Source organism: Bacteroides sp. CACC 737 (genome assembly GCF_013874375.1).
GTDB lineage: Bacteria > Bacteroidota > Bacteroidia > Bacteroidales > Bacteroidaceae > Bacteroides > Bacteroides uniformis.
Window position 1 is genome coordinate 2,246,578 of sequence record NZ_CP059408.1, and the last position, 57,671, is coordinate 2,304,248.

Annotated in this window: 49 protein-coding genes, 1 tRNA gene and 5 pseudogenes (2 of these 55 only partly in view); 20 read left to right on the plus strand and 35 right to left on the minus strand. The window is 45.5% G+C overall.

All coding sequences use genetic code 11. The features are described from left to right. The 3 genes from H1A11_RS09780 to H1A11_RS09790 all read right to left on the minus strand — a co-directional run. On the minus strand, positions 1-667 hold the 5' portion of the coding sequence (locus H1A11_RS09780; RefSeq protein ID WP_060386379.1) for a pirin family protein. Its footprint begins 197 nt before the window's first position; 667 of the gene's 864 nt are visible here — the first part of the coding sequence; the start codon lies at positions 665-667; its stop codon lies off the left edge, out of view. 146 nt (positions 668-813) lie between these two features. Next, positions 814-1,374, minus strand: a complete 561-nt coding sequence (locus H1A11_RS09785) for a YceI family protein (RefSeq protein ID WP_082709329.1) — start codon at positions 1,372-1,374, stop codon at positions 814-816. Between the two features lie 128 nt (positions 1,375-1,502). Continuing rightward, entirely contained in the window at positions 1,503-2,138 is a 636-nt protein-coding gene (locus tag H1A11_RS09790; RefSeq protein ID WP_060386377.1) for a hydrolase, read from the minus strand. Between the two features lie 358 nt (positions 2,139-2,496). On the opposite strand from H1A11_RS09790, the gene H1A11_RS09795 reads away from it, so the two are divergent. After that, the gene (locus H1A11_RS09795; protein ID WP_060386376.1) at positions 2,497-3,384 is read left to right on the plus strand and encodes an AraC family transcriptional regulator; all 888 of its coding nucleotides are present in this window, start codon (positions 2,497-2,499) and stop codon (positions 3,382-3,384) included. A 539-nt stretch (positions 3,385-3,923) separates the two neighbouring features. Continuing rightward, positions 3,924-4,835 (plus strand): DMT family transporter, encoded by a 912-nt coding sequence (locus tag H1A11_RS09800; RefSeq protein ID WP_060386414.1) that lies wholly within the window; start codon positions 3,924-3,926, stop codon positions 4,833-4,835. A gap of 699 nt (positions 4,836-5,534) precedes the next feature. Here H1A11_RS09800 and H1A11_RS09805 read toward each other — a convergent pair. From H1A11_RS09805 to H1A11_RS09905, 22 genes and pseudogenes are all read right to left on the minus strand, one after another. Next, positions 5,535-5,999 carry a TraQ conjugal transfer family protein gene (locus tag H1A11_RS09805; protein WP_060386375.1) on the minus strand — a complete coding sequence of 155 codons (465 nt, stop codon included), beginning with the start codon at positions 5,997-5,999 and terminating at the stop codon, positions 5,535-5,537. A gap of 26 nt (positions 6,000-6,025) precedes the next feature. Further along, complete coding sequence (locus tag H1A11_RS09810) at positions 6,026-6,616, minus strand: conjugal transfer protein TraO (protein ID WP_118399671.1); 591 nt, start codon at positions 6,614-6,616, stop codon at positions 6,026-6,028. Positions 6,617-6,629: 13 nt separating this feature from the next. Then, a complete protein-coding gene (traN, locus tag H1A11_RS09815) occupies positions 6,630-7,529 on the minus strand; it encodes a conjugative transposon protein TraN (RefSeq protein ID WP_060386374.1) in 900 nt (299 codons plus the stop codon). Between the two features lie 4 nt (positions 7,530-7,533). Then, a complete protein-coding gene (traM, locus tag H1A11_RS19740; RefSeq protein WP_060386373.1) occupies positions 7,534-7,920 on the minus strand; it encodes a conjugative transposon protein TraM in 387 nt (128 codons plus the stop codon). 30 nt (positions 7,921-7,950) lie between these two features. Beyond that, on the minus strand, positions 7,951-8,787 hold the full coding sequence (locus H1A11_RS09825) for a conjugative transposon protein TraM (protein WP_060386372.1): 837 nt from the start codon (positions 8,785-8,787) through the stop codon (positions 7,951-7,953). Next, entirely contained in the window at positions 8,771-9,061 is a 291-nt protein-coding gene (locus H1A11_RS09830) for a hypothetical protein (RefSeq protein WP_060386371.1), read from the minus strand. Before H1A11_RS09830 ends, H1A11_RS09825 begins: the two co-directional genes overlap by 17 nt. Next, positions 9,051-9,674, minus strand: a pseudogene (gene traK, locus H1A11_RS09835) (conjugative transposon protein TraK). The gene H1A11_RS09830 and the pseudogene traK overlap by 11 nt, the downstream one beginning before the upstream one ends. Before the next feature lie 49 nt (positions 9,675-9,723). Then, positions 9,724-10,737, minus strand: a complete 1,014-nt coding sequence (traJ, locus tag H1A11_RS09840) for a conjugative transposon protein TraJ (RefSeq protein ID WP_008781892.1) — start codon at positions 10,735-10,737, stop codon at positions 9,724-9,726. Between the two features lie 27 nt (positions 10,738-10,764). Next, positions 10,765-11,301 carry a conjugal transfer protein TraI gene (locus tag H1A11_RS09845; RefSeq protein WP_181757157.1) on the minus strand — a complete coding sequence of 179 codons (537 nt, stop codon included), beginning with the start codon at positions 11,299-11,301 and terminating at the stop codon, positions 10,765-10,767. Continuing rightward, positions 11,294-13,099, minus strand: coding sequence for a reverse transcriptase/maturase family protein (locus H1A11_RS09850; RefSeq protein WP_120027392.1), 1,806 nt, complete (start codon positions 13,097-13,099; stop codon positions 11,294-11,296). The genes H1A11_RS09845 and H1A11_RS09850 overlap by 8 nt, the downstream gene beginning before the upstream one ends. Positions 13,100-13,661: 562 nt before the next feature. Then, positions 13,662-13,877, minus strand: a pseudogene (locus H1A11_RS09855) (DUF4141 domain-containing protein); the annotation flags it as partial. Between the two features lie 3 nt (positions 13,878-13,880). After that, on the minus strand, positions 13,881-14,156 hold the full coding sequence (locus H1A11_RS09860) for a hypothetical protein (RefSeq protein WP_060386368.1): 276 nt from the start codon (positions 14,154-14,156) through the stop codon (positions 13,881-13,883). Next, positions 14,157-14,288 (minus strand): hypothetical protein, encoded by a 132-nt coding sequence (locus H1A11_RS19105; RefSeq protein ID WP_005655090.1) that lies wholly within the window; start codon positions 14,286-14,288, stop codon positions 14,157-14,159. It lies immediately after the preceding gene. A gap of 6 nt (positions 14,289-14,294) precedes the next feature. After that, positions 14,295-16,814 (minus strand): annotated as a pseudogene (locus H1A11_RS09865) (TraG family conjugative transposon ATPase). A 3-nt stretch (positions 16,815-16,817) separates the two neighbouring features. Then, positions 16,818-17,138 carry a DUF4133 domain-containing protein gene (locus tag H1A11_RS09870; protein ID WP_008781886.1) on the minus strand — a complete coding sequence of 107 codons (321 nt, stop codon included), beginning with the start codon at positions 17,136-17,138 and terminating at the stop codon, positions 16,818-16,820. Positions 17,139-17,161: 23 nt separating this feature from the next. Further along, positions 17,162-17,461 carry a DUF4134 domain-containing protein gene (locus H1A11_RS09875; RefSeq protein ID WP_005682322.1) on the minus strand — a complete coding sequence of 100 codons (300 nt, stop codon included), beginning with the start codon at positions 17,459-17,461 and terminating at the stop codon, positions 17,162-17,164. A gap of 264 nt (positions 17,462-17,725) precedes the next feature. After that, positions 17,726-18,154 carry a hypothetical protein gene (locus H1A11_RS09880; protein ID WP_025867503.1) on the minus strand — a complete coding sequence of 143 codons (429 nt, stop codon included), beginning with the start codon at positions 18,152-18,154 and terminating at the stop codon, positions 17,726-17,728. Positions 18,155-18,175: 21 nt separating this feature from the next. Then, positions 18,176-18,631: a hypothetical protein gene (locus H1A11_RS09885; RefSeq protein WP_008781884.1), complete on the minus strand. Its 456-nt coding sequence runs from the start codon at positions 18,629-18,631 to the stop codon at positions 18,176-18,178. A gap of 325 nt (positions 18,632-18,956) precedes the next feature. Continuing rightward, complete coding sequence (locus H1A11_RS09890) at positions 18,957-19,868, minus strand: hypothetical protein (RefSeq protein ID WP_060385853.1); 912 nt, start codon at positions 19,866-19,868, stop codon at positions 18,957-18,959. Positions 19,869-19,871: 3 nt separating this feature from the next. Continuing rightward, positions 19,872-20,300 carry a DUF3408 domain-containing protein gene (locus H1A11_RS09895; RefSeq protein WP_120027388.1) on the minus strand — a complete coding sequence of 143 codons (429 nt, stop codon included), beginning with the start codon at positions 20,298-20,300 and terminating at the stop codon, positions 19,872-19,874. A 2-nt stretch (positions 20,301-20,302) separates the two neighbouring features. After that, positions 20,303-20,713 carry a ParA family protein gene (locus H1A11_RS09900; RefSeq protein WP_025867501.1) on the minus strand — a complete coding sequence of 137 codons (411 nt, stop codon included), beginning with the start codon at positions 20,711-20,713 and terminating at the stop codon, positions 20,303-20,305. Positions 20,714-20,776: 63 nt separating this feature from the next. After that, positions 20,777-20,971 carry a hypothetical protein gene (locus tag H1A11_RS09905; RefSeq protein WP_025867500.1) on the minus strand — a complete coding sequence of 65 codons (195 nt, stop codon included), beginning with the start codon at positions 20,969-20,971 and terminating at the stop codon, positions 20,777-20,779. Between the two features lie 842 nt (positions 20,972-21,813). Between H1A11_RS09905 and mobA the strand changes: the two are divergent. The 3 genes and pseudogenes from mobA (at position 21,814) to mobC (ending at position 25,644) form a co-directional block, all read left to right on the plus strand. Further along, a pseudogene (gene mobA / locus H1A11_RS19110) lies at positions 21,814-22,248 on the plus strand (conjugal transfer protein MobA). Between the two features lie 106 nt (positions 22,249-22,354). Continuing rightward, on the plus strand, positions 22,355-23,569 hold the full coding sequence (gene mobB / locus H1A11_RS09920) for a conjugal transfer protein MobB (RefSeq protein WP_272702912.1): 1,215 nt from the start codon (positions 22,355-22,357) through the stop codon (positions 23,567-23,569). A gap of 47 nt (positions 23,570-23,616) precedes the next feature. Continuing rightward, positions 23,617-25,644 (plus strand): annotated as a pseudogene (gene mobC / locus H1A11_RS09930) (conjugal transfer protein MobC). 100 nt (positions 25,645-25,744) lie between these two features. Here mobC and H1A11_RS09935 read toward each other — a convergent pair. Then, positions 25,745-28,690, minus strand: coding sequence for a TrlF family AAA-like ATPase (locus H1A11_RS09935; protein WP_120027449.1), 2,946 nt, complete (start codon positions 28,688-28,690; stop codon positions 25,745-25,747). A gap of 341 nt (positions 28,691-29,031) precedes the next feature. Between H1A11_RS09935 and H1A11_RS09940 the strand changes: the two genes are divergently transcribed. The 5 genes from H1A11_RS09940 to H1A11_RS09960 all read left to right on the plus strand — a co-directional run bounded on the left by H1A11_RS09940 (position 29,032) and on the right by H1A11_RS09960 (position 36,270). Next, the gene (locus tag H1A11_RS09940) at positions 29,032-30,327 is read left to right on the plus strand and encodes a DUF3945 domain-containing protein (protein ID WP_120027448.1); all 1,296 of its coding nucleotides are present in this window, start codon (positions 29,032-29,034) and stop codon (positions 30,325-30,327) included. A 104-nt stretch (positions 30,328-30,431) separates the two neighbouring features. After that, positions 30,432-30,875: a DUF1896 domain-containing protein gene (locus H1A11_RS09945; protein WP_115648821.1), complete on the plus strand. Its 444-nt coding sequence runs from the start codon at positions 30,432-30,434 to the stop codon at positions 30,873-30,875. Beyond that, a complete protein-coding gene (locus tag H1A11_RS09950) occupies positions 30,865-31,044 on the plus strand; it encodes a hypothetical protein (RefSeq protein ID WP_008647065.1) in 180 nt (59 codons plus the stop codon). The genes H1A11_RS09945 and H1A11_RS09950 overlap by 11 nt, the downstream gene beginning before the upstream one ends. A 153-nt stretch (positions 31,045-31,197) precedes the next feature. Next, positions 31,198-35,166: an N-6 DNA methylase gene (locus H1A11_RS09955; protein ID WP_146264992.1), complete on the plus strand. Its 3,969-nt coding sequence runs from the start codon at positions 31,198-31,200 to the stop codon at positions 35,164-35,166. A gap of 81 nt (positions 35,167-35,247) precedes the next feature. Then, complete coding sequence (locus H1A11_RS09960) at positions 35,248-36,270, plus strand: hypothetical protein (RefSeq protein ID WP_120027450.1); 1,023 nt, start codon at positions 35,248-35,250, stop codon at positions 36,268-36,270. Positions 36,271-36,380: 110 nt separating this feature from the next. Here the strand turns inward: H1A11_RS09960 and H1A11_RS09965 are convergent, their stop codons facing one another. The 3 genes from H1A11_RS09965 to H1A11_RS09975 form a co-directional block, all read right to left on the minus strand. Next, positions 36,381-36,710, minus strand: coding sequence for a hypothetical protein (locus tag H1A11_RS09965; protein ID WP_120027446.1), 330 nt, complete (start codon positions 36,708-36,710; stop codon positions 36,381-36,383). Next, positions 36,707-37,012, minus strand: coding sequence for a helix-turn-helix domain-containing protein (locus H1A11_RS09970; RefSeq protein WP_165364485.1), 306 nt, complete (start codon positions 37,010-37,012; stop codon positions 36,707-36,709). Before H1A11_RS09970 ends, H1A11_RS09965 begins: the two co-directional genes overlap by 4 nt. Before the next feature lie 203 nt (positions 37,013-37,215). Further along, positions 37,216-38,439 carry a site-specific integrase gene (locus tag H1A11_RS09975; protein WP_008781863.1) on the minus strand — a complete coding sequence of 408 codons (1,224 nt, stop codon included), beginning with the start codon at positions 38,437-38,439 and terminating at the stop codon, positions 37,216-37,218. Between the two features lie 411 nt (positions 38,440-38,850). Here H1A11_RS09975 and H1A11_RS09980 point away from each other — a divergent pair, with 411 nt between their 5' ends. The 8 genes from H1A11_RS09980 (at position 38,851) to H1A11_RS10015 (ending at position 47,379) form a co-directional block, all read left to right on the plus strand. Further along, positions 38,851-40,134, plus strand: coding sequence for a site-specific integrase (locus H1A11_RS09980; protein WP_021992115.1), 1,284 nt, complete (start codon positions 38,851-38,853; stop codon positions 40,132-40,134). A gap of 66 nt (positions 40,135-40,200) precedes the next feature. Continuing rightward, positions 40,201-41,493: a YhcG family protein gene (locus H1A11_RS09985; protein ID WP_007842332.1), complete on the plus strand. Its 1,293-nt coding sequence runs from the start codon at positions 40,201-40,203 to the stop codon at positions 41,491-41,493. Between the two features lie 10 nt (positions 41,494-41,503). Next, positions 41,504-42,523, plus strand: a complete 1,020-nt coding sequence (locus tag H1A11_RS09990; RefSeq protein ID WP_007842331.1) for a hypothetical protein — start codon at positions 41,504-41,506, stop codon at positions 42,521-42,523. 223 nt (positions 42,524-42,746) lie between these two features. Next, the gene (locus H1A11_RS09995; protein WP_007842330.1) at positions 42,747-43,055 is read left to right on the plus strand and encodes a DUF3853 family protein; all 309 of its coding nucleotides are present in this window, start codon (positions 42,747-42,749) and stop codon (positions 43,053-43,055) included. Positions 43,056-43,069: 14 nt separating this feature from the next. Continuing rightward, a complete protein-coding gene (locus tag H1A11_RS10000; protein WP_007852816.1) occupies positions 43,070-44,146 on the plus strand; it encodes an AAA family ATPase in 1,077 nt (358 codons plus the stop codon). A gap of 216 nt (positions 44,147-44,362) precedes the next feature. Then, on the plus strand, positions 44,363-45,322 hold the full coding sequence (locus H1A11_RS10005; protein WP_007842328.1) for a toprim domain-containing protein: 960 nt from the start codon (positions 44,363-44,365) through the stop codon (positions 45,320-45,322). A 211-nt stretch (positions 45,323-45,533) separates the two neighbouring features. After that, positions 45,534-46,937: a hypothetical protein gene (locus H1A11_RS10010; RefSeq protein ID WP_004308779.1), complete on the plus strand. Its 1,404-nt coding sequence runs from the start codon at positions 45,534-45,536 to the stop codon at positions 46,935-46,937. Positions 46,938-47,025: 88 nt separating this feature from the next. After that, positions 47,026-47,379, plus strand: a complete 354-nt coding sequence (locus H1A11_RS10015) for a nuclear transport factor 2 family protein (RefSeq protein ID WP_004308780.1) — start codon at positions 47,026-47,028, stop codon at positions 47,377-47,379. Positions 47,380-47,663: 284 nt separating this feature from the next. Here the strand turns inward: H1A11_RS10015 and H1A11_RS10020 are convergent, their stop codons facing one another. The 4 genes from H1A11_RS10020 to H1A11_RS10035 all read right to left on the minus strand — a co-directional run bounded on the left by H1A11_RS10020 (position 47,664) and on the right by H1A11_RS10035 (position 49,980). Beyond that, complete coding sequence (locus H1A11_RS10020; protein ID WP_005786088.1) at positions 47,664-47,816, minus strand: hypothetical protein; 153 nt, start codon at positions 47,814-47,816, stop codon at positions 47,664-47,666. Positions 47,817-47,826: 10 nt separating this feature from the next. Then, a complete protein-coding gene (gene lnu(AN2), locus H1A11_RS10025) occupies positions 47,827-48,339 on the minus strand; it encodes a lincosamide nucleotidyltransferase Lnu(AN2) (RefSeq protein ID WP_004308783.1) in 513 nt (170 codons plus the stop codon). A 24-nt stretch (positions 48,340-48,363) separates the two neighbouring features. Next, entirely contained in the window at positions 48,364-49,569 is a 1,206-nt protein-coding gene (gene mef(En2) / locus H1A11_RS10030) for a macrolide efflux MFS transporter Mef(En2) (RefSeq protein ID WP_005786079.1), read from the minus strand. Positions 49,570-49,895: 326 nt separating this feature from the next. Continuing rightward, positions 49,896-49,980: transfer RNA gene (locus H1A11_RS10035), tRNA-Ser, on the minus strand. A gap of 553 nt (positions 49,981-50,533) precedes the next feature. Between H1A11_RS10035 and pflB the strand changes: the two genes are divergently transcribed. Together pflB and pflA are read left to right on the plus strand one after the other, a co-directional pair. After that, complete coding sequence (gene pflB / locus H1A11_RS10040; RefSeq protein ID WP_117600363.1) at positions 50,534-52,762, plus strand: formate C-acetyltransferase; 2,229 nt, start codon at positions 50,534-50,536, stop codon at positions 52,760-52,762. 1 nt (position 52,763) lies between these two features. Beyond that, positions 52,764-53,489, plus strand: coding sequence for a pyruvate formate-lyase-activating protein (pflA, locus tag H1A11_RS10045; RefSeq protein ID WP_181757158.1), 726 nt, complete (start codon positions 52,764-52,766; stop codon positions 53,487-53,489). 68 nt (positions 53,490-53,557) lie between these two features. On the opposite strand, the gene H1A11_RS10050 is transcribed toward pflA, so the two are convergent. Next, a complete protein-coding gene (locus H1A11_RS10050; RefSeq protein ID WP_181757159.1) occupies positions 53,558-55,762 on the minus strand; it encodes a glycoside hydrolase family 3 N-terminal domain-containing protein in 2,205 nt (734 codons plus the stop codon). Between the two features lie 30 nt (positions 55,763-55,792). Then, on the minus strand, positions 55,793-57,671 hold the 3' portion of the coding sequence (locus H1A11_RS10055; protein ID WP_181757160.1) for a glycoside hydrolase family 3 protein. 584 nt of this gene lie beyond the right edge of the window; the window shows 1,879 of its 2,463 coding nt (coding positions 585-2,463); its start codon lies off the right edge, out of view; it ends in the stop codon at positions 55,793-55,795.

Below are 57,671 nucleotides of genomic sequence, written 5' to 3' on the forward strand. Positions count from 1 at the left end.
ATAATATGGCACAACCCTTACTTTCCGCAGATTGCTGTCTCACTTCGGGGAAAAGCGAGCCTTCCAGCAAATAGAGAAATAGGTTTTCATCATCGCGTGCTTCGTTGTACTTCCATGAGGCGTCAGCGGGCAAAGTTACATCCAAATATGTTATCTGAACATACGAATTGTCCAGAGTCCCCCGTATCCCCCGGTGGCTGCCTGATAAGATCCGGACGGTTGCCTTGTCGGACATCACCACCGGGATGTCATCCGGAGCAATGTCCCTATATGCCGGTGGAACCATTTTTTTTGCAGCAGGTAAATTGACCCACAGTTGGCATCCGAGCATCCTTTCTGATGGCTGCGGCATCTCCTTGTGGAGTATTCCTGAACCGGCTGTCATCCATTGGCATCCCATGGACTGGATCACCCCTTTGTTTCCTAGGCTGTCCTCATGCTCCATTGTTCCGCTGACAAGATAGGTTATGGTCTCTATTCCGCGATGTGGATGCCAGGGAAATCCCTTTATATAATCCTGCGGATTGGTGGAGTCAAAACCGTCAAGCATCAGAAACGGGTCAAAGTCCACCACCGTCTGCTCTCCCAATATCCGGCGCAGATGTACACCTGCCCCGTCAACAGTCTTTCTTCCTCTCACAATCCGTGTCACTTTTCTTTTTTTCATATTGTTGTCATTTTAATATTAATTGTTTTTCAATCCATGCAAGAATGGTTTGTAGAATATAATTATCCCGAAGCGGATTTTCTCCGGAATATATAATTAAGTTGGTATCGCCAAATATTTCTGATACAGATGCCGTCTGCTTTTGACTATATATCCAATTCACCCTGCCTTGGTGAGAATTCACAGTCGACGACAACATGTACGTTATCCGAGATCATAGTCGGAATATATTTGGAACCTAGTTGGAAGTCCGAGCATCTGATCACACCCTGGAGCCGAAAACCTGCCGTCTCTTTACCGGACACCGGACTTTCCTTTCTGCCAATTAACATCACGTCAAACCGCACCTTTTTAGTAATTCCGTGGAGAGTGAGTTCTCCATATATCTCCCCTTTATCTGTACCGAGCATCTTCATTTCCGTGCTTTTAAACACCATCATGGGGAATCTCTCCACATCAAAGAAATCGGATGAGCGCAGATGTTTATTTCTGGCTTCCACTCCTGTGCTCACACTTGCCGTCCGGACTTCCACCCGGATATCCGTATTCGTGCAATCACCATTCTTCTGCCTTACGGTAATGTCAAAGTCTGAGAAATATCCGCTGACAAAGGAGAGCCCCGCATGCTTCACTTCAAAACCGATACGGGTATGTTCGGGATCATCAGTCCACATGACTGTCTGCGCATTGATACTAGCGGCTGTCATAAACAATAGGAACAATAAAATATTTTTCATAAACTGGATATTTCAGGAAGGCGGATGTTATTCTTTTATACAAAGGATAACATCCGTTTTCATTCTTTTATAACTGGATGCTTTTTTTGTCTGTTATACTATTTTTCTTTGAGTGTTTCCACAAAAAAAGATCCGTTATCCAACAGCCCTTGGAAGAAAACAGGAACGGTTTCTTTGCGGTTCCAGTCCCTTTGCAGTTCACAGATATACTGGGTTACGGAAGTCAGCCGAACTCCGGCCTGCTCCATCCGTCTGAGGGCCGTTTCATGAGCCAGCCTGGATGTTCCGCCGACAGCGTCAACAATAGTATATACTTCATAGCCCTCCTTCAAAAGATCCAAGGCTGGAAAACAGAGACAGACCTCTGTCCATAGCGCACAAACCACAAGTTTCTTTCTGCCCAGTGCCTTGACTGCTTCCTGGAACTCCTTGTCTTCCCATGAATTGACAGAAGTCCTGTCAATCTCAGGCTGCCCCGGAAGGGCCTTCTTTATCTGGGGGATAGTAGGCTGGTTAAGACCGGTGGCAACATTCACAGTAGTCAGGATAACAGGGACATTGAACCCCTTGGCCACACGGCAAACATTGGATATATTTTCCACTAGTTCCCGTCTGTCCATTGAAGCTATGGAATGAACCTGTATGGGCTGATAATCGATGACTAACAATGCGGAGTTTTCCGGTGTTAGCAAATGATCCGTTTTGGGATCTCTGATAGGTTTGATACTACTCATTACTTTATATTTTTATAGTTAAACAAATTGAGATAGCGGTATGTAGACCTCCATCTCGTTTATTGGTTGCAAAGTTAGTAAGCTTATGTCTGATTTATCTGTTCTTAAAAGAACGAAACTTAGTCAATTACAACACTTTTTATGCCCCGACATCTCTCTGATGATACCGATGCTATTATTTCCCAACATTGACACGTATATTATATTGTTTCGTATATAGTTTGGCTTTTTTGTATATTTGATCTTTTCTTTGTATCTTGCTGACCTTTCTCATATCCGTCATTGGATGTCAGACTTTTATCCGAGCTTACAGATGAAATGGTCATTTTAGGAAAATATATAGAAATAGTTTGTGCTTATGGAGCATACCAAAGAAACATTGTCGGCCTTGGTGCGGGAAATGCAGTCAGTCACCGCATACAATAGAGGAGTTTATATCCTGAATATTGAGATTTTTTTAGACAAGTACAGTAATAAGATATTGCGTGCCGGGGCTTTCTTTTATATACTGGTGGAAGCCGGAACAGCAGAATTTGTAGTTGACTGTCATTCTTATAATGTAGGAAAGGGGGACATGCTTCTTGTCGCTCCAAGAATGTCTGTAGAGTTAATGAAAAAAAGTTCCGACTTCGGTACATGTGGTCTATGTATGGAGCCTTTCTTTTTTGACTCCCTTTCCATAGGAAACTATGTATACAAACGGCTTTATAACAACAGTCATACGACATATGTCTTACGGCTGGAGGACAGCGATACCGTACATATACGCAAAACGTTAGACCTGATGTCCCACTACCTTACTTCTGACCATCCTGAGGAAATGGCTGGTTCGCTGGTCAATTTCCTGTTGCTGCAAATAACAGAAATCTTTCACAGCCAAAATGTACATCCTGCTGGAAGAGTCAGGCATTCCGATGCTTTGTTCCGCCTTTTCAGAAAATTACTGGCTGAGAATTACAGGAAAGTACATGATCTTCAGTTCTATGCAGACTCCCTTAACGTGTCTCAGACCTACCTGTCAAGAGTGGTACGCCAGATTTCTGGAAAAACAGTGAACAACTATATAACGGAAGCACTTTATAGGGATGCCAGACGTCTGCTGGTTTTTACAGATCTGACTGTAAAGGAGATTGCTGAACAATTAGGCTTTTCAGACCAGTCATCCTTCGGGAAATTCTTCAAGAAGAAATCAGGAACATCCCCTGCAAACTTTCGTGCCGGATATAAGAAACTCCACAATTTGTAAAAATGGATGCTGTATAGTATACGCAAAAGTTGGGGAAGGAAACCAGAAGACCCTGCCACGCAAAGAAATCTCTTTTGGGATATTCTATGGATACGGACCGGAACATGTTGACAAGGGAGAGTACATTCATAATTACCGATATTTTTTTTTGGGGGGGATATAATCAGACTTTCCATTCTAAGTGATAGTTTATGTATTCTCAAGTCTATTAAAGCAGACAATATCTACTATATTTGAGACATATTTTGAAAAGATCTGACTTCATCCGTATTTGCCTTTCATTATTTTACTATTTTCACACCGCTTTAATGTGAATATGTTAAAGTCAGTTTCCTTTCATTTACATTCGGCAAACTGTATGGAAGTATAAATAATATTCTTCCGGGCCTTATATATTGAACTGGTGTGGATTGAAAAGCCCATTGTCATACAGATTGGTATGGATAGAAGTCCGTTCCAAGGAGCCGGGATATCGGCTGGATATATATCAATTTGACTGTAAGCAAAAAAGCATGTACATCAGAATTAAAAATATTTTAATTGTAATGAAACATATATTTTATCATCTGACCGCTGTTATGGTCGTTGTGGTATGGGGAATGACTTTTATTTCCACCAAGGTTCTAATAGTTCATGGTCTGTCTGCTCAGGAGATTTTCCTTTTCCGTTTTTTGCTGGCTTATGCTGCAGTGTGTCCTATCTCTTTCCATCGTTTTTTTGCCCGTAATCTGAAAGATGAGCTATATCTGGTGGGTGGCGGAGTATTGGGTGGCTCCCTGTTCTTCTTTTTACAGAACATAGCTCTGGGGCTGACACAGGCTTCAAATGTATCTTTCATCATATGTATGGCCCCGTTATTGACAGCTGTTCTGACCGTATTGTCCGTTCGGACGGAAAAGGTCTCAAGAGGCTTCATATACGGATCTATTATTGCTCTGTTGGGTGTAGGCTTGCTGATATTCAACGGAAGTTTCATTCTTCGGATATCACCTTTGGGAGATTTACTGACTCTTCTAGCTTCCCTGTCATGGGCGTTTTACAGTCTTGTCATTCGGAGTCTCACCCGAAAATATTCTCCGGCTTTCATCACCAGAAAAATATTTTTCTATGGCATAATAACAATTCTTCCCACTTTCCTTTTTCTGCCCTCATTGACAAATCCTGCTGTATTACTGGACAATGAAGTGTGGAGCAATCTCCTTTTTTTAGGTGTCATAGCCTCGTCTGCCTGTTATCTATTGTGGAACATTGTTGTAAAACAGCTGGGAACGATACAGGCATCCAATTATCTTTATCTGAATCCTCTCGCCACAACGGTCGGAGCGACTATATTCCTACATGAGGAAGTGACTCCTGTTGCGGTAGTCGGGATCGTCTTGATTCTCTCGGGCGTATATCTGGCTACTAAAAACTCCCACCCACTCCCCCAAAGTACTACTTTAAAAAAGTAACCAAATACTCCTTTTTAAGTATTTTTAAATGCCTAACGTGCATTTTCCAGTTTACCTCTTGCAATATTGTACTTTTCTTCCATAGATACATGAATTTTCAATAAATCATCCAATAATGTTTGTTTATCCGTCACTTCCTACCTAATCACAGTCTCACGGTCGACAAAAGCGAGGAGCATACTAATATCCATTGCTTCAAACTTCTTTCTCACCTGAGCTATTCCTTTAAATTTCTCTTTCTGCCACCGAGTCTCTAATTGTTATTTTTTTCTTGTTATATTCTTTTTTCATTATTATGCTCTATTGCTATACTTACAATGAGTTTTGCTGTTTTTCCTTTATTGAAAACATCTGAGAATAGGAAAACAGATCTTTTAAAAGCAATAGAAGATGCTTGATTTGAGGGACATCAATAAATTACAAATAGACTCATATATAACAATAGCAGCTATCAATAGTCCTAATATTTATAATTGCTATTGTTTTACTAGGAATTTATGAAAATACTTTCCTTTGGTGTGCTAATCAGTGCAATGTTAAAGTTTAATAGGAATATACAGAATATCGGTTTCATGCCCTTATAAATTAAAAACAGTTGACAAATATAAAAAGTTAATTTGAATTACCTAGTGGATAAATCAAATTACTGCCATACAATCAAATTTATGGAACAAAGAACGGCAGGATGCCCCACCATTCTTATTTATAATCCACCATACCGTTTTCCGTATCAAATGTCATTGTCAGTTCCCTTTCCTGTCCGAAATTGTCCCGGACAAAGAATTTCAGTTCCGAGCGTCTGGCACTTGTCGAACGGTAAAAGAGGGTGAATATCTGCCTGACCGGATTTTCCCTATCCAGTTCCGGCACTTCCGCCAACGGCCTCACTTCCCGGTTGACGAGTCTTACGCCTTCACTGTCCGTCACCTCTCCCTTGCCTTCCATCTGGATGTAACCGATTTCATACTCCGCCTTTTCATAGTCCCCTTCACGGTCAAGATAAAAGCGTATCTCCACCGTTTCACCCGTTTCAATCTGTTCTTGCAGATACCATGACGAGAGGCTGAAATCATAATCCTGCCGGATGTCTATAGCATCGTTGCAGGAACCGAAGGCCAGCACCGCAAAGAGTGCGCCTATACATATATATAGTACATTTTTCATTTTTAAGTTTCTCCTTTCTCTTTTCATTAGTTAATGATAAGGCGGACTCCCAGTCCTACCTGCGTATGGAAATTACCCGCATCGGTTCCGAACAGGGCCCTTTCCTTGACTTGCAGCAGGAGCATCACCCGGTCGGTCAGATAAGTCTCAAAGGCCGCAGTCAGCCCACCGCCATAGATAAAGCAGTCACCGTTTGTCACCGTCGCCCCGTCAGGAAGCAGGGAGGTTCCCCGGTTGACCGTCTCGAAACCGCCCAATGCCGAGAGTCCGATACGTAGACATACATTCCGGCCCTTGTCCCACAATACGGGAATAAAGTAACCGAGTTCCCCTGCGAACTGCGCTTTGGGTATCGCCTTATTTTCATAGGTGTACTCCTTTATCTGATAATCCAGGCCATACAGCCAATAGGTACGGTTACGGTTGGTATGTGTAAAGGCCAGCGAGGTGAAGTAGTGGCGTTCACCGCCACTCTTCCATGAAAGGAAATGATTCACCCCGCCCGTCGTAAACTGTATGCCCGTCTGCCCCGGCAAGTCACGCTGCGCGTATGCTTCACCCGCAAGGAGCGACAGTACAGCAGCTGTCAATATGAATAATATTCTTTGCATATACATTATACATAAATTATTATTTCAGGTGCAGCTCACTGATTGGTTTTGCCGCCACAAGGTCTGTATTCTCTATGCGGAACGACTGGTGACGGGCACCACCCTTTTCGTAAATCTCCACTACCAGCAGCTTGTCATCCGGCAGTGTCAGCTTGGGCAACACGAAGATGTTGCGTACCGTGGCCTTACCGTCCACCGTTGTCAGACGGTTGTAAGTCCTTACCGGCTCTATAATATTCTCCTGCATGGCCGTGCGCCTGGTCACCTTCTTGTCGACCACCTTGAAACGGATATGGTCTATGTCGAACGATATGTCCGAAGTGTTGCGCAGGGAAGTATGCAGGTACAGCAGGTCATTGTTGATATAGATTCCTTTGAGCAGGGTCTGTATACCGTACTTCTTGCAGCCGATATGCCTGATGTCCCTTTTGTTCTTCTTATACAGCGTGTACATGATGCGGTTCACCACCAGCGGTGTCTCCCCGCCGAGTTCCTTCAGTTTCACGAACATGCGATCGTCAGCCGCCCCGCCCATCGGGTTCTTCCGCAGCCAGTCTTCCATCTCAATGGAAAGTTGTGCCGGTTCATTCTTATATACCACATTAAAGGAATAGAAGCAGCCGTCAGCCGTAATGACCGAGAAGTTCGTCTCGCCCTCAAAGCCCTTTACGGCAGACTTGATACGTACCACATTCTCCGCCCCCGTAGCTTTGTCGGCAATGATGTCGTAGGAGCCCAAATCCACATATTTCACTTCCGAAGGGAACAGGATATGTACGGTCTTCGAGAAAGTCACCTCGATGAGGTGCGGTGCGATAATCTGATTGGTGGGGAAAATCCTTGTTTCCACGGATTCCTGCGCCTTTACCGACAATACGGTCAAAAGCATTACTAATGATAAAATAATTCTTGTCTTCATCTGATTACTGTTTTTTTGAGATTAATAGAAGTTGATAATTTGCTTTCACGACCACCTTCACCTCACGCATCTTTGTGGCCAGGTATTGCGACCCGCCGCCAAGCACGCCCCTTGTCACGTCCATGACCAGTTGCTGCGAGGCACTGCGTGCGAATGAGATGCTTGTCCCGAAACTGCCCCCGATATTGGCGGCGGCTTCCTTCATGGCGGTACGTTCCGCTGTGTTCGGGACGAAAAGCCCTTCCTGCCCGTCCATATCGTAAGCCACCAGTTCCACCGGCAAGATATTGCCGCCGCTCTCTATGGAGTTTACCGTGACCGCCATCCGTTGCCCCTCGATACGCACCGTGCCATATAGCGGAGTATTGGCAGGCACAGGCACGCCGCCCACTTGCAGCGGTTCCAGCAGCCGGAACTTCAGTCATGCCCCGGTGGTCACCGTCTGGTCTTCAGCCACGCAGGCACGTATCGTATTGGTTCCGGCAGGCTGTCCGGCACCTACCGCCGTGGCAAAACCGTAATTGCGGGGTATCGTGTCGGGAGCCGATGGCGCAGCCAGCGACGAGACCACGCTTTCCGTGGCACGTCCGGCGGCTATGGCGGCAGGGTTGCCGGACGGACCGCCCGACTGTATGCTTTTCACCTGCCCGCCCGCCTGACCGGGAAAATAGCGTGCCGCCATCTCATACGACTTTTCCATCAGTTCCAGCGGATCTTGTCCCTTCCGTTCCCGTTCCAGCTTTTCATTAAGCTCCTTCACCTGCCGTTCCAGATCGCTTACCCTGGGATTGTCTTTCGGTTCCTGATAGAACGAGGCTATCTGTCTTGATATTTGTTGTTGCTGTTGCCGTGACTCCCGGATAGCGTCCTGTTCCGGTGCCGCCTTTTCCGGCTTCAGCCCGTCCGACGTGTCCGGTATCAGGTAATCGCCCGCTATGTCCTGCAAGGTTCTTACCTTTTCCTGCCTGCGCTTCTTCATCCGCTCCAGTTCGTAAGCTTTCTGTTTGTCGGTCATCGTTTCCGGTGCGATAGCGTCGGGTATCGTTGTATTGATGCCAGCCGTCCCTTCCACCGTTTCCGTTGTGTCCGGCTTGAAGATAAACCAGATGAACCCGGCGCAAAGCAGGGACAGAACAGCCGCCACGCCATAGAATTTCAGCTTGTCGGCAGCCTTGCGGCTTAACTGTTTCCCCTTTTCGGGTACGGACTCCGCTTTCCGCATTTCCTTATCCTTTTCTTTCTTATCGGATTGTGTCATTGGATATATTGTTTTTTAATGGTTGGATACTGTCCGTCTGGGGAAACGCAATCCTTTGGAGATGCCGTACCTCAATCGGAAATTTGTCTGTTCCGCAGAAACCGCCCACGATGCAGGCAAGGTCGATGGCGGCGAAGAGTCCGAGCAGGTAAAGGATGATAACCTTTTGCTGCCGGCAGCTCAACCGCAGCCAGCGTCTGCGGAGTCCGGCCATATGGCGGTCTATCCCCGTTCTGAACGGGTGGAAGACCTTTTTTATCCCCTTATCTTTCATACTGTCCGATGTCCCTGTTTTCGATGATGGTAAAACTCTCTATCAGAAAGCCCTGCGGGTTGTTGTCACTCCGGGTGACGTTCCTCAGACGGCAGGTGGTGACAAGCGACCTTTCGGTAACGCTGCTCGAACGGATGATGTGCTGCCGGCAATAAGCCTTCATCCGGTAGGGATAACTGTCGAAGTTTCCCCTTATGCTGTCCACCGTCAGTGTCTGCGAGATGTTTCCCGCTATCATCCGGTTGAAATAGCCTTTTTCCTGCAAGTTCCGGTAGTAGCCGATGGCGCTTTCATCCGAAAGGTAAAGGGCACGCTGCACATTGCTTTCAATGGCGCTCTTGTCCGGTGACAGGGAGAAGAACAGCTCGTGGAAACGCCTGATATGTTCCCTCGCTTCCACCGGACGGTTCTGCTGCACGTCCTGCGAAAGGGCCAGCATCAGTGATTTTCCGCCGTCCAACACATAGATTTTCTGTCGCTGCGCCTCGGCGAAATCATAAGCCTTTCATACGGCAAATACCGTTACCAGCGTACACGCCCCCAGGAATATCATCCCGAACAGCCGTAGCTGCCGGAACGATGTCTCGATGTTTTTTAATGATTTGAATTCCATTTTCTTCTTCTGTTTTTAATGTTGTCGTTATACAATTATTGATGTAAGGTTAGAACATTTTCCTGATACGTCCGGCTATCGCTCCGCCTGCTGCACCACCTACCGCCGCAGCACCGTTACCGGCCATCTTTCCGGCACCGTTTGCCTTCTGCCCGTAAGCTCCGGCACCGCCCGCCTGGATAATCCACGATGAAACGGTGGGGACACAGAAGTAACCGATGATACCTATAATCATGAAAATACAATATACTTTCCCCGACGAGTCCGGTATGAATGCCGGGTCCTGCATATTCTCTATGTCCTGCTGTAACATCAGTATCTGTATGCGTGAGAGGACCGCTCCGAACAGGTCACTCACCGGCAGCCACAGATAGATGCAGATATACCGGGACAGCCAGGTGGTCAGCGTGCTCTGGAATCCGTCATAGACGGCCAGCGCGAAGGAGACAGGTCCCAGGATGGACAGTACGATCAGGAAGAAGGTCCTCAGCGTGTCTATCAGCAGCGAGGCCGCCTGGAAGAAGAGTTCCAGCAGTTCGCGGAACCATCCCCGGATTTTCTCGCCGAGTTCGTATATCTTCTTCTGTCCGTACATGTTTATCATCGTGTCCATGTCCCCCAGCGACCAGCCCAGTTCGTCCAGCCTCTTGTCATACGCCTCGTCGCTCACCAGGAAGGCCTTCGCCGGGTCACGCAGCATCGCCTCGCGTTTCAGCCTGTCTTTCTCTTCCTGGTATTTCCTCATGTCGAAGGTCTGCTGTTCGACCAGTGAGGAAGTCGCTTTGCATACGGGAGAAAGAATCCCGTTGATTGTACCCAGTACCATAGTCGGAAAAAACATGATGCAAAGGCCCAGCACGAAGGGCCGGAACAGGGGGAACACGTCTATCGGCTCGGCCCGGGCAAGGGACTGCCATACCCGGTAGGCCACATAGAACAAGGCACCGAGGCCCGCCACTCCCTTCGCTACCGAAGCCATGTCTTCACACAGCGGCATCATTTCATCATACAGCGAGCGCAGAAGCTCGTGAAGGTTTGTCCAGTCTATTGATAATAATAACATAGTCTTCTTGATTTAACGGATGAATGATTACCAGTAACGCTGCTCGTGTGTCCCGTACAGGGAGAGCACCCGTGCGGCATCCCCCTTTTCCTTGCTCCGCAGGTACGACACGCCGATGTTCTTGCGGGTATAGTACCATGTCAGGTTCTTGTATTCCAGCACCTCGCCGTATATCCGGTTGATGATGTCCAGCCGTTCCTTGTCCGTCATCGAGAGTCCGGTTGCCGTGGTCACTTCCTTCAAGTCCAGCAGCAGGTCGCTGCTTTCCTTGAGCAGTCTGTTGTACCCGAAAGCGATGGCCGATAGCTCTTCCACCGTAAAGTTGGGGTCGCCCGTCATCGTGTTGAAGTTCGTCACGTAGATGTCGCTGATGTCACCCACCATCAGGATGGTCTGCTGTACCTTCCGGGCGTCCTTTACCAGATTGTTCACGGATTTCAGTGGTAGGCTAAGCATCCAACGCCCTGCCGTATTACTACGGTGGGTTTTCGGAAGCTCGCCCCCAAACCGGACGTACACGTCTCCGCGTATCCGGCTTTCTACTAATAATATCAATCTATTCATTGTTACTGAGTTTTTTGTAACACTTACCACATATGGCAATAGTCTTTCGTTTGCGAGCCATCATTTGTTTTTCGCAGGTAGTTTTCCCTTGAAGATTTTTTAATTTTCTCACATGGTGCATCACTAACTTATCGACTGCTCCACATAATTCACATTTTTCCGCTTTCAGCCTATCTATAAGACTTGTGTTTGTAGGATGATATGTGAATTTGGGCAAGTTGTCTAAATCCTTAATGTTCATTGGATTTTTCTTTTTGAACCCACCATGATAAAAGGTCAAGTCTTTGGCAGTACCGTTCTTTAAATAGTATCTAACTGAAAAAAGTCCATTCTTGGTGTACTTTTTTCGGATTTGCGACATCGTTGTCCGATATTTCTGCGCAAATGTTTTGTACATACTATATTTCATGATATACCCAAGTTTTGACAGACTACTACAATTATTAGCCAAACAATAGTAATTGTAAATGCCCTTTATTTCCTTGTTGTACCTGTCAAGTATCTCAAAGTCATTGTTGTTTGAAAGTTTGGGACGGGATTTTGCTTTCCAATACTCCTTGCCGTTGTGTATCTTTATTTCTAAAACACGATATTCGAGCAACTTTTTCTTAAACGTATCCTTTCCAAGTGCCAATTGTATCCTCTTATTGAAGACACGTCTTAGTACTCCGTATTTGCTTCTTTTGGTGTCATTGGATTTCCTTACAAAAATCTCATATCCGAGAAATTTTGCAGCGTTTTCAGCATGGGTGATAAGTGTTTTCTCATCGGACAGTGTAAGAGCCAACTTTTCATAGAGGAAGTTCTTTATGTCCTCTTTGATGATGATAGCATCTTGTTTACTGCCAATGATTCCAATTAGAAAATCATCCGCATATCTCACGTATTTGAGTTTTCTGTAGTTCATATCCATTTCGTCACCATCAGAATACTGCAAACCTTCTTTTTGATAAGCCTTATATTGTCTTATCAATTCTGACCTTTCATTTTTGTCTTTTACCACTTTCAACTTTTTCAGAATACGGTGTCGTTTGCCTTCAAGTGATACTGCCTGTTTGGTTCTTTTCCGTTCTTTCCCCTTATCAAATTTTTCAGTGTATTCCTTCATGAATTTATCCAACTTATCAAGGTATATGTTTGCCAAGATAGGGCTGACAATTCCGCCTTGCGGTGTTCCGCTGTAGGAGTTATGAAAGTTCCAGTCTTCGATATATCCTGCATTCAGAAATTTTCTAATCAAGCGAATAAATCTTTCGTCAGCGATACGTTCTTTCAGAATACCTATCAGTATCTCATGATTGATATTGTCGAAAAATCCCTTAATATCACCTTCTACGAACCATTTCACGCCCGAAAATGTCTTCTGAATATCAGACAAGGCAGTGTGGCAGCTTCTTAGGGGTCGGAAGCCATGCGACGTTTTTTCAAACTGTCTTTCATAGATGGCTTCCAATATCATTCTGACCACTTCCTGCAATAATTTATCGTTAAAAGCTGGTACACCTAATGGACGCATTTTCCCATTTTTCTTTGGGATATACACCCGTTTTGAGGGTTGGGGCTGATAACTCTCATCTTTCAACGATGTTATCAGTTGTTCAATTCGGTTCAGGCTCATTTGGTCAATGGTTTTCCCATCTGCACCTGCTGTCATATTGCCCGGTTTCGCATATATGCGTTGGTAGGCAACGTAATACATTTCCTCATTGAAAAAGATACGGTACAAGCGTTCGAACTTGTAATTCAAATTTTCACTGTGTTCCGTTAGACTGTTTAATACATACTCTGGACTTCTCATAATGTCTCTCACATTTTCCGTTATTTGCATTAAAATTATTAGCTGCTTCCCTTCGCCATGTACAGGGCTTTCCCCTGCTCAGACTACTACGGAAGCTCCGTTGCCTTGTCGGATTTTCATAGGTCTGTACCTAATAGCCTTGCGGCGTTCCGATTTAGGCAATCCCCGTTTACGATATAATAACATGGCTATGATAGATTATCGGATATGACTTCCGCCCGTTACCGCTTACTGCGGTTGTGCCGTAATTTGTTCCTGCCTCTACTACACGACGCTCGCAACAGAGGTATTACGGTATAGCGAGTTAAGTTATCTTTCACTATAAAACATACTGGGTTCACTTGGACTATCATTCAATCAGTTTGGATTTTATCCTCGTATCTATCTGTTTCATCTCACCATTCAGTTGCAATTTGATAACTAATTGACTTATGGCTTTCCAGCGTGCTATACTCCCTGCCGTCCTTTCGTGGGCAGATAAGCTGGTGATGATAGGTAAATATTGGAACACTTACCTAATAGCTTGCCAATGCTATATTTATTATATCGCCTATACGGGCGCACCATCGTAATAAGCCTTCCCTTGCTTATAAATCTTTACAGTCTCCTGAAAATTACTCCACATGTTCTGTGCAGTTGTGGAAGTCTGTACGATTTCATTGGCCGAGTTCACGATACTCTGTGCGAGATTCGTGGGGTCTATCACCGTCCATTGCGCCTTGCTTGTCACTGAAAGGGATGACAATGCCATAAACAAAATTATCGTTCTCTTCTTCATGCCCTATCTCCTTTCTTTAGTCAGTAAATACCGGCTGTCGTCATCACGGGCAAACAGACCGTAACTGCCGAACAGCAACACCTCGCTGCCTGAAAAATACCCGATGCATCCGGCATCCCTGTTCCCGTGCAGGAAAAGATCGTCACCACCGCGCAGCGGGATATTGATTTCAACGTAGGCCCTTTCTCCGGCGAACAGCGTGGCCTTGTATCCCTTGAAGCCGTCCGTCACCCAGTTGGATTTACGGATGGTCAGCGTCGAGCTGCCTTCCCTGTTCATTCAGTGCCCGCAGATGCGGTCATGTTCCAGTTCCTTTCTCATCTCCCCAATCAGGTTCAGCAGGTCCAGATTGGTCAGGGTGGCGTCTCCGAGCGCTTCCCTGCATTGGCTTAATAAATCTTTCTTACTCATTGTGTTTTATGGATTAAAGGATTGTTTGTTTTCCTGCCGCTTGTTTTCGGCAAGCTGTCTGATAGCCAGCTCGATGTTTCCATCCAGCTTTTCCGTAAGCCTGGTAAGTTCCAGTTTTTCAGTCTCTTCTGTGGTGTAGCAAAGGTATTCTTCAGCCGAAACTTCTGTCGCATATACCGCACTTTGTGTACCGCCAAGCCCTATCCAGACCTCTTTATAAAGCCGGTTGGCCGCATTGGCAAGATTGATGGAAAGTATCTGTGAGCGTTCCTTGTCCGTCAGGCCGAGCAGGTTCTGTATCTGGTCGAACTTGTTCTGGTACTTTCGTTGGTCAAGCAGTATCTTGCAGTCCGAATTGTTGATGATTGTCTCCTTTACAACCGGACTCGATATGATGTCGTCCACTTCCTGCGTCACCACAACCGCTTCGCCGAAAAATTTTCTGACCGTCTTAAACAAATATTTAATATAAGAGGCCATACCTTCCTTGGCGATTGCCTTTCATGCTTCCTCAATCAGTATCATCTTGCGGATGCCCTGCAAGCGTCTCATTTTATTAATGAAAGTCTCCATAATAATGATAGTCACCACCGGAAAAAGGACGGGATTATCCTTCACGACATCCAGTTCGAATACGATGAACCGCTTGTTCAGTAAATCCAGTTCCTTGTCCGAGTTCAGCAGATACCCGTATTCGCCGTTCTTGTAATAGGGTTCCAGCACGTTCAGAAAACCGTCCACGTCAAAGTCCTTCTCGCGCACGTTCTTGTCCGCCAGCACCTTGCGGTAGTCTTTCCTTACAAAGTCATAGAACGAGTTGAAGTTCGGCTTTATCTTCCGGTTCTTCTTTATCTTCTCGATATACAGGCTGACTGCGTTCGAGAGCGCCACCTCTTCCGAGCGCCGGGGCGGTTCGTCCTCCCTTTTCCATAAGGTCAGAATCAGCGTCTTGATGCTGTCCCGCTTCTCGATGTCATACCGGTAATCCTCGGTGAAGAACGGATTGAAGGAAATCGGGTCATTTTCCTGGTAAGTGAAATAAACTCCGTCATCCCCGTTCGTCTTCCGGCGGATCAGGTCGCACAGCCCCTTGTATGAATTTCCGGTATCCACCAGCAGGATGTGCGTGCCCTGTTCCCAATACTGCCTCACCATATGGTTGGTGAAAAAGCTCTTTCCGCTGCCCGACGGGCCGAGGATGAACTTGTTCCGGTTGGTCACCACCCCTTTTTTCATGGGCAGGTCGGATATGTCGAGGAAGACGGGCTTTCCCGTCAGCCGGTCCACCATGCGCAGCCCGAAGGGGGAGAGCGAGTTCCGGTAGCAGGTTTCTGCCGTAAAGAAGCATAGTGCCTGTTCGGTGAACGTGTAGAAGCTCTCTTCCGAAGGGAAGTCCGCCTCGTTTCCCGGTATGCCCGCCCAGTAAAGGACCGGCAGGTCGGTGGTATTATGGCGGGGTGTGCATTCCATCAGCGCCAGTGCGCTGCCCACGTCGTTCTTCACCCGCCGCAGCTCATCCCCGTTTTCGGCCCATGCAATCACGTTGCAATGGCAGCGGACGGATTGCAGCCCGTTGGTGTGCGCCACGTTCAGGTATTCGTCCAGCCATTCCTTGTTTATCTGGTTGCTCCGGCTGTAGCGTGAAAGCGACTGCATGTTCTTCGCCGTCTTCTCAAAACGGGCGAGGTTCTCGCTGCTGTCGTCTATGAATATCCACTGGTTGTAGATATGGTCGCAGGGAAGCATGATACCCACGGGCGAGGCATAGCTCAGGCGGCAGTCCGAGCGGTCCGTGGAAAGACGCTCATAGCGTCCGTCGGTCCGTACCCTGCCCGGCAGGTCGTCGAGGTCGGAAAGGGTATGCAGGCAGAGCCGTTTGTCGCCGATACGCATCCCGTCCGGGTTCAGCTGCATGTCCTGCAACATGACGCTTCCGTCCGAAGACAGGGTCAGGTACCTCTCGATGATGCCCGGGCCGTCTTCCGTTCCCGTTATCTCTTCCGTGGACAGCCGCTCCAGCCTGGCAAGGCCGCTGTCATTCACGATACTCTCGAACTGTCCCACCGACTCCATGAAACGCTCCATCGTCTCCCTGTCCTGTATCTCCTTCGGCACCAGAAATTTCCGGCACAGCGTGTTCCAGTTGCTCTGCTGCCGGGAGCGTTCCCTGGTGGTCTTGGTGAGAAACAGGTAGCAGGTGTGGTTGAGGTAGGGCCGTTCGTTGAAGTGGCGTTCAAAACTGCGGGAGAGGAAGCCCGGGCCGTCTTTTCCGATGTCGGGCCTGTATTTCTCCGTGATGAAAATATCCTGCTTGTGGATGATTGAATAGTTCGGCAATACCTTGATTGCCTTGGCTCATGTGGCGTGCATCGCCTCATATTCCGCGGATGATACCGAAAACACTTCCGGCAGTGTCACCCGGAAAGCCACCGTGATGTCGGCGTCCTTGCTGACGATGCAGCCGTGCTCCACCGCCATGACGGGGAATTTGCTTTCCAGTGTGGATGTTGTCAATGTACTTCTCATGATTTACGATTGTTGTTTTTTAATCAGACGTGTGATACGTTTGCGTGAGAGGATTCTCCTGGGATGCTGCCGGGCGGCAAGGAGCTTCATCAGTCCGTGGCTGCCGAAACGCCGGTTCAGCGAAAAGGTCAGCCAGACCACTGCCGTGGCAGCCGATACCCCGAAGCCGATACACGTCCATTGCCCGATGCCCGCCGTGTACATGATGACGAACACCACGAACACGGCAAGCAGCCCGAAAGCAAAAATAAAAAGGTACTGGGCACGGAGCCCTTTGAACTCCACCTCACGGCCCACGCCTTTGTTTATCTCAAAGTCAGACATAAGCTATTGTCTTTTATCTGTTCTTAGAGGAAGAATGACCTCAGGATAGTGGCGGCCACTATCAGGAAAATGCAGGCTCCGAACCATGAGCTGGCGGTTTTCGAGGTGTCGGGGTCGCCCGAACTGAATTTCTGGTAGACCTTGACGCCGCCTATCAGGCCGATAATGGCACCCACCGCGTACACCAGTTTCGTGCCCGGGTCAAAATATCCCGTCACCAACTGCGTGGCTTCCGTGATGCCCGCCTGTCCGTTTCCTTGTGCCATTGCCGCACCCGCTGCCGCCAGTACGGCCAGCATCATAATCAATCTTTTCTGTTTCATTGAATTCCGTGATTTTTAAGTGATTTAAAAAGCCACGGGCTACCCCTTGCACTATCCCCATAAGGCAGCCCGCAGCCGCTTATGGTTTAATGGTTCAGGGGGTAAGTTCCGGCAGGCAATCAGCCGGAGTCAAAATACATCTTTCGCATGGTTACATGATTGAATGGTGAAACTTCATTGTTAATTCTCTCCCGGGATGAGGGTCTGAATCATCCCGAATCGTAATAGCCTTTTGCTCTCATTGTCTTTACTGTCCTTATCGGTTTATTTCAAATATTCCCCACACTTGAATCCCTTGCGGGGCATATAGTTCTCAAAGGAGGAGGATTTGAACAGCCACATCCGGTTCGCCCACCGGGCAAGGTCACGCTCGTACCGCGTAGGCGTCCGTTCATTTCCATAATCCCGGAAAGGGATGACAAAGGGGGTAATTCCCAGTTCCCTGAGTACATTTAACCGGAACAGGTCCTGCTCAATGGTCGAATTGAATCCTATCAGTACGTAACAGGTTATCTTGTAGGGCTTCACGTGCTTTACCATCTCTTTCAGGCGGTCCCTCAGGTCAAGCTGCGGCAGGTCCCATGCGATATGGATGTTCTGCTTCATCCTGAGCCTGTTCAGGTGCCAGGCCTGTTCCTCGTCCATAATCCTTACGTCCACGCCGTGCAGCTTCACGGGCTGGCCCGCTTTCATCAGATAGCTTACCGCACTCCTTCACTGCGGGTTCGCAAAGAAATTGTTGTCCAGCACCTCAATCCATTTCCCTTTCGGGTTCAGTTCCACCGGTTCCACGGTCTGAATGTATCCTTCTTTCTCACGGACGAGGCAGAAAGGACACTTGCGGATGCAGCCTCTTGAAAAGAACTGGAGCGAAAAAGGGTATTCGGGGTAAATGGAATAGTCCATCATCCGGCTGTTCTCCACTGCTTCGGGAAGCCTGCCGGCTATGTCATACCCGGTGCCGCCCCTTACCACTTCCCCCACATCCAGCAGGTCATAGTCATAATCAGGCGTGAAGGTGAATACCTTGCTTGCCAATACCTTGTCATACCGCTGTCGCGGTGCCGCCCATTCCACCCGGTGCCCTTTTGCCTTGTAACAGGCCGAAAGGCGCATCAGTGCGAAATTGGGGAAGTTATGCCCGTCCACATCTACCAGTCCTATGTTCATACAAATAAAATTTAATGGTGAATAGTTCCTGTTGTCTTACCGGGTGAATGCCGCAAGCGGTCTGTCATCCCGAATCGTAATGGCCTTTTGTCATTGCCGCTGTCGTTTTATGGATAAGTTAATGGAATGACTGTCTCTCCGGGAGTCGGTACGTTTCCCCCATAAGGGGAAGCCGCCGTTTGTCAACTTGAATCGAAATACGTCATAAACATGGATGATACGTTTTGTTGTTGGTATTCCTGCCGGTTCTCTCTTTTTACAGTGATACGGGCATCAACCCGTATCGAAATAGCCTCTTGCCATTGTTACCTCCTTTTTTAATCGGTTAGTCACTGTCCGGAGCAGCCCCGCCCATTTGCTCGACTTCATCCAGAAATTTGCTGATACGGCTGTCGCTGCCATTGATACTTTCCAGTATCGAGCGTTCAATCTGCGTATCCCTGATATGGTGGATCGCCCTTAAAAGGGACAATCGTCTGTCTGTCGGAATCTCCCTGCCGTTGCAGAGGTCGATGATTAAATCAAGCTCTTCCGGCCCTATGCCGGTTGCCCCGTCCGAATAATCTTCGCGGACACAGTTCAGATCTTCCAGTTCTTCGTTCAACTCGTCGGTATCCACTCCGTCACCGTTTCCTCTCTGTCCGTCATCGCCTTCATGTCCGCCGGAACTCCCGTCCGGGGAAGCCCGCCACTCTTCCACACGCTTGTCCCGGAACAGATCCGGGATGCGCTCCGGCGGCACTTGTGCAGCCTTTGGCGGTGTCGTGTCCCCGTTTCTGCCAGCAAAAGTAGAGGCATTTTCCTTACCTGCAATAGCCCCGGAACCGGTGGCGTTCATTGGCGGCTGCTGGCGTGTCCCATAGCTTTTTGTGACGACAAGGCTGTCCGTTTCCGACTGTTTTTCCACCGTTTTTTCACTGCTTCTCTCCGCAGTCTTTTCTGTGGGCTTCATCGCCGCCTTGACAGGTGGAAGCTCTTTCTCCTGCCTTTTCACGACTGTCGGAATCTCTTTCCTGCCCGTTTTCCCTTTCGCCTGTCCACGTCCCTTCTTCCGTTCCTCCTTCACCGGATCGAACCAGCCTGCCGCACCCCGCAGGGCTTTCGCCATGCGGCGGCGTGCCTTCCCGAAACATATCTCGCCAAGCTGCCCCCTGAACAGGAACTTGTCCATGAACAGATAGGCGAACAGCAGCCAGAACAGAACCGCTCCGGCTTCATAACATAATCGCATATCCATAGCTTAAAAGATTTTGTTGTAACTCTTCTGGCAGTATGCCTTCACCTCATCCGAATGTTTCTCGAAATGTTCCCGCAATACATTGTCAATGTAATTGCCCACCGTCAACTGCCGTTTACCGGCAATGCCGACGATGACCGATATTTTCCGGTGTAGTTCCTTGTCTATATAGACACCCTGCCTGCCTTCGCATTTGTAAGGGGTGAGGAATCTCCTCATAAATTCGGTCTGTGCGGCTTTCAACGTTTTGGATGCGGCCTTTTCCGGCGTCTCTTCCGCTTCAGATTCCGTCTTTGCCTTTTCAGCCGTTTCCCTGTCCGTTTCCTCTTTGGGGGGAATGGACGGTGTTACCTTTTCCGGCGGACTACCCGCCATCAGGCTGCGCAGGTAGGCTTCATCCACCGGATTCTGTCCACTCATTTTCTTTGCCATGACTATACAATTTTGATTGTCCGCATGATTTCATCCATAAGCGCATCAAAGCCGCACTCCTTCGTAAAGCCCGCATCCGGTGCAAACAGGGTGCTCCGGTAAACCGGGCCGCCCGTAGTGGAGAGGTCTTTGGTGAAGTTACTGCGCACGGGGACACGGGTTTGGAGACAGTCCAGTCCCAGGAGGGAGAAACCTTGCTGGTAAATGTCATATAAGACGGTACGTTCCCTCCGGTCCACCATATTCCAGAACATGCACAAGGCTTTCAGATTGGAGATGCCGGTCCTTATCAGGCGGTCATTGACAGTCGTGGCAAAGTTCAGCGTGCTTTCCAGCACAAGGCGGTCTGCCTTTATCGGTACGAACAGATAATCGAGTGCACTGATTGTGGCAATCACCCCGTCACTGCCCATTGTTCCGGGCAGGTCGAACAGCACCACATCATAATGCACGTCTGCCTTTTCCTCAAACGCCCTTCAGTCCGTCATGCAATCCGCCGGGGTACTGCCGATAACAGGGTAAGCCTTCTTCTTCAACCGCCCGGCCTGTTCCACCAGAAGATTCTGATAGACGGGTGTGGTCTTTACCACTTCCATATCCCGTTTTTTCTGTTTGATGATTGAATGCTGCGGATAGTCACAATCCACTATCGCCACATTCAGACCTTTCACATAATGCAGTCACGACGCCGCATAAATCGCAAAGGTTGATTTACCCACGCCGCCCTTCTGGGAGGCGAACGAAACGAATACGGTTTTCTTTCTCTTTTCCATTGTTACTGATTTAAATGAATTAATTGATTTATAGACAGCCAGATGAACAGCCGTCTGTCTTTGGGGCCATCTGTCCGGTTACTCATTCTGTTATCTGTTTGTCCAATTAGCTATATAGTAATTTAATTATGCGGCTACTTGGCTATCCGGCTATCTACTTATATAGCTACTCTATTACATGGCTATTTAATTATGTAGCTATTCAGCTATCTGTCTATTCGGCTATGTAGCTATATAGCTATGTACATATTCGGATAGCTATTCACATATCCGATTGCATAGCCATTTATCCGAATAGCTGTTTATCCGTCTATACATTTATATATATGTATAGCTATATATCCGGATAAATGCCTGTTTGAATATCTACCTGATTGCATATCTGTTTATCCGTTCAAATAGCTATCCGGCTACAAATAAACCTCAAAAAGAGCATCCATGAAGTACCCCCGGCTCCAAAGTCATTCATTGGCGGGTGTTGGCGTGATACGCCATGATGCACGGACAGAAAAAACTATCTACCTTTGTCGCAGGGAGAGCGCAGCCCGTTCTCGGTAAGAGAACGTAAGACAAATCCTTCAGACCTTTAATCCGGCACAGCCGGATTTTAATATGCGTCAGCATATAGCGAGGTGTACTTTCAGCGGTTGAAAATATTTCCAACCGCTGAAAGTCCCGCCCCGAAAGGCTTTTCGGGAATGTCAGTTCTCCCAAGTCGAACTTCCTAAATTATTCATGTTATGAAAGATGAAACAAGAATCCGTAGCGCCGCAGGGCGCAAGGTGCTGGCGGACCCGCGCACGCACCGCTATTATCTCTGTCTCAATGACAGTGAGAACGAGAAGTTTCTCACGATGTTTGAACAGTCCGGCATGAAGAACAAGGCCGAATTTATCTTTGCCCGCATCTTCGGCTGAGAGTTCAAGGTAGTGAGGATTGATAAGGAAGCGCAGGAATATTATGCCCGGCTGACCTCTTTCTATCAGCAGTTCCGCCGTATCGGAAACAACTACAACCAGTGTGTAAAGACCATCCATACCATTTATGGGGAAAAGAAATCACTTGCCTTCCTTTATAAACTGGCCGAAGAAACCCGCAAGCTGGAGGAACTCTGCAAACAGATTATCGAGCTGACAAAACGGTACGAAAAAGAGTATCTCACTAAAAAGGAATAACATCATGGTGCCGAATATCACATCCGGCAGTTCATTCTATGGAGTGATTGCCTATAATAAGATAAAGGTGGACGAAGGTATGGCAAAGGTATTGTGACATCCCCAAATTGCAGCTGACACTTCGGGCAATGTGCCGATTGAACACTGCGTGCAGGCTTTCGAGCCTTACATCGCACTCAACTCGCACGTCCGGAAACCGGTTATCCACATCTCCCTGAACCCGTCCCCGAAAGACATCCTTTCGGAAGAGCAGATGACCGTACTGGCGCAGGAGTTCATGGAAAACTTCGGTTACGGGAACCAGCCCTATATTGCATGGCTGCATGAAGACATAGACCGCAAGCACATGCACATCGTATCGGTACGTATTGATGAAACCGGAGAAAAAATAGACCATAACCGGGAAGCTATCCGGGCACAGAACATCTGCCGTGAAATGGAAGTGAAGTACGGGCTTCATCCCACATTCGGAGAACACGGTGAGAGGGAACTGTCATCCCTACAAAAAGTGGATTATCCGAAAGGGGACGTGAAAGCACAGGTAAAGCATACCGCCCGAACCTTGCTGGAATGTTACAACTGTCACTCGCTTGCCGAATATGGCACTCTTCTGAACCTGTATAACGTAACCGTTTATGAAGTCAGGGGAAGTGTGGACGGGAAGGAATACCACGGTATTATGTACGGAGCTTTGGATGATAACGGACAGCAGGTGGGAACACCTTTCAAGTCCAGCAAGTTCGGTAAGGCATTCGGTTATGAAGCACTGCAAAAGAAGTTTGCCGCTTCTACTGAAAAGGTGAAAAGGAACAGCCTTGCCGAAAGGACAAGACAGGAAGTCATTAAAGCCATGCAGGACATCGGCACGAAAGAGGATTTCGCCCGCAGGCTGAAAGAGGCGGATATAGAGACGGTTTACCGTATCAATCCCGAAGGACGTCTGTACGGCATCACCTTCATAGACCATACCAGCCGGACAGTGCTTAACGGCTCGCGTCTGGGCAAGGCCTTTTCGGCCAATGTGTTCAACGAGCTGTTCTACAATCCGGATGCGGACCGTACAAGGCTGATACCACCGCCGGAGCAGGATACACCCCGGCAGGAACAAGATACGGAAGAAAGACTGGAAAGGAAGGAATACCGGCAGCAGGAAAATCAAGGCTATCAGAGTGAACCGTCCGGCAGTCTGATTGATACGTCCGCACTCGGTGCCATTGACATTTTCTCCGTACTCATGGAAGATGACCATACGCACGAGTACATCGATCCGGCCTTCCGCTTCGGACGCAGGAAAAAGAAGAAGCGCAGGCGCAAATTATAATATAATTAAGGTATAGAACAAAAAGTCGAATTTTAACAATTACAATTATGCAGAATGAAGATGATTTAAGAGGTCTTGCCAAAGTCACGGACTTTATGCGGGCCATCAGTTTTCTATTTTTGGCGATACACATCTATTGGTTTTGTTACGGCTGGCTACACGAAATGGGCTGGACGCTTGATATTGTGGACAGGATACTGTCCAATTTCCAGCGTACCACAGGACTGTTCTCGTCCCTTCTTTACACCAAACTGTTTTGTGTCCTCTTCCTCGGTCTGTCCTGCATGGGCAACCAAGGGGTAAAGAAGCATGAAATCACATGAAGGAAAATAATTATTGCGGCCATAGCGGGTGCCATACTCTTTTTCCTGAACTGGTGGTTACTGTCCATTGACGCATCATCCGGTGTATACGCCATACTTTATACCGCGACATTGGCCGGCGGTTTCTTCTGCCTGTTGGCATCCGGTTTATGGATTAGCCGTCTGTTGAAGAACAATTTGCTGGAGGACGTTTTCAATACCGAGAATGAATCGTTCATGCAGGAAACCCGCCTTATGGAAAACGAGTATTCCATTAACCTGCCGACCAAATTCTGGTACGGAAGAAAGGAATGGAAAGGCTGGATAAACGTGGTGAATCCTTTCCGGGCCAGCATGATTTTAGGTACACCGGGTAGCGGAAAATCGTATGCCGTGGTCAATAATTACATAAAGCAGGCAATAGAGAAGTCCTATGCTCTTTATATATACGACTTTAAATTTGATGACCTGTCGGTTATTGCCTATAACCACCTGATTAAGTACAGACACCGCTATAAGATACCGCCCAAGTTCTACGTGATAAATTTCGATAACCCACGCAAGAGCCATCGCTGTAACCCGCTGGCACCGGAACTGATGACGGATATTTCAGACGCTTACGAGTCGTCGTACACCATAATGCTTAACCTCAATAAGTCGTGGGTGCAAAAACAAGGGGACTTCTTCGTAGAATCCCCGATTGTCCTGTTTACGGCGATAATATGGTTTTTGAAAATCTATGAAGGCGGCAGGTTCTGTACATTCCCCCATGCGATAGAACTACTAAACAAAAGGTACGAGGATGTATTCACCATCCTGACAAGCTATCCCGAACTTGAGAACTATCTGAGTCCGTTCATTGACGCATGGAAAGGCGGGGCGAGCGAGCAGCTCCAGGGCCAGATTGCAAGTGCTAAAATCCCGTTATCCAGACTGATAAGTCCGCAACTCTACTGGATAATGTCCGGCAGTGACTTTACGCTGGATATTAATAATCCCAAAGAACCGAAAGTGTTATGTGTGGGCAACAATCCCGACAGAATTTCAATCTATGGGGCAGCATTGGGGCTTTATAATTCGAGAATCGTTAAACTGATAAATAAGAAGAAGCAACTCAAAAGTTGTGTGATTATTGACGAGTTACCCACGATTTTCTTTAAAGGTTTGGACAATCTGATTGCCACGGCACGAAGCAACAAGGTGGCGGTTGTATTGGGCTTTCAGGACTTCAGCCAGTTGAAACGTGACTACGGTGACAAGGAGGCCGCCGTTATCATGTCAACTGTGGGCAATGTATTCAGTGGTCAGGTAGTAGGTGAAACGGCCAAAACATTGTCGGAAAGGTTCGGGAAAATCCTGCAAAAGCGGGAGTCTATGAGTATCAACCGTAACGATACGTCCACTTCCTTCAGCACCCAACTGGACAGCCTGATACCTGCCAGTAAAATCAGTACACTCTCACAAGGTATGTTTGTAGGTGCCGTAACGGACAATTTCGGAGAAACGATAGACCAAAAAATTTTCCATGCGCAGATAGTGGTGGATAATGATGCGGTACAGAAGGAAACAGCCACCTATCAGCCCATCCCTGAAATCAGCAGTTTTCTGGACGAGAACGGCAACGATATAATGGAACAGCAGATACAAGCCAACTACCGGCAAATCAAACAGGATATTGTGGAACTTGTGGAGAACGAACTAATCCGCATAGAGAATGATCCGGAACTCAAACACCTGTTAGGTGGTGATGGAGGCGCACAGGCACAAACATAGCCGTTTACAGTATTTATCATAACATATTGTGGCAAATTGGAGAGTGAACAGCCTCCAATTGCCACATGGATTATGTTACCTACATAGCAAATTATATGTATTATAGTTTATGTTCTACAATAGAATATTTACAATCTCTATTATTGAATGCAGGATATGTGCCTTCGAGTATAGTCACGATCCTATCATTTATTATTGAATTTTCAATAGCTCCAGATTGAAATGAAACTTTATTTCGATACGATTTATCTATCTTCATTTCGACTATTTGATCAGCATCACATACAACTGCTAAATTAGGATTATGAGTTACAATAATTATCTGACGCTTTTGCTTTGCTTCTTTTATAAAATGAACTAAATAATTGTATACACTTTCATTATCTAAATTTTCTTCTGGCTGATCTATTATTAATGGTTTATCATCCATATCTATAAACAAATAAAACAACAACAGTAAAGCTCCACGTTCACCTGGAGAAAGTGCAGGTAACTGCTTATCCCCCATCATTAATTGAAAAGATGGCTGTATATAATCTAATTGATAAATATAATCATATAATTCCTGTTTTGTATGTCCTTTCTTTAACTGAGACTCAATATCTCGTTCTTGGTTGTTCATATTATCCCTTACATCTGAAAGTAAAAGAGTATTTATATTATTCGTAAAATGCAAAATAGCCGAGCTATCATTGAAATCCACATGATCAATTTCATCATTTAAGCGATTAAATCCTTGCTCTTTTCCATTGAAAGAACCTGCACTTGATTGAGATACAATATCGAAAAAGCGAGATGAAAAATCCCGAACAATAAACGATGCACTAAATTGAATAGGATAGTCTCTCATTTTATCCTTAAATCTTTCAACAAAGTCTAAAACAGGTGCATACAATTTATTATAAGTCGACAGTGTAATTTTCTTTAAATCGACTAATTCTTGGACTAAATTATTGCGCATTTCTTGTGCGTTTTTCAATTCTTGTTCAAGATTATTGTTGATATAATGCTGTATTTTTTTGTAGTAATTTATAGTATCTTCAGTCTGGTCATCACCGAGAATATCGTTACACCTTTTATTCCATTTTTCAATTTCAGATAAATATTTTTGATACATCCGTTCAGGACCATTCAATTCATTCTCTTTAGCTTTTTTCTCTTCTTCCTTTTTCTTTTTTTTGTCATACAAATTATCATCACCATCTAAAGATTCCACTATTTCACTTCTTTGTTTAGTAAGACTTTTAATTTTATCCTCAATAAGATTTAGTCTAAAATCAACTTTAACTACTTCATTTATATCTAAGTTATATTTCAATAAGAAAGACTTATGTTCTTCCATTTTTTGAGAAATATTACTTTGCATAAGTACTAAACTCTGTTTTATCTGAGAAAGATTCTGTATATCTGTATTTAGTTCTGTTCTTTTTGCAATATATTCATCTATTCTCTGCTGTATACTTGTAACTTCTCTTGATATATTCTCAATACTCTTGATGACAGATTGCTTTTGTTCATTGACATTTTCATCATCTATAGGCTTTTTAACTTCTTCTGGCTTCTGAGATTGAACAACAACCAACTCTTCCTCTTTATTCTTTAATAAATTTTCAATTGTATTCTTAAATTCTGCGGTTTTCTTTTTTTCAAGCTCTATTATTTCTAAATTTTGTTTTTCTATTTTGTTTTTAATTACACGTTCTGCATTTGAATTTTCAGAAGATAAATACTGTATAATTTCATCAAGGGTATTTTTCCCATATCTATCTGTCAATGGAGTATGCTGAAATATAATTTTCTTTATTTCATCTTCAAATTGTTTATCATCTTCTGTAACACATAAAGATTCTAAAAAACTCTGAGGGATATATTTTACTCTTTCAACATTTGTTTTATCACAAGAGCTATCTAATGTTATCCAATCAGAACAACTATTATCAGCCCATACTATTTGTGCCTGAATTTGCTTAGAACGATCATAAGGCTTAGGGGAACGAAATTTATATTTATTTAAAAATGAAAATTCATCATTATGGGTATTTGCACAAAGACTTATAATATCAGTAATTGCACTTTTACCACTACCTTTATTCCCAATAATAGCGACAAGTCCAGGATTCAATTCTATTTCAATATTATCATACCAGATTTCATTCATTGTCGCATTTGCTGTTCTTTTTATCTTTATTTGTTTTATAAATTTAAGGGGATTACTTTCTACTCGTTCTAATATTTCCGGATTATTAAAATTAACTCTCTCTGGTTCATTTAATATCTGCTTTAATCCATTGAAGTTTTTTTCAGCCTTTACCCAACATGAGCCTAAACCTATAACTGATTTTTCATGAGCATCTGAAGCGGTTATTGAAGGTTTACAAAACTCTGATTTATAAAACTCTTTTCCATCTTTTTCATTTCTTATTTCACAAATATCAATATATCCACCTTTGAATAATTCATCTTTAACTGGACCTAATGAATCATAAATAGAAACATTCTTTTTACTTGTTCCATCATGTTTCATTTCTTCATCAATACTATTAGATTTAGAACCTGCATGTACAGTTACAATACCTCCATATTGATGAATCAAATTTGCAGCAGTTTTAAAATCAACCTGTACTAAGAAAATACCTTTCTTAAAATAATACTCATCAGATTTATCTTTAGTACCATCAGCCTCTTTTCCTTTTTGAATAATCATTGATTCAGAGAGTCCTAAAGGATTGAGAATGTTTTCTGTCAAAAATTTGCCATCTAAATCAATATCGTTATAGTTGTCAGGAAAAAGCCCTATCATATGGACAGATTTTTGCCCATATTCTGTCCGGAATTCAATTCCTGACAAAACTATTATATCATTTAATTTTGCAAGTTCTTTTATTTTATCTATATTTTTAACAGTATGATGATCCGTCAAAGCGATAACAGAGAGTTTTTCTTCTTTAGCTTTATCTATAATTTCCTGACAATTCATTTTTCCATCAGATGCATCGGAATGTATATGCAAATCCCATTTATTCCAAATTGAGCCTATGTCTTTCATCGTTTTATATATTTAAGTTACACAAACTTATAAAATACTGAGAGTTAAACATTATCTTTGGCAAAGATAAGATTAAAGAAGTAATAAAATCAGTATTTCTCTTGTTTTATTTATAGAACTCATTTGCTGTATATACTTTATATCTCAATGAATGAAATTAGCTATATCAATTAGGAGATATACGTGTCAACCTATTCAGCCATTTCCCGTCAAACACCGCCATCCATACCCCACATCGGTAAAAATGTAATAACCTATCAATTAAACCTCTACATTCGCATCGACGGGCTAAGGTTTACCCGATATTGATTAATTATTGTATCACTTAAATTATTAATTTTATGGCTAAGAAAAAACAAGAGCAACAAGAGCAGAGTCAGGACGAGCATGTAATGGCAGTCCTTGACAAGAGAACGAACAAGACCGCAGTCATCTCCAAGATGAACGAACAGGACGGCAGCATCGAAGTCGTACCGCCGGACAAAAAGAACAACAACAGTTTTCTCAAACTGGACCGTACCACACCTCTGGAACTGTTCTTCACGAATTTCAAGAACCAGTACCAAAATCCTACAAGCTTCAGTTTCTTCCTTGTACCACTTGCCGTTTTGGACAAGACACTGAACGCGGTCATCCAGATTCGGAAAGGGGAAGACCCCGGACCGGACGGCAAGAAACTGGTAGAAAACAGCGAACTCAACGACGAGGGACGTATCGCCAAACTGGCCCGGCGGTATAAGTTTGATGAGCACCAACTGCCGTGGAAAGATCTGAACGCACTCGGTCTTGACAAGGAGACTCTGTTCAACAACCATTGCATGGGAGAACTTCTCAAAGGAAGAATCACTTCCACCGCACTGCCCATCAGCAAGGAGATAAACGGAGAAAAGAAAGATTTGGGCGAGGCCTGTTTCATGTGTGTGAAAGGTGCGGACGGCAAAGTGGAACTCAAGACACTCACCCGTCTGGACAAGCCCCAATATGATTTGCCGGTCTATAAAGGCGTATTCACGGATGAAGAGAAGGACAAACTGGCCGAAACGGGTACGTTGGGAGGAATCAAGGAAATGAAGGACACGCTTACAGGAAATGTATGCAAATGCTATGTCAGTTTCCACGAGTCCACCAACCGCATCATCACCATGCCCGTGGATGCCATCAAAATCCCGGACTACATTTATGGGAAGAGACTGGACGACAAGCAGAAGCAGATACTCGCTTCAGGTGGCGAAGTCCCCATCAATGACATACAGCGCAAGAACGACACCATGCTTTCCGGTGTGGCCTATGTTGATCCGACCATAAGGGACATCGCATTCAAACAGTCCGACAAGCAGCTGAAGGTCAACGATACGATTTTAGGAGCCAAGATAACCCCCGAACAGAAAAAGATACTGGAGAATCACGGCATGGTATTCATTGAGAACATGCGCAATCCCAAGACCAGACAGCTGTTCTCGGATGATGTGCGTTTCAGCAACAAGAGCAACAACCTGCTCATAGGACGCAATGCCCGTGAATACAAGCCGGCGGTTGAAACCCCAAAAAACAACAGGAAACAAGAAACAAAGCAGACGGCCCGCCATGTCGTATCTCCCAGACCGCAGGCCAGAAAGAACAGCCTCTCGTTCTCGTAATCCGGCAGCAGGCGGAACGTTTACCGAATCCATATACCCGGTTTCCTCTCAGGTTACCGGGTATGTCACAAATTATTTCCCCATTCAAAATCCAATGACAACAGATGATGATTACACAACATGACAACAACGGAGAACTGTCCTGCTTCAAGTCAGCTCTCCTTTTTTATTTGAGAGAAAGCCATCCGCACATGGCCGATGACAAGGGATTCATCCGGGAGCGGGCGGACAGTGCCGCAGAGGCTTACGAACATGCCATACGTGACGGCCTATCCGTCAGGCAGGCTTTGGAACAGGCTGACGCCGTTCTCTATCAGGACTTGCGCTTTTCCCGGTTCGATACGGTTTTCGAAGTTGTATCGGAGTGGTTTCCCGAAGTACGGCCCGAAAGACGGACGGATTTCTGCCTGAAGGTATTGTCACCCGCAAAGGCGGTATTCGGCAAATATTCCATAGACGACAGGTTTGAATCATCTCCGGCCTGTCATACACTTACCGTTGAACTTACAGGTTTCATACAATCTTATATAGAACAATATGGCGTATAACAGACGACAACATCTGGCGGACAACATAGCCGCACTTGAACTGATATTCATGCGTCCGGAGTTCTGTCTTACGGAACAGGGACGCAAGGTCTTGAACGGTTATTCGGGTTTCGGAGGACTGAAGTGCATCCTGAATCCGGCGGAGAAAGATACGGACATAGAAAAATGAAGGTCGGACAAAGAACTGTTTCCCCAGGTCCGGCTGCTGCATGAACTTCTGCGTGAGTATTCCAAAGACGAGAAAGAATACAAGTCATACGTCCAAAGTCTTAAGAATTCCGTTCTTACAGCCTTTTACACACCCGAACCGGTGGTAACGGCCATGCAGGAAGCCCTGCTGATACCGGAAATCCGCCCGGAACGTTTTCTTGACCCTTCCGCCGGAACGGGCATGTTCATCAGCACTCTGAAAGATGTCCCCGAAATCCATTGTTTCGAGAAGGACAGGCTGACGGGAAGGATACTCTCATCCCTCTATCCGAAAAGCAAGGTGAACATAGAGGGTTTCCAGTCCATACAGCCTTATTATAACGGCTACTTCGATGTTGTTTCTTCCAATATCCCGTTTGGGAATACCAGGATTTATGACCGGGACTTTGACCGGAGTGACGACCCGGTGCGCAAATCCTCACTCGCTGCCGTACACAACTATTTCTTTCTCAAAGGCATGGATACGCTGCGTGAAGGCGGGATACTGGCCTATATCACGACTTCGGGCATCATGGACTCGCTACAGAACCGTCCCGTCAGGGAGTGGCTGGTAAATCATGCCAATCTCGTTTCTACCATCCGTCTGCCGGACAATCTGTTTACCGATGCGGGTACGGAAGTAGGCAGCGACCTGATCGTGTTGCAGAAGAATACCCGAAAGTCGGAACTGACCGAAAAAGAGCGGAACTTTATCGAGACCCGCATCATATCCGACAGTATCCATATAAACAACAGCTATGCCGGTTTGGACCACATCGTCCATACTTCCGTATCCATGGGTAAAAACATGTACGGACAACCGGCCATGAATTTTACCCATGAAGGGAGTATCGGAGCCATTGCCGAACATCTCAGGCAGTTATTGGCACAAGATGTGGGGAACCATCTTGACCGGAAACTTTATGAAGAAAACCTGTCCCGTTCCACCGTTTCCACTGCCCTGAAAACCGGACCGGAAGTCGCACCGGAAACAACAGCAGTGGAGCACCAGCAGGAGATACAGGAAGAAAGTCTCTTGTCAACCAAGCCTTATGAACCCATGCTTAATCTGTTTGCCGCCTATGCGGACGAGGAGGAAGCGGAGGTGCAGATGATGGAAAACCGACCATCACCGGGCCGGACAGCGTCGGCATCCCGCAAAAGAAAAGGAAACGAACCGGAAATGTTCAATCTGTTTTCGCAAGAGAACATGTATGATGAAGCCGTCTCACAAGAAGAAATGACCGGGGAACAGGCGGCAGCGGAAGCGAAATGGCAGGAACGCAGACTACGGTTCGAGGAAGAACGGAAAAAAGAAACGGAACCACGTCCGTTTACCGGAGAAATACGCCCCGAATACAAGAACGGCTCTCTCGTGAAAGCCGGTGAGCAATACGGATATTTGCAGGGATTGGGTACTCCCGAAGTACAGTTCCATCCGCTCAGGCTGACTGTCACACAACAATACCGGGCCACCTACTATATCCCGCTCCGTGAAGCCTACCACAATCTCTACAATGCGGAAGCCGAAACGGAAACCGAACAGCCGGAACTAAGGGAGGAACTGAACCGGCAGTATGACCGTTTCCACCGCATGTTCAGGGAGCTGAACGGAAAGGACAACGCCAAGTTCCTGCTGTTGGATGCAGGAGGACGGGAAATGCTCTCATTGGAGCGTTCCGTCGACGGGAAGATACAGAAGGCGGACATATTCACCGTGCCCGTATCGTTCAACGCCAACGAGGTGACACATGTGGATACACCGCAGGAAGCCCTTGCGGCATCCCTGAACAAGTTCGGCGAGGTCAATCTGGAATATATGGAGAATCTCAGCGACATCGGCAGGCAGGAACTGCTCGAACAGCTGGAAGAGCGCATCTTCTACAATCCCATGATGAAGAGCCATGAAATCAAGGACCGTTTCATAGCGGGCAATGTGATCGCCAAAGCAGAATGGATAGAGAACCATCTGAGAGACTATCCCGATGACGGAGCGAGCAGAAAATCATTGGAGGCCCTTCGGAAAGCCATACCGGAACCCATAAGTTTCGAACAGCTTGACTTCAACCTGGGGGAACGGTGGATACCCATGTCCGTATATGAGGAATTCGCCGGATACCTCTTCGAGACAAAGGCCCATATCCACTATACGGAATCCATCGACGAATTCAGCGTGAGCTTCGAGAGCACCAACGCGAACATCACCGACAGATATTATGTGAAAGGGGAAAAGAGAGGCTATTACGGAAACGACCTGCTGAAACATGCGCTGCACAACACCGTACCCGACATAACCAAGACCGTACAGGACAAGGAGGGCAATGACATTAAGGTACGGGATGCGGAGGCCATACAGCTTGCCGACACCAAAATCAACGAGATACGTTCCGCCTTCACCGGCTGGCTGAATGAACAGCTGCCCGAATTCAAGCAGAACCTTGCGGACATGTACAACCGCAAGTTCAACTGCTATGTACGTCCCGATTACGACGGTTCCCTGCAAAGCTTCCCGTTCCTTGACCTGAAAGGGCTGGGCATACCGTCCCTGTACGATAGCCAGAAAAATGCCGTATGGATGCTGAAGATGAACGGAGGCGGGATAATCGACCATCAGGTAGGTACGGGCAAAACCCTTATCATGTGTATAGCCGCCTTTGAGATGAAACGTCTCGGACTGGCGAACAAGCCGATGATTATCGGACTCAAAAGCAATGTGCATGACATAGCCGACACGTTCAAGAGGGCCTATCCGAATGCCAGAGTGCTGTATCCGGGCAAGGAGGACTTTACGCCAGAGAAGCGTGTCGGAATATTCCATGACATCAAAAATAATAACTGGGACTGTATCATCCTGACACACGACCAGTTCGGGAAAATACCCCAGTCCCCCGAAATACAGCAGAAAATATATACGCAGGAAATAGACAGCATCGAAGAGAATCTCGCCGTATTCGAGCAGCAGGGCAATGAAGTGACCGGCTGGATAAAAAAGGGGCTGGAAAAAAGAAAGGAAAACCTTGAGGCCAAACTTGAAAAGCTGGAACAGGATATAAAGGACCGGACGGATGATGTTACAGATTTCAGACAGATGGGCATCGACCACCTCTTCGTTGACGAATCGCACAATTTCAAGAACCTGATGTTCAACACACGCCATGCAAGAGTTTCCGGTCTGGGCAATCCCGAAGGAAGCATGAAGGCCATGAACATGCTTTTCGCCATCCGTACCATACAGGAGCGTACGGGCAGGGATTTGGGGGCCACTTTCTTGTCCGGTACGACCATCTCCAACAGCCTGACAGAACTCTATCTCCTTTTCAAATATCTCCGTCCGAAGGAAATGGAACGGCAGGGGATTACCTGCTTTGACGGCTGGGCCGCAGTCTATGCGAAGAAAAGCACGGACTTTGAATTTTCAGTGACCAACCAGGTGGTGCAGAAAGAGCGTTTCCGCTATTTTATCAAGGTGCCGGAACTCGCCAATTTCTATGCGGAAATAACCGATTACAAGACCGCTGAAGACGTGGGGGCTGACAGACCGGAACTCAACGAGCAACTCTATCACATACCGCCCACTCCCCAGCAGGAGGTTTTCATTCAAAAACTGATAAAGTTCGCCGAAACCGGGGATGCGACCTACATAGACAGGGAGCCTCTGTCCGAAGCGGAGGAGAAGGCACAGATGCTGATCGCCACCAACTACTCGAACAAGATGTCGCTTGACATGCGGCTGATAGACCAACAGTACGGTGACAGTCCGGGAAACAAGGCGTCCCATTGCGCGGCCAAGATTGCGGAGTATTACTACAAATATCTTGACCAGAAAGGTACACAGTTCATTTTTTCAGACTTGAGTACCTATAAACCCGACCAGTGGAACATCTACAGTGAGATAAGGCGCAAACTCGTGGAAGACCATAATATCCCGGAAAAGCAGATAAAGTTCATTCAGGAGGCGAACAGCGACAACGCACGCAAGGAACTGTTCAAGGATATGAATTCCGGGCGCATCCGTTTCCTTTTCGGCTCCACACAGAAACTGGGAACGGGTGTCAACGCACAGGAACGGGCCGTGGCCATCCATCATCTGGACATACCCTGAAGGCCGTCCGATCTGGAGCAGCGCAACGGACGCGCGGTGAGAAAAGGCAATATCATTGCCAAGCAGTACGCCGGCAACAAGGTGGACTGCTATATCTATGCGGTGGAGAAGTCACTGGACAGCTACAAGTTCAACCTGCTGCAAAACAAGCAGGTGTTCATCAACCAGCTCAAAAGCCGCAATCTGGCCGCCCGTACCATTGACGAGGGGGCGATTGACGAAAACGGAGGCGGCAGTTTCAGCGAATACGTGGCCATCCTTTCAGGCAACGACGACCTGCTGGAAAAGGCCAAGCTGGACAAGAAACTGGCGGTCCTCGAAAGCGAGAGGCAGGCATTCCACCGTAACAAGGGAAACGCGAAAGGCAAGCTGAATGAAAGGACTTCGGGAATAGAAAAAAACAATGCCTTTATCGGGCGTTTCACCAGGGACTGGGAATATTTCAACAAGGTGGCCCCCGCAGATGCGAAAACCGGACTCCGTCCCAATCCCCTGAAACTGGACGGTGTGGATTCGGACAACGTGGAGATACTCGGCAACCGGCTTGCCGCAATCAACCGGAATGCCCGGACGGAGGATGACTATATGAAAATCGGGACCCTGTTCGATTTCCGCATCCTTGTCCGTACCGAAAGGACCTGTGAGGGGGACATGCAGGCTTTGCAGAACAAGTTCATGGTCGAGGGGCTGGACGGTATCAAATATACCTACAACAACGGTTATATTGCCAAAGACCCGAAACTGGCCGTCATGAACTTCATCAATGCGCTGGAACGCATTCCCGCCATGATAGAGAAACGGGAGCAGGAAAACGCGGAGCTGTCGAAGGACATCCCGGTCCTTCAGGAGATTGTGGCGGCTTCATGGCCCAAGGATGCGGAAATCAAGCGGCTGAATGAGGAACTTGCCACGCTGAACCGGAAAATACAGCTTACCATAAAACCGGCAGGCGGGCATGAAAGCGGAACGGATGACGGAACGGAAATGAAAGGACAGAAAGCGACAGGCGAAAGTGACGATACACCGGACCTGCCACGGAAGGCAAGGCATGTACCCCCAATGGAAATTGCCGCCCCGTCAAACGGACTGAAAAAAATATCCTAAGTTTGCCGTAAAGAGCCGCTTTTCAGGAAATGACAAAGGTATGGCCGGCACCCGGATAAATCCGGTCTGCCGGCCATACTCTTATCTGTAATGGGAAGAAGGGCACTCCGTCATTCCTCTTCCTCAAAGGAAAGGCTTTCCACCTGTATGTTAATAACCTTCCAGTCAATGGAATCCTTCAGATTGATTATATCCACAATCGAATAATGCCTGGTCCCGTTCTCCTCTTCCGCAAAACGCAGCCGTCCGCTCAAACGCTGCTTCTCAATCTCTGCCGGATCGAGGTTTATCAGCTCACAAACCTCATCGGGCAGCATGGAGAGTTCTACACAGTTATCCTCACAGATATGTTGCAGCACGGCCAACATGTTGAGGGACTTCTTGTAACTTCTCACGAGTGCGGCGAACGAGCCGCTTTCAACCTTAATCATCTTTCTCATAACCTTTTATTTTTAGAGTGTTCTTCTTTTTCCAGCAGCATGGCACGCAGCACGTCCGAACGGCGGTAGTAAATCTTCCCCTTGTCACGGTGGAAAGGCAACGAACCGTCATTGCGGCGTCTTAGAAGTGTCCTGTCGGACATTTTGGTAAGCAGGCGCACGCCTTTTGAATCCAGTATCTCGCTGTCGGGCAAGTTATGTATGGCAGGAGCCAGTAAGTTTTCAATGTTGGTTACTTTGGCGAGTATGGTACTGAGCATGTGGGTCATCTGCCCACCAGGTGCAGTTCTTCTGTTATTCATAATGACCTTGTTTTCATTGTTTACGGTGCAATATTACGGAGATATTACAAGGTCATTGGTTACTCAACCGTTGAGCAACCGCCAAAAAAAGACAGAAAACGCCAGAATGAAATAAAAAAGGCCGGAAGCAATCTCCGGCCATTCCTGAAAGAGCAGGCATCCGAACCTCATGTCTGCCTTTGCTCATTCCAAACACCCTCTCCTTACATGGAAAAATGAAAATCCATCTTTATCTGTGACATCTCACGTATCACTGTACGGTCCAGCACACGCGCATAATGACGGGTCATCTGAACATTGGTATGCCCCAGCATTTTAGCAACGCTCTCTATCGAAACACCATTGGCCAGGGCAAAAGTGGCAAAAGTATGACGCGCCACATGGGTGGTCAATGTTTTTTTTATGCCACAAATATCAGCCAGCTCCTTAAGATAGGCGTTCATTTTTTGATTACAAAGCACCGGAAAAAGCACACCATGTTTCCTGCAATATTCATTGGTGGAATACTTCTCCAATATTTTTAACGGAACTTCCATCAATGGGATGTTACACATGATTTTGGTCTTCTGCCTTCCCTTGCGTATCCATCTGACACCGTTCGAGTCCTCCACGATATGCTCCTTTCCCAATCCGTGAATATCCGAGAAGGCCAGACCGGTGAAGCAACAGAACACAAAAATATCCCGTACCTGACCCAGCCTCGGAATATCAATCTCCTTTGAAATCAGTTTTCGGATTTCCGAATCTTCCAAGAAGTCCGGCTCCACCTTATCCAACGAGAACCTGATTTCCAAAAACGGATCATTCTTCATCCATCCCTTGGCCAAAGCGATACGGATAATCTTCTTGAAGTTCTTCAGATACTTGGTGGCTGTATTATGACAACACTTTTTCGAGGTCTTAAGCCAAAACTCGTAATCCTCAACAAACTGGCGGGAAACTTCATCCAAAAGAATATCTTTCTTATGATATGTCTCCCAGACAAAATCCTGAGTATGCTTCAAGGATGTCTCATAACGCTGCACGGTTGCAGGCGCCATGTCCGTACCGGACAATCGGGCGCATTTATCATTATGTTCACGGAAAACCTCAAACAGGGTACGCTGTACGGGAGCATCCTTTCCCCAAAAACGGTCCAGGACACTGCCGGCAGAAACTGCTACACCTTCTATTTCCAGTTCACGCTGAATTTTCATTATCCTCAAACGGATAGAATCAAGATACAGATTCAGTTCCTTGTACTCACGCTTCTTTTCCAAAGCCTTTCCTTTTGCCGCACTCCAAAACTCCGGAAGAATTGTTTTCTTCACTGAAGCATCAACCCGGACTCCATTCACTGTAATTCTCATCATTATCGGAGCCTCACCGTTCCGATTCAATTTCGTCCTACGAATGTAGAACAATAGACAAAATGTTGTTCTTTCCATCTTACTTGTTTTTTAATCACAAAACTAAAATTCCAAGAGCAACAAGTCAAGATGCAAAACACTGATAAACAATGAATTATTTACTTAATAGGTGTACCTGACATTGAAGGAGATCAGGTACACCGAATAGTACACCGAAAGAATGCTTTGATATGCTTATTTTTGCCATGCACCAAAAACAAAAAATCCCCGTAAAGCATTAATTTACAGGGATTTTCTTTGTTTTGCAATTCTTTCCAGCGGAGAGAGAGGCTCTCGAACCTATACATTCAAGAAATATCATAAAATTGCAAATTACTGATAATCACACACAATTTGGAATACATAGTAAATCTAAATCTTTCTGAATATCTTTTGCTATTCCAAATATTGGGTGTATATTTGGGTGTAGAATTTCAAACGCACCCAATTATGAATATCAAACGAAACATCATTTTTGCATTGGAAAGCCGGAAAAAGAACGGTGTGCCAATTGTGGAGAATGTCCCCATCCGTATGCGCGTCATATACGCAAGCCAGCGCATTGAGTTTACAACGGGTTACCGCATCGATGTAGCCAAATGGGATTCCGACAAGCAGCGAGTAAAGAACGGGTGTACCAACAAATTAAAGCAAAGTGCATCTGAAATCAATGCCGATCTGCTGAAATACTATGCCGAAATTCAAAATGTGTTCAAGGAGTTTGAGGTACAGGAAACCATGCCAACTACCCAACAACTAAAGGATGCATTCAACCTGCGGATGAAGAATGCCAACGAAGAACAGCAGGAAGAAGCACAGATAAGTTTTTGGGAGGTGTTCGATGAATTTGTAAAAGAATGCGGCAATCAGAATAACTGGACTGAATCCACATACGAAAAGTTTGCAGCCGTTAAAAATCACCTCAAGGAGTTCAAGGAAGATGTGACCTTTGAATATTTCGATGAGTTCGGATTGAACGAGTATATCAATTTCCTGCGTGACAAAAAAGACATGAGAAACAGTACCATCGGTAAACAAATGGGATTCCTCAAATGGTTCCTGCGATGGAGCTTCAAGAAAGACTATCACCAGAATATAGCATACGATACGTTCAAACCGAAATTGAAAACCACCCCCAAGAAGGTAATCTTCCTGACATGGGAAGAGTTGAACAGACTAAAAGACTATCAGATACCCAAAGACAAACAGTATCTGGAACGTGTCCGGGATGTTTTCCTGTTCTGTTGCTTTACCAGTCTGCGTTATTCAGATGTTCGTAACCTAAAGAGAAGTGATGTCAAGTCCGACCATATAGAAGTCACCACCGTTAAAACGGCAGATAGTCTGAGTATTGAACTGAACAAGTACAGTAAAGCCATACTTGAAAAATACAAGGACATCCATTTTGAAAACCACATGGCATTGCCTGTTATCAGCAATCAGAAAATGAATGATTATCTGAAAGAACTGGGAGAACTGGCAGAAATTAACGAACCTATACGTGAAACCTACTACAAAGGAAATGAACGTATAGATGAAGTTACACCGAAATACGCATTACTCAGCACACATGCAGGAAGAAGGACATTCATCTGTAATGCACTGGCTCTCGGTATTCCTGCACAGGTTGTAATGAAATGGACAGGGCACAGTGATTATAAAGCCATGAAGCCTTACATTGACATAGCAGACGATATTAAGGCCAATGCAATGAACAAGTTTAACCAACTCTAAAAGTATCAGTCAGTTTCACAGATTATCCATTATTAGAGTTATCTTTGTTAAGTAATAGTTAGTGATATGGAAAATAACAACGAACATAATATAAAGAAAGGTCATTTTGATGCCTTTGTCCATGCTGTCGGTTCGGAAATAGAACAGGCACAAGTCCGACTCATTACCGCAGCCAATGCCCAGATGTTGTTCCATTACTGGAAAATGGGGAATTATATACTGTACCACCAACACCTACATGGGTGGGGTGGTAAAATTATCAAAAAATTGGCACAGGCAATCAGATTCAATTATCCTGAAAAGAAGGGATATTCGGAACGTAATCTTACTTATATGTGCCAGTTTGCCCGTTTATATCCGTTAAATGTACTTCGTAGTTTTATTGAAGCAGATTCAATACTGTCGGTCCCAAATATTCAAAACATTACTAATGAAGTCCTTAAGCTCAATAGCGGACAATTTACGCAGGAGCTTACTGCGCAAATACAATCAGCTGATAATCAATCTTTAGAAATTACGCAGGAGGTTCCTGCGCAATTTCAGAATGTAGCAAAAACAGTAGCAACCATCTATAAAATAAAAATAGAGGATATAGAAGATTTATTCTTGGCGTCACCGATTGCAAGAATAAATTGGGCAAGCCATATGGTCATACTCAATAATCCGCTACCATTGGGCGTAAGGTATTGGTATATGAAACAATCTGTAGAAATGGGTTGGAGCAGTAATGTGCTGAAAATGCAGATTGAAAGTAATCTGTATGACAGACAAATCAAGAGTAACAAGGTAAACAACTTCACTGCCACACTTCCGGCACCTCAAAGCGATCTTGCCAATTATCTGTTAAAAGACCCGTATATCTTTGACTTGGCAGGAGCAAAGGAAAAGGCTGACGAAAGGGATATAGAAGAACAGTTGGTAAAGCATGTAACCCGTTACTTGCTGGAAATGGGTAACGGCTTTGCTTTTGTTGCCAGACAAAAACATTTCCAGATTGGGGACAGTGACTTTTTCGCCGACCTGATCCTATATAATATCAAGCTCCATGCCTATGTTGTCGTGGAATTGAAAGCAACGCCATTCAAACCGGAATATGCAGGGCAGTTAAATTTCTATATCAATGTTGTAGATGATAAACTGAGGGGAGAAAATGATAACAAGACCATCGGTCTTTTGCTGTGCAGGGGTAAGGATGAGGTCGTGGCACAATATGCCTTGGCTGGATATGACCAGCCGATAGGTATCAGCGACTATCAATTGAGCAAGGCAGTACCCGAAAATCTGAAATCTGCCCTACCGAGTATAGAAGAAGTGGAAGAAGAACTGACCTTATTCCTTGACAAGGACAAGAACCCATAATATAAAGTATATGGCAGGAAAGATACAGACGATGATTCCCCAATATGGAGAACTCAACAGAATATACAGAGACTATATAGATAATTACGCTTTTTCTTTTGACAGGCAGAAATTCATATCGGATTTCTATCAGGAGTATAATGACATGAAATCCTTTGAAGCCGCTATCCTTGAACTGGTGCTTGACAAGCAAAAAGAGCAATACACCTTGATACTCAACAGCCTGAAAACTGAAATAGAAAAGAGCATACAGGCTTATGAGATACGCCCGTTAAGTGACAGAGCCATAGAACGTGCTTGCTATCAGCACATGGAAAGGTATTCTCAGGAAATTGAAGCCCAGCTGGATGTTACAAGAAGTCTGAGCAAGCCGCTGAATGAAGCCAACAACAGGTATGATTCCATTGGTTACAGGGAGCATACAGCCGAAGAGGAAAAACAGGCAGAGAAAGAATATGAACGCTGCAAGGCTGAATATGACAGGGAAAAAGCCAAACTGAACAAACTCTATGATCAGCAAAAGGCTGCAAGAACAGAGGCATTCCAATACATGAAGAACTGTTGTGCGGACATATACCGTCAAAGCTGCCTTTTTCTGGATATATTGAAGAAATACATTCCTGACGGAAAGCAAGAGAATAAATCAAGCGAGCCAATCAGTCAGCAGGAAACGACAGAAGAACAACAGGAATATTTCAGCATGAAATTACTTTCGCTCATTCATGAGGTGTGCATAGGAGAACAGTTCGAAGAAATTTCCGCACTGGATTTCTATGCCAATATGAATCTTCACCCCTGCAACTGTAAGCTGAAAATAAAACCGAGAGAGAAAATACGTGTATGCTATCTGATATTCCTGATGAGCGAGAAACTCTCCAAACAGGACAGGGACAAATGGAAAGACAGAATACTGAAACTGCTGGATATTGACGACAGCTACTACAAATCCAAGTACAAGGAGCCTGTTTCAGATTTCCCCAGTGACAGCAACCAAAATTTCGCCAAGGAAATGGAACATATATTCAGATAATCCGTAATATATCCTGATACTTTACGAAAGTTCCACTTTTACCACTCAAAATAATTTTTGAGTGGTATTTTTATTTTCTGATATTCAATAAGATACAATGATATTCAGTTTGTACCGTCCCCATCCTTACCACTCATAACCCTACCTAATTTTGCATCGTTCGAGAACAGAAATAACAGCCAGTGCGCAGGGCTGATTGTTTAACGACTAAATAGATTGGACGATGACAAATATCCAAGAATTATTATCAAAACCCGTCTGGCAGATGACAGGCGAAGAATTCATATTCCTGAGTAAGCACGCTTCAGGTCAGGCCGAAGCATTGCCGCAACCCGTTACAGACACGGAAAAGAAGTATGTGTACGGAATACTCGGTATAGCCAAACTGTTCGGGTGCAGTCTGCCCACTGCCAACCGCATAAAGAAAAGCGGTAAGATAGACAAGGCGATTACCCAGATAGGGCGCAAGATTATCGTAGATGCGGAATTGGCTCTTGAGCTTGCCGGGAAGAAAACAGGAGGACGGAAATAATGGGAGGTATGCTTATGGACTATATGAAAGAAATAAAGGAGATTTCGGCAGAACAGGCAATAATCCTTTGGCAAGCTTCACGCCTGAGTCTGTCGAAAATCTACGAAAAAGCACCTGAGATTCTAAAAGTGCAAGGTTCGGTCATTGGTACACTGGGCAATTTCAGTGCATCCATCGGCAAAGCCAAGAGTAAAAAGACTTTCAATGTATCGGCTATCGTAGCCGCCGCATTGAAAAACGGTACGGTACTGCGGTATGTTGCGGAACTACCGGAAGAAAAAAGGAAGATTCTTTATGTGGACACGGAACAAAGCCATTATCACTGTCTGAAAGTCATGAAACGTATTTTACGGCTTGCTGGTCTTCCTGATGACAGGGACAATGAACATCTGGAGTTTCTCGCTTTGAGGAAATACACGCCCGAACAGCGTATCAGGATTGTCGAACAGGCTATCTATAATACACCGGACATAGGGCTTGTAATCATAGACGGCATCCGTGATATGGTATATGACATCAACAGTCCGGGAGAATCGACACGCATTATATCCAAACTGATGCAGTGGACGGATGACAGGCAGATACACATCCATACGATACTCCACCAGAACAAAGGCGATGAAAACGCAAGAGGGCATATCGGTACGGAGCTGAACAACAAGGCGGAAACCGTTCTGCTGGTGGAAAAGGACAAGAGCAACGGGGATATAAGCAATGTTTCAGCCATGCACATCCGTGCAATGGATTTCGAGCCTTTCGCTTTCCGTATCAACGACAATGCATTGCCTGAACTCATAGAGGGGTACAGACCCGAAGCGAAGAAACCCGGAAGACCGGAAGAGGAAAAGTTTGACCCTTACAGACATATTAGCGAACAGCAGCACCGCATAGCACTGGAAGCGGCTTTCGGACTGAAAGAGGAATACGGCTACAAGGATCTGGAAACCTCCTTAATCAAGTCATATATGTCGGTAGGTGTAAAACTGAACCATCAAAAAGCGGTATCACTTATCACCATGCTCCGGAACAAACGGATGATAGTACAGGAGAACGGCAGGAAATACACGTTCAAGCCGGACTTTCACTATTAGACCGTATAACCTGTAATCACTTCACTTTATTCGGCAGGTCTATATATTAAGAATAAAGCGAAGCGGTTGTAGGGAATAGAAAAGCGCTTCACTTTATTACCGTATCCTATATATACGAAGATAAAGTGAAGTGATTATACAGACCGTACTTCATAAAAAAGTACGGGCGAAAAGAGAAATAAATATTCCAACCATTATTCAAACACTCATCTTATTATGGATATACAGACAGCAAAACAAATCAGGATAGCGGATTTTCTGTACAGTTTGGGATATTCTCCCGTCAAGCAGCAAGGTATTAACCTATGGTACAAATCCCCGTTACGGGAAGAGACAGAACCCTCGTTCAAAGTAAATACCGAGCGCAACCAATGGTATGATTTCGCAATCGGCAAAGGTGGAAATATCATCGCACTGGCACAGGAACTCTACTGTTCCGACTATGTGCCTTATCTTCTACAGAAAATCGAAGAACAGATACCACACATACGTCCCGTGTCTTTCTCTTTTGGCAAGCAATCATTTTCCGAACCGAGTTTTCAGCAATTGGACATTGTGCTGCTGGCTTCTCCTGCCCTGCTTGCCTACCTACAGGAAAGAGGGATAAACACGGCACTGGCGAAAAGAGAATGTAAGGAAGCCCGTTTCACCCACAACGGCAAACGGTATTTCGCCATTGCCTTTCCGAACATATCAGGCGGATATGAAATTCGCAACCGATATTTCAAGGGATGTATCGCACCAAAAGAAATATCCCATATCAGACAGTCAGGAAAACCAAGGAGTACATGTTACGTTTTTGAGGGATTTATGGATTACCTTTCCTTTCTTACTTTAAGGCTGGAAAGCTGTCCGCAATCACCCGACTTCGACAGACAGGATTACATAGTTCTTAATTCCGTAGCCAATGTTCCCAAGGCACTCTATCCGTTGGGAAGCTATGAGCGCATCCACTGTTTCTTTGACAATGACCGTGCAGGAATGGAAGCAATACAGCAAATCCGAAAGGAGTATGATGCTACCCGGTATATACGTGACGCCTCGCAAATCTACAGTGGATGTAAAGATCTGAACGAATATTTACAGAAACGAATAGCCGATAGGAAAGAGCAAGCGCAATCTGTCGAAAAGAGGAATGATACGCTATCCAAGAAACCGAAAGGCTTCCGGTTATAGCCCACTATAACTACACGCTTCGCTTTCGTAGTTGTGGGCTCTCCCGAGGGGATTAGGGCTTTGCCCTAATGACCCACTCAGGGCGTTTCACCCCTGAGAACCCCGAGCAAAGAGTGACCCTCTCTTTGCAATCTCCGCTTATGGGTTACCCCTAAGAACCCCTCTGCGAAAGCGAGCAAAGTAAATCAATTGTAAACAAAGGAAAGAAGCTATGGCAACAAAATCAAGCATACATATCAAGCCTTGCAACATCGCATCGAGCGAGGCACACAACCGAAGGACTGCCGAGTATATGCGTAATATCGGGGAGTCCAGAATCTATGTCGTTCCCGAACTTTCCACCGATAACGAACAGTGGATAAATCCCGACTTCGGCACTCCCGAACTGCGAACTCATTATGACAATATCAAGCAAATGGTCAAGGAAAAGACCGGACGTGCCATGCAGGAAAAGGAAAGGGAACGCAAGGGAAAGAATGGAAAGATTATCAAGGTGGCGGGATGCTCACCCATCCGTGAAGGAGTATTGCTTATCAGACCGGACACCACACTGGCTGATGTACGCAAATTCGGTGAAGAGTGCCAAAGACGCTGGGGCATCACTCCGCTACAGATTTTCCTGCATAAAGACGAAGGGCATTGGCTGAACGGTCAGCCGGAAGCAGAAGACAAGGAGAGCTTCCAAGTCGGTAACAGATGGTTCAAACCAAATTATCATGCTCATGTCGTATTCGACTGGATGAACCATGAAACTGGAAAGAGCCGAAAGCTCAATGACGAGGATATGGCAACCATGCAGACCCTTGCTTCCGATATTCTCCTGATGGAACGTGGACAGGCAAAAGCTGTCACAGGTAAAGAGCATCTGGAACGAAATGATTTCATCATTGAGAAGCAGAAAGCCGAACTGCAACGTATAGAGGAAACCAAGCGACACAAGGAACAACAAGTAAGCCTTGCCGAACAGGAACTCAAACAGGTAAAAGCAGAGATACGCACGGACAAACTAAAGAAAACAGCCACCAATGCTGCTACCGCCATAGCAAGCGGTGTAGGTTCTCTTTTCGGAAGCGGTAAGCTGAAAGAACTGGAACATCACATCGAGCAGCTACATCAGGAAATTACCAAACGGGACAAAGCTACTGATGAATTAAAAATTCAGATACAACAAATACAGGAACAGCATAGCAGACAAATTCGTAATCTTCAAAGAATACATAATCAAGAACTTGAAGCCAAAGACAAGGAAATATCACGATTGAGCACCTTGCTTGAAAAAGCCCACAAATGGTTTCCCATGTTCAAAGAGATGTTGAGAATGGAAAAATTATGCGCTGTTATCGGGTTTACCAAAGACATGATAGAAAACCTCTTGACAAAGAAAGAATCCATACAATGTAGTGGCAAAATTTATTCCGAAGAACACAGGTGGAAATTTGACATCAAGAATGATATTTTTAGGGTTGAGAAACATCCGATGGATAGTGGTAAGCTTATGCTGACCATAAACCGACAACCCATAGTACAATGGTTTAAGGAACAATGGGAAAAGTTACAGCAGAATCTACGTAACTCGGTGCAGAGAGAGCAAAAATCCAGAGGATTTAGAATATAGAATAGCCTATTATTAATAAAATCAAGTATCTATGCATCCAAACAGATTGTTTTTATTACAGAATCAAAATCCTAAGAATTTATAAAAAATGAAGCCTAAAGAAGTTTTGGAAAAATGGATAGATTGCTTTAACAAAGCAGATGCTTATCATATAGCAGAGCTGTATGCTACTAATGCAGTAAATCATCAAGTCGCAAACGAACCAATAATAGGTAAAGAATCAATCTACAAAATGTTTGTGAATGAATTTGCCACTGCTAAAATGGTTTGTATGGTGGAAAATATTTTTGAAGATGGCGAATGGGCTATCATGGAATGGAAAGACTCTCTTGGACTTCGTGGATGCGGATTTTTTCATGTAAAAGATAACAAAATCGTCTTTCAAAGAGGGTATTGGGATAAACTTTCATTCTTGAAGCAACACAATCTTCCAATTGAATAAGTACTATCAGAATACGGACTGGGAAATTGAAATACCCAGTCCGAGTTATATAATGAATTTTACTTGTTAAACTATTTAAAGTCAGTTGGATAACAAACCATACCTTTCACATTCTCAGTAGCTCCAGGTATTAATTCAGCCACCATGCAATATTCATGAGAGACTTCGAAAGGAAATTCAATTCCTAAATCGATAGCCTTGCGATAGCCAAATCGAGGATAATACTCTTTATGCCCCAATACGACTGCTGTGCCGTAACCCAAAAGTGCTGCCCTCTGATGGGCTTACTGAATCAACATCCCCCCCCCAATTCCCTTACGCTGGAATTCCGGCAAGACTGCCAATGGAGCTACACTCAGGGATGTGACAGACTGGGTGTCACTGTCTATCTTTACTTCTGTAAGTAAGATATACCAGACAATTTGTTTTTCTGTCATTTTCTTGTTCTTATCTAATTGTTAGGCTCATTGTTGTTATACATTGTTTAATTATAGATAAATCGTGAATATCCTTCTCTCTTAAATCGTAGCCCGAATGGAATACTTGTTGCCCTTTTGCAGAAATGCAAGGGATGCTTCTGCCTTCAAAGACTGCTGTTCCAAAATAGTCCGGTTGAAATTCATACCAGCCTCCATCCAAGTCGGCTTGTTTGGAAGTGCCGTCCGCATTCAAGACAAAAGGATGGATATCAATATAGCCTAATTCTTTGCTATACAGTTCCACACGGGTGGGCAACCAATTTGTTTCAATTTGATATCCTCTCTCCTGCAAAAGATCAAGGAGTTGGTCTGTATAATTGGCATCAAAATCAATGTCAATATCTCTATGCAAGCGGGTTTGCTGTCCGTACAAGACATCCACTCCCCAGCCTCCATCCAACCAAAACTGCATGTCCAGGCTTTCCAACAAGTCCAAAACTTGAAATAACTCTGTAATCGTAGTGTGTTCTTTCTTTGTCATATAATAATTCTTTAATAAATAATACTATGCGTAATTATCCAACTGCTTGATTGAAGAAATAAAATTTGCACCCACTCCAATCAGAAAGATAACCCATCCGCTGATCATAAAGACGGATGTGATACCCCATGCTTCCACCCAATATCCTGAAGCTACGATACCCAGCATTGATGGAAAGGTACTCAAACTAAAGATGAGAGAAAAAGTCCGTCCAAGCATGTCCGAAGCCAAGTTCTGCTGAATAATAGCGATGAAAAGCGCATGGTAAATGGAATAGGCTATGCCTCCTGTAAATGTTAGGCAAACAAAACCTATAAATGCGCTTGATGGTAAATAACTGGCGCTAATCAGATACAATCCCAATATCACATAAGCCGTATGCATCACTAATGTTTGCTTGCTTTTCAAAGCCTTACAGGCAAGTACTAAACCGCCCAACAATGCCCCTGAGCCCCAACCCATTTCCACAACTCCCATTTGCAAAATGTTTCCGTTGAAATGCAGAAGCGTCATAAAAGGAAATAACGTAAAAACAGGCATAAGGACAAAAGTCACCAGCGTAAAGCATACGAATAAAGGCAAAATGCCCATTGTACGCCGCAAGGTATGCCAACATTCCGTCAGTTCTTTTTTGAAATCTGGAAGAACTTTCGTTTTTTGAAGAGAAGGAATCTGGACACAAAGTAAGGTCAGACAAGCAGCAACAGCTCCGATCACATCTATGAGCAGAATATACTGTATGGGAAGCCAAACAACGAGGCTTGCCCCTACAACGGGAGCTATCACCTCACTGAAGGATTGAATGGAATGGTACAAACCTGATACCCTGACAAGATGGTGCTTGGGAACCAGTAGAGGGATGCTTGCCTGTAAAGCAGGTGCATGAAACGTACTGCCTATTGAACGACAAGCAGTCAATAGATAAAAAAAAGAAAGGTCTTTATAACCCTTGGTTATCACAATAAAAAGACATAGGGTACAGAACGCGATGAACAAGTCCGAATAAAACATCGTTTTCTTTCGATTCCATCTGTCAACATAGACCCCGGCAAACAAGCCTAATACAAATTGTGGTAAAAATCCAGCTAAAATAGCCAGAGATAAAGCTGTCGGGGATTTAAATTCGTTGCTAATCCAAAAAATAATGGAGAAGCCAACAATCGTACTTGTTAAAATAGATATGAGTTGGCCTATTCCTATCACGGCCAAAGTTGATTTCCAATGATTCATTGTGCTAATATTTCATGCGTTTATAGATAAGTACTTTCGTACATTAAGCAAAACGAAATTCTATCCACACAAAAAACTTGTATTATAATCCACTCCTGACGTTGGAATACAATAACAAATACTTTCAGGACGATGTAAAGTCCTGAAAAATCAAACTGAATGGATAGATAAATATTAGTCTTTTCTCATCGGATTCTTTTAATATCGCTACTCTTTTATTATGTAGTGGTTGTATTATCTTAAATAAAACAAAAACACCGACTTTACATTCTTGGGTGTAAAACTGGGTGTTTGTTTTGCAATCTGCTGATTTTCAGCGTTTGTTGCGGAGAGACAGGGATTCGAACCCCGGGTGCCTCGCAGCACAACGGTTTTCAAGACCGCCGCAATCGACCACTCTGCCACCTCTCCAAAACTTCTTTTTCAGAAGTGCTTTTCTTTTAAAGCGGTGCAAAGATACAAATCATTTTTTATTCTACAAACTTTTCTGCACAAAAACAGAGCAGTTATACCAAAATTCTTGTTTATACCCACTACGGAACGAACATAACGGCATTTAGGCTGTTTGTTAAAATTTATCAATGGCAAGATAATATTTTATAACTTACTGAATATCAGTATGCTTACAAAGAGTCACATTCAGTATACGATTGAACCCTATTCAGTATACGACTGAATGGCATTCACTATACGACTGAATTAGGTTCAGAATACGACTGTTCTTAAACCTACATTATTTGTAAATAATGCAGATTATTATCCGATTCTTGTTTCTGTTCGTAAACCACATATAAAGAAAGTATTAGCATCTCTACTCCCCCGGACATTCACTACCTAATAATAGTTATTTTATGCTGTTCAACATAAAAAGGGGAATCTCTCTTATAAAATTACGGAATTTATTCAGTATTTTTGCGCGCTCTAAAGGATAACATTATCTAACCTACTAACAAAAACAAATTTTATGGAATTGAACAAAACCTTTACCAATGGGCTTTGGAGCAAAGAAATCAATGTCAGTGATTTCGTCAGTAAAAACATCGCACCCTATACTGGAGATGCATCTTTTCTGCAGGGACCTACCGAACGTACCAAACGTATCTGGGACATCTGTCTGAAAGCTCTCGAAGAAGAAAGAAACAACAATGGCGTCCGTTCACTGGACAATAGCACCGTATCTACCATTACTTCTCATAAAGCCGGATATATTGATAAGGACAATGAACTCATTGTCGGTTTGCAGACCGATGAACTGTTGAAACGTTCCATCAAACCTTTCGGAGGCATCAACGTGGTAGCAAAAGCATGCCGTGAAAACGGAGTGGAAGTGGACGATAAAGTAAAAGACATCTTCACCCATTACCGCAAAACACATAACGACGGCGTATTCGATGTATATACCGAAGAAATCCGTTCCTTCCGTTCATTGGGATTCCTGACCGGTCTTCCCGACAACTATGCCCGCGGACGTATCATCGGTGACTACCGTCGTCTGGCACTCTACGGCATCGACCGACTTATCGAAGCCAAGCAGGAGGACTTGCGTAACCTTACAGGCCCGATGACCGAAGCACGTATCCGCCTGCGCGAAGAAGTGGCAGAACAAATCAGAGCCTTGAAAGATATCAAAGTAATGGGTGAATATTACGGGCTTGACCTCAGCCACCCGGCTACATCTGCCCAAGAAGCCGTGCAATGGGTATACATGGCATATCTTGCTGCCATCAAAGAGCAGGACGGTGCTGCCATGTCACTGGGTAACGTATCTTCTTTCCTCGATATTTTCATCGAATACGATTTGGCTCATGGAAAGATTGACGAGACGTTTGCGCAAGAACTGATAGACCAGTTCGTCATCAAGCTGCGCATGGTACGCCATCTGCGTATGCAATCATACAATGATATCTTTGCCGGTGACCCGACTTGGGTGACCGAAGCCATTGGCGGCCGTTTCAACGACGGACGCGTGAAAGTCACCAAGACTTCTTTCCGCTTCTTGCAGACGCTATACAACCTCGGTCCTTCTCCGGAACCGAACTTGACCGTATTGTGGAGTCCCGAACTGCCGGAAGGTTTCAAGGATTTCTGCGCCAAGGTTTCCGTAGATACCAGCTCCATCCAGTACGAAAACGACAACCTGATGCGTGAAGTGCGCAACTGCGACGACTACGGCATCGCCTGCTGTGTATCATACCAAGCCATCGGCAAACAAATCCAGTTCTTCGGCGCACGTGCCAACCTTGCCAAGGCCCTGCTGCTCGCCATCAACGGTGGACGTTGCGAAAATACCGGAACTGTCATGGTGAAAGGTATTCCCGTATTGACCGGTGAGACACTGAAGTTTGAGGAAGTTATGGCCAACTACAAGAAGGTACTGACTGAAATAGCCCGTGTCTACAACGAGGCCATGAATATCATCCACTACATGCATGATAAGTATTATTATGAGAAAGCCCAGATGGCATTCATCGATACCGACCCACGCATCAATCTGGCATACGGTGTTGCCGGCCTTTCCATCGCCATAGACTCACTGTCTGCCATCAAATACGCCAAAGTCACTGCACGCCGCAACGAAATCGGCCTGACCGAAGGTTTCGACACTGAAGGTTCATTCCCCTGCTTCGGCAATAATGACGACCGTGTGGACCACCTGGGAGTAGACCTCGTTTACTATTTCAGCGAAGAACTGAAGAAGCTGCCCGTCTACAAGAATGCCCGTCCCACCCTTTCTTTGCTGACCATCACATCCAACGTGATGTACGGCAAGAAAACCGGCGCCACTCCGGACGGACGCGCCAAAGGTGTTGCCTTTGCTCCGGGTGCCAACCCAATGCACGGACGTGACAAGAACGGTGCCATCGCTTCCTTGAGCTCCGTAGCCAAATTGCGCTACCGCGACTCGCAGGACGGCATCAGCAATACGTTCTCCATCGTCCCCAAATCACTGGGCCCGACACCGGAAGAACGTGTAGAGAACCTGGTAACCATGATGGACGGCTACTTCACCAAAGGTGCCCACCATTTGAACGTAAACGTACTGAACCGCGAAATGCTGGAAGATGCCATGGAACATCCTGAAAAGTATCCGCAACTCACCATCCGCGTTTCCGGCTATGCCGTGAACTTCGTGAAGTTGAGCCGCGAGCATCAGTTGGAAGTCATCAGCCGTTCATTCCACGAAAGGATGTAATATGATAAACGTACACTCTTACGAAAGTATGGGAACATTCGACGGGCCGGGTCTCCGGCTCGTCGTTTTCCTGCAAGGATGTCCGTTCCGTTGTCTGTATTGTGCCAATCCGGATACGATTGATGTAAAAGGAGGTACTCCCACCACTCCGGAAGAAATCCTGCAAATGGCTATCAGCCAAAAGGCATTCTTCGGGAAGAAAGGAGGCATTACCTTCTCCGGCGGTGAGCCTACCCTGCAAGCAGAAGCGCTGATTCCTCTTTTCAAGGAACTGAAGGCAAACGGCATCCATATCTGCCTGGACAGTAACGGAGGCATCTGGAATGAAAAGGTGGAAGAGCTCTTTAGTCTGACTGACCTCGTGCTGCTGGACATCAAGCAATTCAATCCCGAACGCCACCGCACGCTAACGGGACGGAGCAACGAACAGACACTCCGCACCGCTGCCTGGCTCGAAGAACATGGGCGCCCCTTCTGGTTGCGCTACGTACTGGTTCCCGGTTACAGCGATTCGGAAGAAGACATCTGCCTACTGGGTGAAAGTTTCGGCAAATACCGGCAAATACAACGGGTGGAAATACTTCCTTATCACCGTCTGGGCGTTCACAAATACGAAGCCATGGGATGGGATTACAAATTGAAAGAAGTAAAGGAAAATACTCCGGAACAACTGGAACGGGCAGAAAAACTGTTCAAAGAGTATTTCACGAATGTGATAACCAACTAAAACAGAAAAGCAAGGCTGTCTGGAATCATATCCGGACAGCCTTGCTTTTCATTTATAGGACAAGAACCCTATTCTTCCAAGTTATAGGTAATCTGCTGTACATCATCACTACTGCCACCCACCATAAAGACGAAATCACCAGGTTCTACCATATAATTCATCTCATTGTCATAGAATCCCAGTGCATCGTCAGTTATCTGAAAAACTACAGTTTTGCTTTCACCCGCATTCAGATGAATTTTCCTGAAGCCCTTCAATTCCTTTATCGGGCGCGTAACAGACGCTACCTTATCTTGCACATACAACTGGACTACTTCCTCTCCTGCACACTTACCGGTATTAGTCACTTTTACCGATACCTCCGTATGGACGCCTGCAGCCTTGCCCGGCAGCAGTTTCAAATCAGAATATCCAAAATCCGTGTACGAAAGCCCATATCCGAAAGGATAGGCAGGCTCAGTGGAAGCATCGATATAAGATGCCTTATAGGTCTGTTTCAATGCGGTAGGGCGGCCGGTGCTCTTATTCTGATAATAAATGGGAATCTGTCCTACATGTGCAGGAAATGTCATGGGCAATTTAGCCGAAGGATTATACTCTCCCCACAACACATTGCATATGGCATTGCCGGCCTCACTTCCCAGCCACCAAGTACACAGTACCGCATCAGCATGTTCCCTTATCTCATTGAAGATTACCGGACGCCCACACATGACAAGAGCAATGACAGGTTTTCCAGTCTTTGCCAGTTCCGACACCAGCTTCTGCTGCCCCTCGGGTATGGCTATATTCACTTTGGAAGCCTTCTCGCCACTCTGACCGAATCTCTCGCCTACCGCCACAACAATGACATCCGAAGCCTCAGCAGCCTGCAATGCTTCCTGCAATCCGGTCAACTGATTGCTCTTCATATCATAGCCTTCAGCATAGTTCACCTCCAGTCCTTTCCGGACCAGTGCATCATACAAGGTCACCACTTTGCTCCGGTCCGTAGTGGCGGCCCAAGCGCCTGCCATATCGTATTGGGATTTTGAGAGTCCTCCTATCAAGGCTATCTTCCTCGTCTGTGCCGTCAACGGAAGCACGGATTCCCTATTCTCCAGCAATACAACGGAACGCTCGGCCATACGGAGCGAAGCATTGCGGACTTCGGGTGCATTGAGTATTCTGGCTGCTCTTTCCGGATTACAGTAGCGAAAAGGGTCCTCAAACAATCCCAACTCATATTTCTTCTCCAAAATACGCCGTACTGCATCATCAAGCACACTCTCCTTTACTTTCCCTTCTTGAACAAGCTCCTTCAGATAAGTCAAGTAGCAGGTACTTACCATCTCCATGTCCAGACCAGCATTCAGCGCTTTGGCTGCGGCATCTTTCTTGTCAGCAGCATAACGGTGGTTCACCAATTCCTCTACCGAATTATAATCGGACACAACAAATCCCTTAAATCCCCACTGCTCTCTCAATAGCCGGTTGAGCAAGAAATCATTGGCAGTACAAGGAATATTATTAAAATCATTGAAAGCACTCATCACGGTAGCTGCTCCTGCCTTTATGGCCGCCTTATAGGGAGGCATATAAAAATTGGCAAAGTGGCCCATTGACATATCCACACTATTATACTCCTTTCCTGCTATCGGTGCACCATATCCGGCAAAATGTTTCATACATGCCATGACAGTCGTCGTGTCCGCCAAATCGTCTCCTTGCAAGCCTCTGACACGCGCCTCCGCTACCCGAGAACCATAATAAGGGTCCTCACCGGCCCCTTCCATGACGCGTCCCCAACGTGCGTCCCACGAAATATCCACCATCGGGGCAAAAACCCAGTTCAAACCATCGGCGGCACTTTCCAAAGCATTGTAGCGTGCAGCTTCCTCAATCATGGCCAAATCGAAACTTGCAGCCTCAGCAAGCGGAAGCGGAAATCCGGTACGATAGCCGTGGATAACATCCAGTCCGAAAATTAAAGGAATGCGCAAACGCGATTGCAAAGCAAGCTCTTGATAACGGCGTATATCCTTTACTCCTATCACATTCAGCATAGAGCCTATTCTGCCTTGCCGTACGTATTCTTCCTTAGGAATATTTCCACCGTCGGGTCCGGTAAAATTCCCCCGGTAGGTGCATTGTGCAAGCTGGCCTATCTTTTCGTCCAGCGTCATCTGCTTCATCAAGCCTGAGATGAATTTCTCCTTCTCCGTAGTTTGTGCCAAGGTAAAGGTGTTACCAAGTCCCCACAGACAAACCATCAGTATTATTATCTTTTTCATACCACCATTCTTGTTTTGATATTTATTTTATCATAAAACAACAGTTGCCTTCAATGGCAAATCAGCCGAAGAAGGACCTGCCAGAATCTCAAAAGTCCCCTTTTCCACTACAAACCGATGTGATTCCACATCATAGTAGGCAAAGGCTTCCTCATCCAGCAATATCCGGATGCGCTTGGTTTCCCCCTTCTTCAAGTAAACCTTATCGTAGCCTTTCAACTCCTTCAATGGACGCGGAACAGAACATTCCACATCCCGCACATATACCTGAGCCGCTTCTGCAGCATCCATCTTTCCGGTATTCTTGATGTCAAAGCTTACCGTAACCCGGTTTCCACCCGTCTTCTCAACACTCAGATTACTGTATTCAAAACTACTGTATGACAGTCCATACCCGAAAGGATAGAGCGGCTGTTTTCCATTCCGGTCATATCCCCTATAACCTACAAAAACACCTTCGGCATACTGCACCCGTTTATGAGGTACATTGCGATTGTCATAATAATTACCATATACCGGATTATCTTCCCATTTTTCCTCGATGCTGACTGGCAGTTTGCCACTTGGCGAAAGCTTGCCCGTAATGATTTCGGCAAGGGCCTTTCCACCCTCCTGCCCCGGATACCATGCCATCAAAATAGCTTGTACATTCTGCCCCCAATTGCGGAAATCTATTCCACCTCCGGCATTCACCACCACAGTCACATTATCATGAAGTGAAGCCACTTTATTAATGAGATATTCCTGCCCGTATGACAATGCAAACGGACGGTCGAACCCTTCACCTTCTGTACTGCTGTTGAACCCGGCACATACAATAACATTCCTGGCATGCTTCAGTGAAGAGGCCAAACGCTCCTCATCCATCATTCCTGCCTGGAAACTGACAGTCGCCTCACCCACATTATCAAAATATTCAATACGCAACCGGTATATCTCCCCTGCACTGACCTGCATAAATGCACTGCGGGTACTGAATGAATGGTTCCCCCAATCTCCGGTAATCAGCTTATCGTTTACAAACAGACGGTATCCGTCATCGCCAGCCAGCTGGAACTTGACAGTTCCATCCTTGTCAGCCTTGTAAACTCCCGTCCAACGGGCAGAAAACTGATCTACCGGCATGCCGTCGAACGGTGCACCGTATTTCCAGGCATGGTCTATGGCAGGCTCTATGGCAGCTTGAAAGAGTTCTCCGGTAAGATTACGAGTATTATAATATTCGCCCTTAAAACCGTTTTGCGTAAAACTGCCATCCGTATAAATCTGTTGGGACATATCCTTATAAAGAATGCTGTCAGACAGCAGCTCTATCTGTCTGCCGCCCTTCAACTGAACCATACCGTCATAGAGTGACACTACCGAATAAGGGGTGACAAATCCGCTTCCTCCTCCTGTGGGAATAATATCGGCATTAGGCCCGATTACCAATGTTCTACCGTTCCGGTAAGGCAACGTACCGTTATCATTTTTCAATAAGACTACTCCTTCTCTCGCCAAGTCAAGTGCAATTTCCTTAGACTGTGCATTGTCTTTATCGATAGATTTATCTTCTCTCGGAGTATCAAGTGCTCCAAAAGCAATCAATGTCTGGAGTATATGCCGGACTTTGGCGTCAATGGTCTCTTCCTTCACGATACCATTCTCTATTGCCGGAATAAGAATTTCCCTGGTCATGAATTTACCGACGGGCATTTCCAAATCCAACCCTCCATTAGCGGCTCCCACACCGGAATATACAGATGTCCAGTCAGACATCAGGATACCTTTAAATCCCCACTGCTTGCGTAATACATCAATGTTCAGCCAGCTGTTTTCGGTGGCATGTACCCCGTTCAGCGGATTATAGCTATCCATAACCGCCCCTACTCCTGCTTCCTGCACAGCTTTTCGGAACGCGGGAAAATAA

Bases quoted from the DNA above. Each gene is read 5' to 3' on its own strand.
- H1A11_RS09785 (WP_082709329.1), bottom strand. From the start codon at position 1,374: ATGACAGCCGCTAGTATCAATGCGCAGACAGTCATGTGGACTGATGAT.
- H1A11_RS09790 (WP_060386377.1), bottom strand. From the start codon at position 2,138: ATGAGTAGTATCAAACCTATCAGAGATCCCAAAACGGATCATTTGCTA.
- H1A11_RS09795 (WP_060386376.1), top strand. From the start codon at position 2,497: ATGGAGCATACCAAAGAAACATTGTCGGCCTTGGTGCGGGAAATGCAG.
- H1A11_RS09805 (WP_060386375.1), bottom strand. From the start codon at position 5,999: ATGAAAAATGTACTATATATATGTATAGGCGCACTCTTTGCGGTGCTG.
- H1A11_RS09810 (WP_118399671.1), bottom strand. From the start codon at position 6,616: ATGTATATGCAAAGAATATTATTCATATTGACAGCTGCTGTACTGTCG.
- traN (WP_060386374.1), bottom strand. From the start codon at position 7,529: ATGAAGACAAGAATTATTTTATCATTAGTAATGCTTTTGACCGTATTG.
- H1A11_RS09825 (WP_060386372.1), bottom strand. From the start codon at position 8,787: ATGACACAATCCGATAAGAAAGAAAAGGATAAGGAAATGCGGAAAGCG.
- H1A11_RS09830 (WP_060386371.1), bottom strand. From the start codon at position 9,061: ATGAAAGATAAGGGGATAAAAAAGGTCTTCCACCCGTTCAGAACGGGG.
- traJ (WP_008781892.1), bottom strand. From the start codon at position 10,737: ATGTTATTATTATCAATAGACTGGACAAACCTTCACGAGCTTCTGCGC.
- H1A11_RS09845 (WP_181757157.1), bottom strand. From the start codon at position 11,301: ATGAATAGATTGATATTATTAGTAGAAAGCCGGATACGCGGAGACGTG.
- H1A11_RS09850 (WP_120027392.1), bottom strand. From the start codon at position 13,099: ATGAGAAGTCCAGAGTATGTATTAAACAGTCTAACGGAACACAGTGAA.
- H1A11_RS09860 (WP_060386368.1), bottom strand. From the start codon at position 14,156: ATGAACAGGGAAGGCAGCTCGACGCTGACCATCCGTAAATCCAACTGG.
- H1A11_RS19105 (WP_005655090.1), bottom strand. From the start codon at position 14,288: ATGAGTAAGAAAGATTTATTAAGCCAATGCAGGGAAGCGCTCGGAGAC.
- H1A11_RS09870 (WP_008781886.1), bottom strand. From the start codon at position 17,138: ATGTCTGACTTTGAGATAAACAAAGGCGTGGGCCGTGAGGTGGAGTTC.
- H1A11_RS09875 (WP_005682322.1), bottom strand. From the start codon at position 17,461: ATGAAACAGAAAAGATTGATTATGATGCTGGCCGTACTGGCGGCAGCG.
- H1A11_RS09880 (WP_025867503.1), bottom strand. From the start codon at position 18,154: ATGAAAGCGGGCCAGCCCGTGAAGCTGCACGGCGTGGACGTAAGGATT.
- H1A11_RS09885 (WP_008781884.1), bottom strand. From the start codon at position 18,631: ATGAACATAGGACTGGTAGATGTGGACGGGCATAACTTCCCCAATTTC.
- H1A11_RS09890 (WP_060385853.1), bottom strand. From the start codon at position 19,868: ATGGATATGCGATTATGTTATGAAGCCGGAGCGGTTCTGTTCTGGCTG.
- H1A11_RS09895 (WP_120027388.1), bottom strand. From the start codon at position 20,300: ATGGCAAAGAAAATGAGTGGACAGAATCCGGTGGATGAAGCCTACCTG.
- H1A11_RS09900 (WP_025867501.1), bottom strand. From the start codon at position 20,713: ATGGGCAGTGACGGGGTGATTGCCACAATCAGTGCACTCGATTATCTG.
- H1A11_RS09935 (WP_120027449.1), bottom strand. From the start codon at position 28,690: ATGAAAGACATAGGCTCAATTTGGAATAAATGGGATTTGCATATACAT.
- H1A11_RS09940 (WP_120027448.1), top strand. From the start codon at position 29,032: ATGGCTAAGAAAAAACAAGAGCAACAAGAGCAGAGTCAGGACGAGCAT.
- H1A11_RS09945 (WP_115648821.1), top strand. From the start codon at position 30,432: ATGATGATTACACAACATGACAACAACGGAGAACTGTCCTGCTTCAAG.
- H1A11_RS09950 (WP_008647065.1), top strand. From the start codon at position 30,865: ATGGCGTATAACAGACGACAACATCTGGCGGACAACATAGCCGCACTT.
- H1A11_RS09955 (WP_146264992.1), top strand. From the start codon at position 31,198: ATGCAGGAAGCCCTGCTGATACCGGAAATCCGCCCGGAACGTTTTCTT.
- H1A11_RS09965 (WP_120027446.1), bottom strand. From the start codon at position 36,710: ATGAGAAAGATGATTAAGGTTGAAAGCGGCTCGTTCGCCGCACTCGTG.
- H1A11_RS09970 (WP_165364485.1), bottom strand. From the start codon at position 37,012: ATGAATAACAGAAGAACTGCACCTGGTGGGCAGATGACCCACATGCTC.
- H1A11_RS09975 (WP_008781863.1), bottom strand. From the start codon at position 38,439: ATGGAAAGAACAACATTTTGTCTATTGTTCTACATTCGTAGGACGAAA.
- H1A11_RS09980 (WP_021992115.1), top strand. From the start codon at position 38,851: ATGAATATCAAACGAAACATCATTTTTGCATTGGAAAGCCGGAAAAAG.
- H1A11_RS09985 (WP_007842332.1), top strand. From the start codon at position 40,201: ATGGAAAATAACAACGAACATAATATAAAGAAAGGTCATTTTGATGCC.
- H1A11_RS09990 (WP_007842331.1), top strand. From the start codon at position 41,504: ATGGCAGGAAAGATACAGACGATGATTCCCCAATATGGAGAACTCAAC.
- H1A11_RS09995 (WP_007842330.1), top strand. From the start codon at position 42,747: ATGACAAATATCCAAGAATTATTATCAAAACCCGTCTGGCAGATGACA.
- H1A11_RS10000 (WP_007852816.1), top strand. From the start codon at position 43,070: ATGGACTATATGAAAGAAATAAAGGAGATTTCGGCAGAACAGGCAATA.
- H1A11_RS10005 (WP_007842328.1), top strand. From the start codon at position 44,363: ATGGATATACAGACAGCAAAACAAATCAGGATAGCGGATTTTCTGTAC.
- H1A11_RS10010 (WP_004308779.1), top strand. From the start codon at position 45,534: ATGGCAACAAAATCAAGCATACATATCAAGCCTTGCAACATCGCATCG.
- H1A11_RS10015 (WP_004308780.1), top strand. From the start codon at position 47,026: ATGAAGCCTAAAGAAGTTTTGGAAAAATGGATAGATTGCTTTAACAAA.
- H1A11_RS10020 (WP_005786088.1), bottom strand. From the start codon at position 47,816: ATGACAGAAAAACAAATTGTCTGGTATATCTTACTTACAGAAGTAAAG.
- pflB (WP_117600363.1), top strand. From the start codon at position 50,534: ATGGAATTGAACAAAACCTTTACCAATGGGCTTTGGAGCAAAGAAATC.
- pflA (WP_181757158.1), top strand. From the start codon at position 52,764: ATGATAAACGTACACTCTTACGAAAGTATGGGAACATTCGACGGGCCG.
- H1A11_RS10050 (WP_181757159.1), bottom strand. From the start codon at position 55,762: ATGAAAAAGATAATAATACTGATGGTTTGTCTGTGGGGACTTGGTAAC.